We start from the raw sequence: 43,108 nt of genomic DNA on the forward strand, positions 1-43,108 counted from the left end.
ATGGCCCGGGGGGGCGCGGACCACGCACCGGGGCGGCGGGACCCCCCGGAGGGGGGGGGTTCCGGCGCCGGGCCCTCCCCCCGCCACCGGCGCAGGACCGTCCCCGTCGGGTTCGGTCGCTTCGCCGTCCACCGCCGAGTACGCCTGCCACGACCACAAGGTGCCGCTCAGCGTGCTCACGGAGGGCAGGCCCGCGACCGAGCTCGGACCCGACGGGCTGGCGGCGCTCAAGGGGGAGGAGGTGCGGCGCCCGCCCGACCTGGAGCGGTGGCGCATCGTGGAGGAAGGGCCGGAGCGCGTGGCCCTGATCGCCGGCCGCGACGAGGACGGCCGCCGGATGCCGGGGGGTGAGTACCGCTTCCTGGCCGTCGAGCGGTTCGGCCCGCGGCAGGCGGACGGGCGGCGGGGCTGGCACATGCGCTCGTCCGGACGGTGCGACCTGCGGCGTGAGCTGGGCGGCGGCCTGGGTTCCGCCGAGCTGGCCCTGGAGTCGGTGTCGGGGAGCACCGTACGGCTGAAGGTCACCGAGATCGCCTGCGCGAGCGGCCGGTCCGCGCGGGGGCGGATCGAGGTGGCCGGCCTGGAGGAGAACGACCGGGAGGTCCGGCTGCTGATCGGCGTGTCCCGAGCGCCGGGCCGGGCGCAGACCTGCCAGGGCAACCCGCGCACGCCGTTCACGGTCGAGCTGTCCGCGCCGCTGGGCGATCGTGGGCTGCTGGACGCCGCGATCCACCCCGTCAGACAGATCCGCTGAAGATCCGGCGGATCCGGTGAAGGTCGGGCGGATCCACTGAAACTCAGGCGGGTTCGGTGATGGCCAGGCGGTCGGCGGCCCACAGGACGGCGGCGTCGTAGTCCACGGTGCCGAGGACGCGCAGGCCGCCGGGGCCCGGGTTCTCCACGAGGTCGGCCAGTGACGGGGTGGCGACCACGCTGACGTAGCCGACGCACCACTCGGCGATCTCGGCCTCGCGCTCCGACCAGAACGTGTGGATGATCTCCAGCGCCCCCTTCTCGGGCGCCTGGCGTTCGCGCTGGTCGACGACGACGGCGAAGCGGCGGTTCTCGGCCTTGGCGCGGGCGAGCACGTCGAGCATGCCGGCGTTGAGGTGGTCGGCTTCCGCGACGGTGAGGCGGCCGTTCTGGGAGGCGGTGACCAGAGGCCATCGGCCGAGGTCGACGAGGTTGCCCATGGGCATGGCTCCTTCAGTGACATAAGACTGCAAAACCGGTCAAATCTATCGCATGACGAGGATGTGATATTAGGTGAGGCTAACCTAAATTACAGCAATGGAGGAAGAGCATGAGGCCACGCGTCCCCGCCCGCCCGGCCCACGGCACGGTCTACGCCGAGGCCGCGGGCGTGTGCTTCGCATACGGCCGTGAGCAGGTGCTGCGCGGCGCCGACCTGGTCGTGTCCGCCGGGGAGGTGCTGGCGCTCGTGGGGCCCAACGGCTCCGGCAAGTCCACGCTGCTGTCCGTGCTGGCGGGGGACGTGCGGCCGCGGGCGGGAGCCGTACACCTGGATGGGCGGCCGGTGGCCGCCTGGACGGCGCGTGAGCTGGCACTACGGCGGGCGGTGCTTCCCCAGCGGCTCGATCTGGCCTTCCCGTTCACCGTCGAGGAGGTCGTGGGCATGGGACGGGCGCCGTGGGCGCGTACGCCGCGTGAGGAGCTGGACGCGGAGGTCGTCGAGGCCGAACTGGAGCGGACCGATGTCGCGCGGTTCAGGACGCGCGCCTTCCAGGAGTTGTCGGGCGGCGAGCGGGCGCGGGTGGGGCTGGCGCGGGTGCTGGCGCAGCGCACGCCGATGCTGCTGCTCGACGAGCCGACCGCAGCCCTGGACATCCGCCACCAGGAGGCGGTGCTCGGGCTGGCCGGGGAGCGGGCGCGCGCGGGTGACGCCGTCGTCGTGGTGCTGCACGACCTCGCGCTCGCCGCGGCCCACGCCGACCGGGTGGCCGTGCTGTCGGAAGGAGTCGTGCGGGCGTGCGGGACGCCCGCACAGGTCCTCGGCGAGGAACTGCTCAGCAGCGTGTACGGCCACGCGGTCGAGGTGCTGCCCCACCCGCGCACGGGGGTGCCGCTGGTCGTGGCCAGGCGCTGAGTTTCCGTCAGAGGGGGAAAGTCGGCTACAACTGAACGGGTGAAGATTGGGCCGATAGGGGTGTGGCCGCCGGTCGTGCTGGCGCCGATGGCGGGGATCACGAACGCGCCGTTCCGCGTGCTCTGCCGTGAGCAGGGCGCGGGGTTGTTCGTGTGCGAGATGATCACCACGCGGGCGCTGGTGGAGCGCAACCCCAAGACGCTCAGGATGATCAGGTTCGCCGACGAGGAGCGGCCGCGCAGCATCCAGCTCTACGGCGTCGACCCCGAGACCGTCGGGCGCGCGGTCAAGATGATCGCCGAGGAGGACCTGGCCGACCACGTCGACCTCAACTTCGGCTGCCCGGTGCCCAAAGTGACCAGGCGCGGGGGCGGGTCCGCGCTGCCGTACAAGCGCAATCTGCTGCGGCGGATCCTGCGCGAGGCGGTGCGCAACGCGGGCCCGCTGCCCGTCACCATGAAGATGCGCAAGGGCATCGACGACGACCACCTCACCTATCTCGACGCCGGGCGCATCGCGGTCGAGGAGGGCGTCGCGGCGATCGCGCTGCACGCGCGCACCGCCAAGCAGCATTACGGCGGGCAGGCCGACTGGGCGGCGATCGCGCGGCTCAAGGAGGCGGTGCCCGAGGTGCCGGTGCTCGGCAACGGCGACATCTGGAGCGCCGACGACGCGCTGCGCATGGTCGCCGAGACCGGCTGCGACGGCGTCGTGGTGGGGCGGGGCTGCCTCGGGCGGCCGTGGTTGTTCCGGGATCTGGAGAACGCCTTCAACGGCGATCCGTCGCGCGTGCGGCCGTCCCTGGGCGAGGTCGCCGATGTCATGGAACGGCATGCCGAAGGGCTGTCCGCCTGCTTCGACACCGAGCGGTACGCGGTGGCCGACTTCCGCAAGCACGTCGGCTGGTATCTCAAGGGCTTCACCGTCGGCTCCGAGCTGCGCCGCGCGATGACCACGGCCGAGTCGCTGGAGGAGCTGCGTACGGCCCTGGCCGAGCTCGACCGCGACCAGCCGTGGCCGCCCAACACCGACACCCCGCGCGGCAAGTCGGGCGAGCGGGACCGGGTGCACCTGCCGGACGGCTGGCTGGACGATCCGTGGGACAGCCATGTGCCCGCCGACGCCGAGTCGGACATCTCCGGCGGTTAGGGCAGCCAGCCCGCTTCGGTGGCGATCTTGACGGCGTCCACGCGGTTGCGGGCGTTGAGCTTCATGACGATGGCCGTCAGGTAGTTGCGCACGGTGCCCACCGACAGCCCGAGCCCCGCCGCGATCTCCGGGGCCTCGGCGCCGTCGGCGGCGAAGCGCAGCACCTCCAGCTCGCGCGGCGACAGCGGGTTGTCGCCCGCGTCCCAGGCGGTCAGCGCGACCTGCGGGTCGACCACGCGCCGCCCCGATGACACCTCGCGCACCGCCTCGGCCAGCCGCGCGGACGGCGAGTCCTTCAGCAGGAAGCCGGAGACCGACGCCGACAGCGCCCTGCGCACGGTGCCGGGACGGCTGAGGCCGGTCAGGATGAGCGTCTTGCAGGAGGGCAGCTCCTCGTGCAGGAGCTGGGCGGCGGTGAGGCCGTCGATCGCGGGCAGGTCGATGTCGATGATCGCCACGTCGGGGCGATGCCGCAGCGCCAGCGGGAGGATCATGTCCCCGCGCTCGGCCTGGGCCACGACGGTGAGGTCGGCCTCAAGCTCGATCAACGCCGCGAGGGCGCCGCGCACCATGCGGACGTCCTCCGCGATCAGGATCTTCAGAACGCGCACTGACCCATCCGAACAGCAGATTGTCTGGTTCGGCCGGCCCCTCTCGCGTGCCCGTGCCCGTGGGCGTGGCCTGACCCTGATCGTAAGTCGTCGCGACAGGACCGTCTAGGCGCCGCCGGGCACCTCCGCGACCACCACGAACCACCCCTCCTCACCGGGGCCGGCGGTGAGGCTGCCGCCGAGGCCCTCCACGCGGGTACGCAGGTTCGGCAGCCCGGTACCGCCCGGCCGGGGCAGCGTGCCCGGTTCCACGCCGTCGTTGGCGACCCGCAGCCGCACCACGCCCTCGCCCTCCGCCGCCTCGATCACGCAGCGCGTGGCCTTGCTGTGGCGCAGCACGTTCGTGGTGGCCTCGCGTAAGACGATCCCGAGCACGGTCTCCACGTACGGCGGCAGCGGCCCGCAGGCCAGATCGAGCGTGGCCTCGATGTCGGCCGAGGTCAGCGTGGACAGCGACGACTCGCCCTCGGCGGCCAGCGACATCGCGTGCGAACCGCTGGCCGCGCCGCCCACGTCGACCAGCGCCTGCCTGGCGATGTCCAGCGACTCCTCGGCCTCGGCGCGGGCGCGTCCGGGGGAGCCGGGCAGCAGCCGGTAGGTCAGCTCGGTCTTGAGCGTGATCGCGGACAGGTTGTAGCCGAGCAGGTCGTGCAGGTCGCGGGCCACGCGCAGCCGTTCGCGCACGACGGCCATCCTGGCCAGCGAGCCGCGGGCCGCGTGGATCTCGAAGACGAGCGCCTGCAGGGACGTGATGCCGTACACGACCAGGCCGGTGAGCAGGGTGAACACGGCCGCGTAGACGATCGAGACGGGTGCCAGGCCGGCCGCCGCCGTGGCCGCGGCGATGCTGGCGGCGACGGCGGCGTACAGGGCCCAGCGCAGCGGGCCGGGCACCCACAGCAGGATCGAACCGGCCAGGAAGCCCGCCATCGCACCCCATCGCTGACCGGCCCAGAGCAGCGGCAGGTAGGTGGCGGCGGCCTGGACCGACAGCGTCAGGGCGCGGACGCGGGGCGGCCAGCGGCGGGCCAGGTCGGAGGAGTGCGCGAGCTGCAGGGCCGAGATGACCGCGAAGCAGATCGCCGCCGCTGCCAGGCCCGCGCCGCCGAGTCCCTCCGAGACCGAGAACAGCATGGTCACGCCGGCGTAGGCGGCCAGGACCATGACGGTCATGACGACCGCGGTGCGCGGGGCCCAGGGTGTGGGCGGCGCCGCCGGGCGGCGGGGCGGGGCCGTACCGGAGATCTCGACCGGGGTCTGGCCGGACGGCGGGGCGGCGTCCGCGCTCGCGAGCGGCACCCGCGCGGTGAGCAGGAAGCGGCCGTCGGTATCGTGCACCGCGGACAGGGTTCCGCCCACCGCCTCCACCCGCAGCCGCAGGCTCTCCAGCGCGGTGCCCGAGCCGGCCGCGGCGCCCCTGACGCCGTCGTTGACCACGCTGAGCAGCACCGAGCCGTCCGCCGCGCGCGCCTCGATCCGGCACGAGCGGGCGTCGCTGTGGCGCAGCACGTTGGTGGCCGCCTCGCGCAGCACGATCGCCAGCACGGTGTCGGCCGCGCCGGGCAGCGGGCCGTCCGGGAGCACGGCCCGGGTGTCGATCCCGGCCGAGACCAGCGTGGACAGCGCCGTCTCCGCCTCGGCGGCCAGCGACATCCGCCGGTAGCCCCAGGCCGCCGCCCGTACGTCGGCGAGCGCCTGACGGGCGGTCTGCAGGGCCTCGCCCACCTCCTCCCTGGCCCGGTCGGGGGGGGGGGGGCCGCGCCCGGGGGGCCCCCCCCCCCGGGGGGGGGGCGCCGGGGCGGGGGGGGGGCGCCGGGCCCCCCCGGTCCCGGGGGGCGGGGGGCGGGGGGGGGCCCGCCGCCCCCCCCCCCCCCCGCCCGCGGGCGGGGGGGGGGCCGCGCCCCCCCCGCCGCCCCCCCCGCCCGATCGTGCGCGTGATCGCGGAGAGGTTGGCGTCCAGCAGGCCGCGCAGGTTCCTGGCGACGCGCAGTTGCTCGCGTACCACGGCCATCCTGGCCAGCTCGCCGCGGGCCGCGTGCGCCTCGGCCACCATGGCCGCCAGCGAGCTGACGCCGTAGACGATCAGGCCGCTCAGCAGCGTGGACTCGGCCAGCCAGAACGCCGTCACGGCCGGTTCGCCGTGCGCGAGCGCCAGCGGCGGGATGCTCGCCCCGACGGCCAGGTAGAGCGCCCAGCGCCACGGCCCTGGCACCATGAGCAGCACCGATCCCGCCAGGAACCCGGCCATCCCGCCCCAGGGCCCCATCCACAGCAACGGCAGGTAGGTGGCGACCGCCTGCGCGCCGAGCGTCAGCGACCGCGACCACCACGACCAGGTACGCGGCTCACGCGTCGAGTGCGCGACCTGCAGGGCGACGACCACCGCGAAGCAGGCGGCGAACCCGGCCAGCCCGTCACGGGTGGGGCTCCAGACGACGTTGATGAGCATGTCGAGCGCGAAACCGGCGACCACGGCCAGCGTGATCGCCACCGGGCTGCGCGGCAGCCATCGCTCGCCCGCCGAGCCCAACGCGATCCAGGTCGTCCCCATCGGTCCCCCGGGTGTCGTCCTTGATGCACCCCGGCCACGCGCCCTACCCGAACGGCTTCACCCTAACCCGGAGCGCGCCCGCCAGGCCCGGGCCAGCCGCGCCGCCGCCCTGGCCGGCCAGTCGGCGCCGTTGCGCGGACGCCGCTCGCACCGGTCGCCGCCGCGCTCGTCCGGCATGCCGACGGCCAGGGCGGACAGGCTCGACTCGGCCCGCCAGTCGGTGCCGAGCACCCGGGCCGCGCACTCGATGTCGCCCCCGTCGGCGGGCCGGGAGCGCAGGCCGATGGCGGTGGCCACCAACGACAACGACCGCACCAGCAGGCCGAGGTCCTTGAGCGCGAGCACGTAGCCGAGGCCGCCGTACTTCCACGACAGCCGGCGGAAGCGCGCGGTGACGACGATCAGCAGGGGCGGCGGGCCGGGCAGGTTGGCGGCGATCGCGGCGGCGTCGAGCAGTTCTGCCGGCCCGGCGGTGGTCAGGAGCTCCAGCCGGTGGCCGAGCGGGTCGTAGTGGTAGACGCCGCGGGCCAGGCCGGCGCACCGGTGCACGACCACGTACAGCTCGAACGGGTAGCAGCCGCCGCTGCTCGGGTAGGGGCGCTCGCTCAGCTCGGCCCGCGGCCGGTCGGCCGGCCGGTTCAAGGTACGCACCCGGGCCGTCCGGTAGAGCAGTTCGCCCAGGTCACGTGCGGTCGGCGGCGCGGCGGGGAAACGCGGCTCGCCCGGCCGCGCCTCCAGCACGGCGCTGAGCGGCGGGTCGTGCGCGAGGACCTGCGCCCAGCGGGGCCGGGGGAGCGCGACCACGGGTCCGGCGGCCGGCACCACCACCGGCTCGTCCGGCTCGCGGTCGCCGCCCGGGTAGGTGGCGCCGTAGTCGCCGTCGTGGCGGCCGAGCGTGGTGCGCGTGTGGAACATCAGCTCCAGCGGCGACCAGGAGGCCAGCACCGGGTCCTCGTCCTCGGCGAAGCGGGCGGGCGGCTCGGTGTCCTCGGCCGCCACCACCATCCCGGCCGCGAGCAGATAGCCCAGCAGGTCGGTCAGCGGCGGCGCCGCCACCTCCTCGGGCGGCACGGGCGCGCCCAGGGCCGACAGCAGCCAGACGGCCCGCGGCCCGTGCAGCACCACCCGGTGCAGCGACAGCGGGGACTCCAGCCGGTAGGAGGAGCCGTCGGTCGTGAGCGTCGCGAAGCGCGAGAGCCGTACCGGGCGGCCGGGGGCCGGTTCCACCGGCAGGAAGCGGGCCTGCGGGGTGAGCGGCACCACCGACAGCACGAGCTCGTCCGGGCCGAACCCCATCGAGCGCACCACCATGGCCGGGCAGCACTCCAGCAGCCGGGCCAGCGCCGCGCGGTCGGCCGGGTCGGCCAGCACGTTCTCCAACCGGATCGGGCCGAGCGTCATCCGCCGCAGCGCCTCGCGGATCGCCGGGCACTGCGGCGGCAGCCGTACGTCGTCCCATCGCCCGTGCAGGGTGAGCCGCCCGGTGTCCTGGTCGGTCTCGACGTGCACGTCCTCGCGGAACGACCACAGCTCCAGCCGGGCGGCCCTCACAGGAACAGCGGGACCGGGTTGAGCCGCTCATAGGGCGTCGGCTCGGCCAGGCGGCCCGCGCGCACCGGCGCGTCGTAGAGGCGGCCGGGGGCGAAGCGGGCCCAGAAGTGCCGCAGGCCGGGCACGACCACCTTCACCACCGGCAGCCCGATGTCGGGGCGGGTCTGGTCGAGGACCAGCACGTCCAGCCCGTGGCTGCGGGCCAGCTCCGTGACCGCCTCGACGTCCGCGCGCAGGTCCGCGCGCGGACGGTGCGGGTGGTCGGCGGGCCCGGTCCGCGGCCGTTCAGGATCGGGCAGCAGGTACGGCAGGCCGCCCACCCGGGCCCGCGCCCACCACTCGGCCAGCCGCGGATCCACGGCCCCGTACCCGGCGCCGTCCGGCCGCGAGCCCGCCCCCGAGTCCGCCCCCGAGTCCAGCACCGCGGGCAGCAGCTGGCCGTGCTCGGCCAGCGCCCTGCGCACCGCCACCCGCGGGTCGAAGTGGGCGCCGAAGCCGAACATCACGTCCTCCGCCGCCCGGCCGGTCCGCCGCGAGATCGCCGCCATGACGGGCACGCCCAGGTCGGAGGTGAGATCGAGCACCCAGATCTCCCGGTGCAGCTCGCGGTAGCGCGCGGCCAGCCCGGTGATCGCCGGGTCGCCGAAGGCGTGCAGGTCGACGCCCGGATGGCGGGTGCGGTTGTACCACCACTGGGCGACCGCGTCCCGCTCGACCAGCTCCAGGAAGCCCTGGACGAGCGCGTCCTCCAGGCTGGCGCCCGCGGCGTTGCCGTTGGAGTCGGCGCGGGCGAAGACGGGGGCGGCGGCCTGCCGTACGCCGTGGTAGTAGAGCAGCTGGGTGGGCAGCAGGCGTTGCTCGCCGGTGACGAGCGAGCACAGCGGCGTCCACTCCACCGGGGCGTGCTCGTCGAACGGCTCGGGCACGAACTGGCAGTCCATGTGCCCGGCGTTCCAGCGCTCGCGGTCGCGGTACTGGCGCTCGTGGAAGAGCATGACCTCGTTGGGGTGTACGGCCTGCCGTCCCAGGCCGGCGAGGCTGTCGCGGAGCGTGAACTCCTCGCCCAGGCGCGAGCCGCAGTGGCGCTCGACCGCCTCGCACAGCGCGCTGACCCGGGCGTGCAGGTCGGTGGCGCCCTTGCCGCCGCTGTGCCGGCGCAGGCCCGCCCGGATGCCGGGCAGGCCGCCCGCGGCCATGGCGAGGTTGGGGCCCGACAGGTAGCAGTGCAGGAATCCGGGGGCGCGCGGGTCGCGCCTGACCCGCTCGACGACGCCGGTCAGCGGGTCGGCCAGGTGGGCGTAACGCTCCCACATCAGCTCGGGTGCGAGCGCGCGGTGCTCGCCGGCCGCCTTGGGGCGCGAGCGGGGGCGTACCGGCTGGGGCGGTTTCGGTTCCGGGTCGCCGCACGCGGGACACTGCGGGCGCCGGGCCACGGGGTGACGGGCCGATTCCAGGGTCAGGGTGTTGAGCGTCCAGATCGCCCGCTGTCCCGGATGGCGGTGGCCGGCCAGCCACTTGGCCGCTTCGAGTACGGCGGCCTGCAGGCCGATGGCGGTGGTGGCGGGCAGCGAGGTCTCGGGCGGGTGGCACGGCGTGGCGTGGCCGCCGGCGCGCTGCAGATAGGACTCCACCATGCGGCGCCCGCCGAGCCGCGCGGCCAGGCAGGTCAGGCACGGGCCGCGGCCGGGCTCGAAGAACGGGCCGACCCAGACGTCGGCGCCCGTCGGCTTGGCCAGCAGCCACGGCCGGCCCTCGTCGAGGTGGCGGGCGTTGAGCGCGGCCAGCCGGGGGTCGAGGTAGTCGTCGCAGAGAACCAGGGGGAAGGCCGCGGGGCCGCCGAGGACGAGCCCGGCCTCGCGGCACGCGCGGGCCGCGGCGGAGGGGTCCACGTTACCCAGGACCGTCAGCGCCACGGGGCGCGCGGCCAGGCCGGTCGCGACCTCGTCGGCGTCGAGCCCGGCCAGGTCCCAGTAGGCGGCGCGGGCGCCGCCGCAGGCGCCGGAGCGGTAGGCGATCAGGTCGGCGTCGGCCAGGCGGTCCAGCAGGTGGCCCAGGCGGCGGGCCGGCACCTCCGGCGCCAGCTCCCGCTCCAGTTCGCCGACGCTGCGGGTGCCGTTGAGCAGCGGCGCCAGCCGGTCGATGCCGGTGCCCGACAGCGCGATGGCCCCGCGGGCCGAGACCAGGAACACCCCCTCACCGGGGACGGTCTCGGCCCGCAGGTGCCGCTTGAACGCGATCGGCCGGTCGGCGGTCATCGCGCGAAGCCGGACGTGCACCACGTGGGCGCGGCGAAGGCCGGAGCGTCACCGAGGTCCTCGATGACGAGATCGTCCGTCACACCGCAGTCGGCTTCCCATCGTGCGACCACGTCGAATGCCATGATGTCCTCCACTGGTCGGTACGCCAATGGTCCGCCTTTCTCCAAGCCCCGTGAAGTTGCCCGGTCACGGCCGGGACATGAATCTTTCACGGGCGAATTCATGACGAGATCCGTAGGCAGGAACAGCCGCCGCGTAAACACTGGGCGCATCATCGCCACACGATCGGAGAAAGCGCCGTGCGCCAGTTGGTGAAGCGCAGGAAGCCGCGCGGAAAGCAGGCTGAAGCGCTGGATCTCCGCACTCCAACCGGCCGTTCGCTGCCTTATTGAGGTGGCAATTCGTGGTAACGGAATCAGGAATGAATATCTATCTGGATTCAGCCAGCACAGAAGACGCGGAACAGGCCGCCCGGCTCGGATTCGTCGGCGGCGTGACCACCAATCCAACACTCATGCGTAAAGTCACCGGCGATCCGCTGCAGCACGCGAAGGAACTGCTCGCGGCCACGGATTTCCCCGAGTTCTTCTACCAGCCCAGCGGCCTTTACGCGAGCGCGCTGGAAGAGGCCGAGACGGCGTGGTCGCTCGACCCCGACCGGGTCGTGCTGAAGATCCCCGCCACGCCGCGCGGCGCCGCGCTGGCCCGCCACCTGGCCGACAGGAACGTGCCGGTCGCGCTGACCGCCGCCCAGTCGCCGAACGCGATGGCCGTGGCCGAGGCGCTCGGCTGCGTCGCCGTCATCCCCTACCTCGACCGCGCCTGGCGCGACCAGCGGACCCCGAGCGACCTGATCGCCCAGCTCGCCCGCGTGCGCAAGGGGACCACCAGGATCGTCGCCGCGTCGGTGAAGCACGCCGGGCAGTTCGCCGCGGCCTTCGCCGAGGGGGCGGACGCGGTGACGGCGCCGCTGGCCGTACTGGAGGAACTGCTCGCGCACCCGGCGGCGCTCGAGGCCGAGCGCGCCTTCGCGGCGGAGTACGGGGAGGGCTGATGTACGAGGCCGTGCTGTTCGACATGGACGGTGTCGTCGTCGACACCGAGCAGTCGGTGACGGAGTTCTGGCAGCGGCTGGCCCGCGAGGAGGGCTACACGCTCAGCGGGCCCGAGCTGGAACGCCACGTCTTCGGCCACCGCGCCGACCACACACTGCGCAAGCTGTTCCCGCAGATCCCCACGGCCCGCTACGGCGAGGTCTACCGGAGCCTGCGCGAGGACCAGGAGAGCCTGCGCTACCGGGCCATCCCCGGCGCCCGGCGGCTGCTGGCCGAGCTGGCGGCGGCAGGGGTCCCGCTGGCCCTGGTGACCGGCGCGCAGGACTGGAAGGCGGCCGAGGTGCTCGCCCAGCTCGACCTGCGCGACACCTTCGCGGTGCGGATCTGCGCCGACGACGTCTCGCTCGGCAAACCGCACCCGGCCTGCTACGAACTGGCCGCCGAGCGGCTGGGCGCGGCGATCCGCTCCTGCCTGGTCTTCGAGGACGCGGTCAGCGGGGTGAGCGCCGCGGTGAGCGCGGGCGCCGCGTGCGTGGCGCTGGCCGTACCGCAGCGGGCCGGGCAGGTGCTCGGCGCGGGCGCGCGCACGGTCGTACCGGACTTCGGGGAGGTGGCCTTCGACGCCGCCCGGCGCACCCTGCGCGCGGGCGCGCTGGAGTTCGCCTTCGCCCGCCAGAGCCAGCGCCTCGGCGCGTTCTGAGAGGAGCCACGCATGGACCAGCTGTTCACCCCGCCGGTGGACCGGTGGGACGCGGCGCTCGCCGGGCGGCTGACCGGCCGCGACGAGGTGCTCCACCGCTCGCACCTGGTCGGATCCGACCCCGCCCTGACCAAGGAGGGCGGCGGCAACTTCTCCGCCAAGGGCGTGGCAGAGGACCACCGGGGCCGTCCCGTCCGGGTGCTGTACATGAGCGCGTGGGGCTGCGACGGCGCCGCCACCACGCCAGAGGACTTCCCCGCCCTGCGCCTGGACGACCTGCTCGTGCTCAGGGACGCCGACCCGCCCGGCGAGCGCGGCATGACCGATTACGCGGCCGACTGCGGCCTGCGGGCCGGCCAGCGCGCTCCCGGCATCGAGACGCTCACCCACGCCTTCATCCCGGCCGCCCACGTTGACCACTGCCACCCCGACGCCGTGATCGCGCTCACCTCCTTCCCCGGCGGCCGGGCGGCGGCCGAGGCTGAGTTCGGGGATGAGGCCATCTGGTTCGACTACCGCCAGTTCGACCTCGGCGTCGCCCGCGAGCTGGCCGGCCGGATCGCGGCCCTTCCGCGCTGCAGGTTCGTCCTGCTGGCCAACCATGGCCTGTTCACCTGGGCCGAGACCAGCGAGGCCTGCTACCGCAACTCCCTGGAGGCCGTGCGCAGGGCCGGCGCCGCCGTCGAGCGGGCGATCGGGCGCGCGCCCGACCTGGGCGGCCCCGCCGTACCCACGCTGGATCCTGAGGCCGCCGGCGACCTGCTCGCCGAGATCCTGCCGCCCCTGCGCGGCGCCCTGTCCGCCGGCACACCCGGCCTCGTCCTGCACGTCGATCGCGGACCCGCCGCGGCCCGCTTCGCCTCCTCCGCCCGCGGCCCCCGCTGGACGCAGGACGGCCCGAGCTGCCCCGACCACCTCGTCACCGTCGGCTACCGGCCCCTGGTCCTGGACCGCACGCCGTCCGGCGCGCACGAGGTGCTGGCCGGGGTCGAACGGCACCGCGCCTGGTACGCCCGCTACTACGACAGCCACGTGCCGCGCGCCGCCCGCGAGCTCGGCATGCGCTCCGACGCGCCCCGCGCGATCCTGCTGCCCGGCCTCGGCGCGCTCACCTGCGGCGCCGACGCCGCCAAGGCGCGGCTGTGCGCCGACCACCTCGCCCAGACGATGACCGTCGTGCGCGCCGCCGACGCGGCGGGCGGCTACGTGTCGCTGAGCGAGGCGCAGGGCGCGGCCGACGAGTACTGGCCGCTCATGCGGCTCAAGCCCCAGCTGCGCGCGCCCGAGGGCACGCTGGCGGGCAAGATCTTCCTGGTCGCCGCCGACGACGCCGCCCGCGCGGGCGAGGTGGGCGCGGCGCTGGCGCGGGCGGGCGCGCACGTGGCCCTCGCCGCCCGCCAGGACACCCACCTCGCCGACCAGGCACGCTCGATCGTGCGCCGGTACGGCGAACGCCGCGCCATCGCCCTCCCGGCCCCCCAAGGCGCCCGGACTCCGGCGACCCAAGAACACCGGGCTCCGGCGACCCACGATCGGACTCCGGCGACCCGAGGAGACCGGGCTCCAGTGGCCCGCGACTGGGCGGAGGCGGCGGTCCGCGCGGCGGTGCTGGCCTACGGCGGCTTCGACGCACTGGTCGACATGACCCGCACCGGCGGCCTGGCCAGGACAGCGCTGCCCGTCCTGACCCGCCAGGGCATGGGCGGCACGATCCTGCTCGCCCACGACGGCTGGCCGCCCGGCGCCCTGGAGGCCGAGGTCCGCGCACTGGAAACCGCCAGAGACGCGCTGGAAAGCGCCGGAGACGTGCGAGAGACCGGCGGAAGCGGGCGTGACGTCAGAGTCAACGCCGCGATGACCGCGCGACCCTCGGCCGTGGCCGGCGCCGCCGCCTACCTGGCCGGTGGCGCCCCGTGGACCGGCACGATCCTGCGCCCGCCCGGCGCCCGCCCGCCCGGCCACGACCTGAACGACATCCTGACAAGGAGCTCCAGATGACCATCGAGAAGCTGACGAGCCTCGCCGGTCTGGTCCCGCAGGGCCAGTACCTGATGGCCTCGTGCTTCGACGCCCACCACACCGTGGGCGGCGGCCTGTTCGCCATCAACGGCGCCGTCGAGGAGATCGACCGCGTCTCCAGCACCGGCCTGTTCGCCGCCGACGGCGTGCTCTTCCGCTGCCTGTGGGCGGCCGAGGGCAGCCCCGCGGAACTGGTCGCCTACGACGAGACCGGCGTGCGCCGCTACCACCGGCTGGACGAGGTCTCCACCCCGCACGACATCGTGGCCGTCGACGACCAGGTGCTCGTCGTGGCCACCACCCAGAACGAGGTCCAGTGCGTCGGCCCCGACGGTCGGATCACGTGGCGCTGGCGCGCTCCCGGCGAGGCCGACAGCTGGCACCTCAACAGCATCGCCCTCGCCGGCGGCCAGATCATGGTCTCCGGATTCGGGCCGTTCCTGCGCCGCCGGGGCTGGGACGAGAGCGGCAAGCCCGCCACCGGCCAGGTGGTCAGCCTGACCACCGGCGAGCCGGCGCTGCGCGGCCTGCGCGCCCCGCACAACCCCTGGTACGGCGACGGCGTCTGGCTGGTCTGCGACTCGGCGGCCGGTGACCTCGTGGAGCTCGACGGCGAGACCCGCGAGGAGACCAGGCGGCTGGCGCTGCCGGGCTGGCCGCGCGGGCTGGCGGTCACCGGCCGCCACCTGTTCGTCGGCCTGAGCCCTCACCGGCACGCCACCGCCTCGGTCGCCACCGCCGCCGTGGCCGTGGTCGACCGCGAGGACTGGAGCGTCACCGGCGTCGTGGAACTTCCCGCCCGCGAGGTCTACGCGCTGGCCCTGGTGCCGGCGCCGCTGGCCGACGGGGCGCGTACCGGGTTCGGCGCCAACCACACGCGTGCCCACGAGCAGGACCAGCGGCGCCAGTTCGAGCGGCTGGGCCGGCGGCCGAGCCGCCTGTGGGCGATCGGCGACCGGCTGCCCGCCGACGCCTGCCGGGCCGAGGTGAGCGCCGTCGAGCCGGAGACCGGCCAGGCCGAGGCGGGCAGCCTGCTCACGGTGGAGTGCCGGGTGCGCAACACCGGGGCCGAGCTGCTGACGCCGGCGCCGCCGTACCCGGTGAGGGTGTTGCACCGCTGGTACGACGCGGACGGGCAGGAGGTCGCCACGCAGCCGATCGCGGCGGCGCTGCCGCGGTCGTTGCCGCCCGAGGCGGTCGGGACCGTGCTCGTGCGGGCCAGGACCCCGGACGCGCCGGGCCGCTACCGGCTGCGCGTCACGCTCGCGCAGGACGGCGGGGTGCCCTTCGACGAGCTCGACCCGGGCTCGGCCGCCGACGTCGCGGTGACGGTCGTGCCCGAGGGCGCCTCCTACGAGGCGCTGGCCGGGTTCGGGATCCACCCCTCAGAGGTACGCGCCGCCCGCGCGGCGGGAACGGTGCCGGAGATGCTGGAGAGGCTGCTGGCACGGCCGAACGGCGGCGTCAACGGCCTGGTCGCCGGGCTGATCGAGGACGCCGGGCGACCGGCGTTCACCCGCGCGCTGGCCGCGGCGCTCGATGCCGCGGAGCCCGCGCTCGCGCACCTGGTCGACGCGGCCGTCCCCGACCGCGCGGACGTGACGCTGACCGGCGCGGAAGCGGTCGGGCTGGCGCTGCGCCGCTCGGGCGTCAGCGTCGCCTTCGCCTACGCGGGCACGTCCGAGCTGGTCATGTGCGACGCGATGGCCCGGCTGGGCCTGCTGGTCAACGGGCGCGGCGACCGCGAGTCGCTCTTCCAGGCCGGTGGCGCGAGCAGGCTGCGGCCCGGCAACGGCGCGGCCGTCCTGCACGGCGCCCGAGGGCTGACGAACGCGCTCGGCGCCCTGGCCGACCTGCGGCGCAACGAGATCGGCACGGTCGCGGTGGTCGGGCTGCCGTCCACCGGCTCGCAGCCTTTCCTGCCGCCGCACGGCGAGCGGGACCTGATGCCGGTCTCGGGGGAGTTCGCCAAGTCCTGGCACGAGCTGCGCGCGGTGCCCAAGCATCCCGAGGAACGGCGGGCCGCCGTGGAGGCCCTGGTCAAGGCGGTACGGCTGGCCGTACACGATGCCAGGACCGCCCCTTACGGACCGGTGCTCGTGGCGCTCCCTCAGGACGTGGCCGAGGCCGCGTGGGTGCCGCTGAGCGCGCTCGACGCCCTCGACGAGGCAGACGACGGGCCGGAGGTGGACTCGGCGGCCCTGGTCACCGCCACCACCCTGCTGGCCGGAGCCGGACGCCCCGCCGTGATCATCGACGACTACGCGCTGCTGCACGACGGCCTGCGCCCCGCGCTCGCGGCCTTCTGCCGGCGCACCGGCGCGCCCGTCCTGCAGGTGAAGTACCGGCGCGGCCCCATGCTGTTCGAGCGCCTCGACGACGGGGAGGTGCCGGACTTCCTCGGCTGGTACGACCCGGCCGACCCCGTCCACCAGGAGGTCCTGGCCCAGGCCGACCTGCTGGTGACCGTCGAGGACCGCAACATGTACCCCCGCGTCGTCGGCGAGCTGCCCGCCTGCCGGAAGATCGCGCTGACCTCCAAGCCCGCCGCGGCCGAGAAGAACGGCTACCTGCGCGACGGCGACGCCCTCGTCGCGGGCGACGTGGTGGCGGCGCTGCGCGAGCTGACCGCGGCGGCGCCCGGCCGCAACGGATCGGGCCCCTGGTACGCCGACCTGGCCCAGGGCGAGCGCGCCCCGGCCGTCGAGGTGCCGCAGGAGGCCGCCGAGCTGCGCAACGGCGTCGCCCGCGCCATCGGCGACACCGCCGCCCAGCTCGGACAGCAGGTGGTGCTGGTCGACGACAGCCAGATGTTCGGCGGCATGCTCGCCGAGGAGTACGACGCCTTCCCCGCCGGGCTGCGCGTCGCCGGCGGCCACGGCGGCTTCGTCGGCAGCGGCATCACGCTGGCCACGGGCCTGGCCCTGGGCGAGCCCACGGCCAAGGTGCTGTGCTGCCTCGGCGACCAGGGCTTCACCAACAGCATGCAGGGGCTGGTCACCGCCGTGCAGGAGGCGGCCCCGGTGACGTTCCTGGTCTGCAACAACGGCGGCAGCGTCTCGCTGCGCAAGCAGTCGCGCCCGTCCGGCTGGCTCGACGGCGGCCGGCACCGCTACCTCGACAACGCCGCCGGCATGGACTACGTCGCGCTGGCCGACGCCCTCGGCGTCCGCAGCCGCCGCGTCGACCTGAGCGGCTGGCACGACCGCGACCACACCGCGCTGCGCCTGGAGGCCTTCACCAGAACGCTCCAGGCCATGGCGGGACACCCCGGGCCCACGCTCATCGAGCTGGTCCTGCCCGGCGACCCCGAGTTCTGGACCGGGGTCTGGATCAACCAGGGCTTCGAGCAGGCGGGCAAGAAGGCCCGGCCCGAGCGGCGGCCCGTGAAGGTGGGAGGTGACGACCGTGTATGAGGTCCCGCTGCGTGAGGTGCCGCTGGCGCCGTACGAGGAGGTCATGGGGGCGCAGCGCGTCGAGCGGCTGCGGGTCGAGGCCGGCTGGGTCCGGCGGATGCTGGGCGGGCGCACCGTCTGGAACATCAACTCGACCGCCGCCGGCGGCGGCGTCGCCGAACTGCTCCACACGCTGGGCCCGCTGGCCCGCGCCGCCGGGCTGGACGTGCGCTGGCTGGTCATCGACGGCGACGCCGAGTTCTACGCCATCGCCAAACGCCTGGTCTCCCGCCTGTACGGCATCGCCGGCGACGGCGGCCCCCTCGGCCCCGCCGAGCTGCTCCACTACCGCCGGGCCGTCGCCGCCAACGCCGAACGGCTGGCCCGCCACATCCACCCGGGCGACTTCGTGATCGTCCACGACGCGCAGCCCGCCGGGCTGATCGAGCGGGTGCGCGAGCGCGGCGCCACCGTGGTCTGGCGCTGCCACATCGGCAGCGACCGGCCCAACGAGCACACCCGCGAAGGCGGCGAGTTCGTCCGCCGCTTCGTCGCGCACGCCGACGCGACCGTCTTCTCCACCCCCGGCCACGTGCCGGACTGGGCGCCGTCGCCGCGGCTCATCGCGCCGTCCGTGGATCCCTGCGGGCCCAAGAACATGGACTTGTCCCCGGACGTGGCCCGCGCCGTCCTCGCCGCCACCGGCATCGTGGCCGGTGACCGCGAGCCGCCGCTGACCGTCCCCGTCCCCATCGGCCCTCCTGCCGAGGTACGGCAGGCCGCCCTGGCCCTGCGCGAAGGCCCGCCGCCCGCGCCCGATCTGCCCATGGTCGTCCAGGTCTCCCGCTGGGACCGGCTCAAGGACATGACCGGCGTCCTGGACGCGTTCATCGCCTCCGGCGTGGACGGCTACCTCACCCTCGCCGGAGCCGACGTCAGCGGCGTCGCCGACGACCCGGAGGCGACCGACGTCTACGAGGAGTGCCGCCGCGTGTGGCACGCGCTGCCCGAGGAGCACCGCCGCCGCTGCCAGCTCCTCTGCCTGCCCATGGACGACCTGCGCGAGAACGCCGTCGTCGTCAACGCGCTCCAGCGGCACGCCACCGTCGTCGTGCAGAAGAGCCTGGCGGAGGGGTTCGGGCTGACCGCCACCGAAGCCATGTGGAAGTCGCGCCCGCTACTGGCCAGCGCCGTCGGCGGACTGCGCGACCAGGTCAAGGACGGCGAGAGCGGCCTGCTGCTGCCCGACCCGCACGACGTGGGCGCCGCCGCCGCGGGCATCCGCCGGCTGTTCGGCGACCACGCCTTCGCCCGCCGCCTCGGCGACAACGCCCGCGCCCGGGTCCACGAGCACTACCTGCCCGACCGGCAGCTCCTGGACTGGATGCGGGTGATCGAGAGCGTCGCCACCGCGAGGGCCGCCTGATGCGCCGGCTGGGGCGCGGCGGGCCGTACGTGGGCGAGCTCGGGCTGGGCTGCATGGGGATGTCGCAGTTCTACGGCGCCTTCGACGACGCCGAGTCGGTCCGCGTCATCCACCGCGCGCTCGACCTCGGCGTGAACCTGCTCGACACCGCCGACATGTACGGCCCCCACACCAACGAGAAGCTGATCGGCCGGGCGATCCGCGGCCGGCGCGACCAGGTGGTGATCGCCACCAAGTTCGGCAACGTCAAGGGACCCGACGGGCGGGTCGTCGGCGTCGACGGGCGGCCCGAGTACGTGCGCCGCTCCTGCGACGGTTCGCTGCGCCGCCTCGGCGTCGACCACCTCGACGTGTACTGCCAGCACCGCGTGGACACCTCCCTGCCCGTCGAGGAGACCTGGGGCGCGCTGGCCGAGCTGGTCGCCGAGGGAAAGGTGCGGTATCTGGCCATCTCGGAGGCGGCGCCGGAGACGGTGAAGCGGGCCCACGCGGTGCATCCGGTCAGCGCGGTGCAGACCGAGTACTCGCTGGTCAGCCGGGATCCGGAGGAGGAGCTGCTGGGAGTGCTGCGCGCGCTCGGCATCGGCTTCATGGCATACGCGCCGCTGGGCAGAGGCCTGCTGACCGGCCGGGTGAGCAGGACCGACGACCTGCCGGCCGGCGACTTCCGGCGTACGCTGCCGCGCTTCCAGGCGGGCAACCTCGCCCGCAACGCCGATCTGGCCGGGCGGATCGCCGGGCTGGCGCGGGCGCGCGGGGTGAGCCTGGCCCAGCTCGCGCTGGCCTGGCTGCTGGACCGGGGCCCCGACATCGTCCCCATCCCCGGCACCAAGACCCGCGCCCGGCTGGAGGAGAACCTGGCCGCCGCCGCGCTCGACCTGACCCCCGCCGAGCGGGCGGCCCTGGACGAGCTGGCGCCGCCGGGCAGTGCCGCCGGGGCCCGCTATCCCGACATGTCCGGAGTGAACCTATGAACGCATGGTGGCGGGAGGCCGTCCTGTACCAGGTCTACCCGCGCAGCTTCGCCGACTCCGACGGCGACGGGATCGGCGACCTGCCCGGCGCCATCACCCGGCTCGGCCACATCCGCGAGCTCGGCGCCGACGCCGTCTGGCTGTCGCCGTTCTACCCGTCGCCGCTGGCCGACTTCGGCTACGACATCAGCGACTACGAGGCCGTCGACCCCGTCTACGGCACGCTCGCCGACTTCGACGAGCTGGTCGGCCGGGCCCACGAGCTGGGCCTGCGGGTGCTGATCGACCTGGTCATGAACCACACCTCCGCCGAGCATCCGTGGTTCGCCGAGTCGCGGGCCGGCCGTACCTCGCCCAAACGCGACTGGTACATCTGGGCCGACCCGAGCGAGACGGGCGGCCCGCCCAACAACTGGCTCAGCGCCTTCGAGACGTGCGGCCCCGCCTGGACCCTCGACGAGCGCACCGGCCAGTGCTACCTGCACAGCTTCACCCCCGGCCAGCCCGACCTCAACTGGCGCAACTCCGAGGTGCGCGCCGCCATGCAGAAGGTGTGGCGGTTCTGGCTGGACCGCGGCGTGGACGGCTTCCGCGTGGACGTCGCCCACCGGCTGCTCAAGGACGCCGAGCTGCGCGACAACCCGGCCGAGCTGGCCCATGCCAGGCGGCACGTGTCCCATCCCGGGCTGCGCATGCGCAATCTCGACCTGCCCGAGACCCAGGAGGTGCTGCGCGAGCTGCGCCGTACGCTCGACTCCTACGGCGGGCGGGTCGCGCTCGGCGAGGTGCCCATCACCGACGACCGGCGGCTGGCCGCCTACTTCGGCGGCGACGGCCTGCACACCGCCTTCCACGTCGCCTTCTGGGAGCAGCCGTGGCGGGCCGCGGCCTTCCGCGAGACCGTCGACCGGCTGGCGGAACTGGCCGGGCCCGGGGCGCTGCCCACGTACGCGCTGGCCACCCACGACATCTCCCGCGCCGCCACCCGCTTCGGCGCCGGCCCCCGGCTACGGGTGGCCGCGACGATGGCGCTCACGCTGCGCGGCGTGCCGTGTGTCTACTACGGCGACGAGATCGGCATGGCCGACGCCCCACCGGGCCGGGCGCTCGACGTGGACGGCCGCGACGGCACCCGGGCGCCGCTGCGGTGGGACGCCTCCGGCTCCGGCTTCACCACCGGCCGGCCCTGGCTGCCGCTCGGTCCCGCCGAGGTCAACGTGGCCGCGCAGCGCGAGGACCCCGGCTCGCTGCTCACGCTCTACCGGCGCCTGATCGCGCTGCGGCGGGCGAGCCCGGCGCTGCGGGCGGGGGAGTACCGATCGATCGAGGCCGGGCCGGACGTCTACGCCTACCTGCGCTCGGCTCCCGGCGAGCGGATGCTCGTCGCGCTGAACTTCTCCTCCCGCCTGGTCGCCTTCACCCCGCGGGCGCTGCCCGCCGACGGCCGGGCCGAGCTGTCCACGGGCAAGCGCCTGACCGGCACGCGGGTCAGCCTGGCGCCGCTCACGCTGGCCCCGGACGAGGGCCTCGTCGTGCGTCTGGAGGAGCCGTCATGACCAGCACCTGGGCGGCGGCCCTGGCACGCAACTGGGCGGGCAACGTCGGCTACACCTGCGCCGAGCTGCGCTGTCCCGCCTCGCTCGCCGAACTGCGCGCGCTCGTGGCACGCAGCCCCCGGGTACGCGCCCTGGGCACCCGCCACTCCTTCAACGACCTGGCCGACTCGCCCGGCGTGCTCGTCTCGGTCGCCGGGCTGCCCCAGGAGGTCGAGATCGACTCCGCGCGGGCCCAGGCCAAGGTGCCCGCGGGCATGCGCTACGCCGAACTCGCCCGCCGCATCGACGCCGAGGGCTTCGCCCTGCCGAACCTCGGCTCGCTGCCGCACATCTCCGTCGCCGGCGCCTGCGCCACGGCCACCCACGGCTCCGGCGTGCGCAACGGCTGCCTGTCCACGTCGGTGGCGGGCCTGGAGCTGGTGGGCGCCGACGGCGAGATGACCGAGGTCACGCGGGGGCAGGACGGCTTCGACGGGATGGTCGTCGGGCTGGGCGCGCTCGGCGTCGTCACCCGCCTCACGCTCGACCTCGTGCCCGCCTTCGACGTGCGGCAGCGGGTCTACGAGAACCTGCCGCTGGAGGTGCTGGACGACCACTTCGACGAGCTGGTCCGGGGCGCGTACAGCGTGTGCCTGTTCACCGGCTGGCGGGCGCCGCGCCTGACGCAGGTCTGGGTGATCGAGCGTACCGACGAGCCGGAGTCCGGCCTGGTGCGGCGGCCGTGGTTCACCGCCACGCCCGCCCCGGCTCCGCGTCACCCCGTCGCCGGTTTCCCGGCCGCGAGCTGCACCGAGCAGCTCGGCGTCCCCGGCAAGTGGTACGAGCGGCTGCCCCACTTCCGCCCCGAGGCGGAACCGAGCAGCGCGGGCGACGAGCTGCACTCGGAGTACATGGTCGCCAGGAGCGACGCCGTCGCCGCGCTGCGCGCACTGGAACGCGAGCGCGAACGGATCGTCCAGGTGCTGCAGATCTGCGAGGTACGCACCGTCGCCGCCGACCGGCTGTGGATGAGCCCCTTCTACGGCGAGGACTCGGTGAGCATCCACTTCACCTGGACCGCCGACACCCGGGCGGTACTACCGGTGGTGCGCCTGGTCGAGCGGGCGCTGGCCCCGTTCAGGCCCCGGCCGCACTGGGGGAAGATCTTCACCGCCGCCCCCGAGCTGCTGCGCTCGCGCTACCCGAGATCGGCGGCGTTCGCCGCGCTGGTGCGCGCCTACGACCCGGGCGGCAAGTTCGGCAACTCCTTCCTGGACCGCTACGTGCTGGAGGAGCCATGACCACCACCCAGAGCCCCCCTCGGGGTGAGCCGACCCTGACCCGGCTGCGCGCGGCGACCACGCTGTTCTTCGCGCTCGGCGGGTTCCTGTTCGCCGGCTGGGCCGTACGCATCCCGGCGCTCAAGGAGCAGGTCGGCGCCTCACCGGGGCCGCTCGGCCTGGCGCTGCTGTGCATGACCGGCTCGGCGGTGCTCACGATGGCCGTGACCGGCGGGCTGTGCCGGCGCTTCGGCAGCAGGCAGGTCACGATCGCGGCCGCCGCGCTGCTGTCGGTCAGCGTGGTGCTGCCCGCGCTCACGCACTCGGCGCCCGTCCTCGGCCTGTCGCTGATCGTCTTCGGCATCGCCTACGGCGGCATCGACGTGGCCGCCAACAGCGTGGCGGTCGACGTGATCGCCGCGCTGCGCCGTCCCGTCATGCCGGGCTTCCACGCCGCCAACAGCTTCGGCAGCCTGGCCGGCGCGGCGCTCGGCGGCGTGCTCGCCCCGCACCTGACGCCGCTGCCGCACATGCTGCTGCTCCTGCCGGCCGGCCTGGCCGCCACGCTGATCGGCGGGCGCATGCTCATGGCGCTGCCCCTGCCCGCCGCGCCCGCCCCGGCGCGGGAGGCCGGTGCGGGCTCCCTCGCGCGGCGCGTCAGCGTGCCGGTCGTCGTCTTCGGCCTGATCGGCCTGTTCGCCGCCTACAGCCAGGGCGCGCTCGACAACTGGATGCCGCTGCACCTCAGCGAGGACATCGGCGCCAGCCAGGCCGTCGCGGCGGCCGGATACGCGGTCATCCAGCTCACGATGGGCTTCATGCGCCTGGTCGGCAGCAGGCTGCTCGAACGCCTCGGCCCCACCCGCGTCGTCGTCACCGGCGGCCTGGTCGCCTGCGCCGGGACGCTCGTGGCCGCCCAGACGCACTCCGTGCCCATCGCGTTCGCCGCCCTGGTCGCGACCGGGCTCGGCCTGGCCAACATCTTCCCGACCGCCATGGCCCAGGCCGGCGCGGCGGGCGGCCCCGGCGGCATCGCCCTGGCCGCCACGCTCGGCTACTGCGGCATCCTCGTCGCGCCGCCGTCCATCGGCCTGCTGGCCGACGCGTTCGGCCTGCCCGCGGGCCTGTCCCTGATCGCGCTCGCCGCCGCGCTCGCCGCGCTGGTCTCCTGGCCCGCGCGTTCCCTCGCCACGGTACGGCCCGCCGGCCGAAGGGGTCCGACATGATCACCCAGCTCGACCTGCTCGAATCGGAGTCCATCCAGATCATCCGCGAGATCGCGGCCGAGCTGGAACGCCCGGTGCTGCTGTTCTCCGGCGGCAAGGACAGCGTCGTCCTGCTGCGCCTGGCCGAGAAGGCGTTCCGCCCCGCCCCGATCCCGTTCCCGGTGATGCACGTGGACACCGGCCACAACTTCCCCGAGGTGATCGACTTCCGCGACCGCCGCGTGGCCGCGCTGGGCGTACGGCTGATCGTGGCGTCGGTCCAGGACAGCATCGACCGCGGCCGGGTGAGCGAGGAACACGGCCGGCACGCCTCGCGCAACCGGCTGCAGACCACCACGCTGCTCGACGCGATCGCCGAGCACCGCTTCGACGCCGTCTTCGCCGGGGCGCGCCGCGACGAGGAGAAGGCGCGGGCCAAGGAGCGGGTGGTCTCCTTCCGCGACGACTTCGGCCAGTGGGACCCCAAGAACCAGCGGCCCGAGCTGTGGAACCTGTTCAACACCCGCATCCGCCCCGGCGAGCACGTGCGGGTCTTCCCGCTGTCGAACTGGACCGAGCTGGACGTGTGGCACTACCTGCGCCGCGAGGCGCTGGACCTGCCCTCGATCTACTTCGCGCACGTCAGGACCGTCTTCGAGCGCGACGGCATGCTGCTCGACGACAACCCGCACGCCCATCGCGACCCCGGCGAGCAGGCCTACGCCGCGACCGTGCGCTTCCGCACCGTCGGCGACGCCTCGTGCACCGGCGCGATCGCCTCCACCGCGGCCACGACGGACGCGGTGATCGAGGAACTGAAGGCCACCCGCGTCACCGAGCGGGGCCAGACCAGGGCCGACGACCGCACCGGCGAGTCGGCGATGGAGGACCGCAAGAAGGAGGGTTACTTCTAGCCATGCATCCCACCGAGAGCACCGACGTCCTGCGCCTGGCCACGGCGGGCTCGGTGGACGACGGCAAGTCCACCCTGATCGGCCGCCTGCTGTACGACTCCAAGGCGATCTTCGAAGACCAGCTCGAAGCCGTCGAGCGCACCAGCGCCCGGCGCGGCGAGGAGCACGCGAACCTGGCGCTGCTGACCGACGGCCTGCGGGCCGAGCGCGAGCAGGGCATCACGATCGACGTGGCCTACCGCTACTTCGCCACGCCCCGCCGCTCGTTCATCGTCGCCGACACCCCGGGCCACATCCAGTACACGCGCAACATGGTCACCGGCGCCTCCACCGCCGACCTGGCCGTCATCCTCGTCGACGCGCGCAAGGGCGTGCTGGAGCAGTCGCGCCGGCACGCGTTCCTGGCCACGTTGCTGCGGGTGCCGCACCTGGTGGTCGCGGTCAACAAGATGGACCTGGTCGGCCACTCCGAGCGGCGCTTCGAGGAGATCCGCGCGGAGTTCACCGCGTTCGCCGCCAAGCTCGACATCGGCGACCTGGCCTTCGTCCCGGTCAGCGCCCTGCACGGCGACAACGTGGTCGAGGCCGGCCCGAACATGCCCTGGTACGACGGTCCTTCGCTGCTGCGCCACCTGGAGCACGTGCACGTCGCCTCCGACCGCAACCTCATCGACGTGCGCTTCCCCGTCCAGTGCGTGATCCGCCCGCACACCGCGGAACACCACGACTTCCGCGGCTACGCGGGCCAGGTGGCCAGCGGCGTGCTCAGGCCCGGCGACGAGGTCCTCCACCTGCCCTCGGGGCTGACCACCACGATCACCGGCATCACCGGCCCCCGCGGCCCGGTGGCCGAGGCGCGCCCGCCGATGTCGGTCACGCTGCTGCTGGGCGACGAGATCGACGTCTCCCGCGGCGACATGATCTGCCGGCCGAACAACCGCCCCGCGCCCGTCCAGGACCTTCAGGCGATGGTCTGCTGGATGGCCGCCGACCGTCCCCTCGCGCCCGGCACGCGGCTGCTGGTCAAGCACACGACCGCCACCGCCCGCGCCGTGGTCGAAGACGTGCGCTACCGCCTCGACGTCAACACCCTGCACCGCGACGAACTGGCCGGGTCGCTGCGGCTCAACGAGATCGGCCGGGTCCGCCTGCGCGTCACCCGCCCCCTGTTCCTCGACGGCTACGACCGCAACCGGGTGACCGGCGCGTTCATCCTCATCGACGAGGCCACCAACGCCACCGCCGGAGCGGGCCTGGTCATCGGTCCCTGACCAGCCGGAAGAACGAGCGCACCTCGCCGACGAACAGCTCCGGCCGCTCCATCGCGGCGAAGTGGCCGCCCCTGGGCGGCTCGCTCCAGTAGCGGATGTCGGTGAAGCGGCGCGCCGCCCAGCGCCGCGAGGGGCGCGGCATCTCCTTCGGGAAGACCGTGCAGCCCGCGGGTGCCGTCACGACGTCCGCGCCCGGCTCGCTGAACCACCTCTGAACCTGCCGGATGCTCTCCCAGTACAGGCGCGCCGAGGAGGCCGCGGTGCCGGTCAGCCAGTAGAGCGTGACGTTGTCCAGCAGCTCGTCGCGGCTGATCACGCTCTCCAGGTCGCCGTCATGGTCGGACCACGCCCAGAACTTCTCCGCGATCCACGCGCACAGCGCGGCGGGGGAGTCGGTCAGGCCGTAGCCGAGCGTCTGCGGGCGGGTGGACTGCTCGGCCGAGTAACCGTCCTCCCACCGCCTGGCGTGCTCCATCGCCTCCAGCGACGCGCGCTCGGCCGCCGTCAGGTCGCCGAAGGTGTCCGGGTCCGGCGGGGCGAGCGGGGGCACGAGGTGGATGCCGGCCACGTGGGCCGGGTCGTGCCGGCCGAGCAGGGCGGTGACACTGGTGCCCCAGTCGTGGCCCTGCGCGCCGTAACGGTGGTAGCCCAGGCGGGCCATCAGCTCCGCCCAAGCCTGGGCGATGCGCTCGATGCCCCAGCCCGGTTTGGACGGGCGGTCGCTGAAGCCGTAGCCGGGCAAGGACGGGCAGACCACGTGGAAGGCGTCCCCGGGCTGCCCGCCGTACGCGACCGGGTCGGTCAGCGGGCCGATGACCTTCAGGAACTCCAGTACCGAGCCGGGCCAGCCGTGCGTCATCACCAGCGGCAGCGCCCCCGGGTACGGCGAGCGGGCGTGCAGGAAGTGGATGCCCAGCCCGTCCACCTCCGTACGGAACTGCGGCACCGCGTTGAGCCGCGCCTCCGCCCGCCGCCAGTCGTGCTCGCGCTCCCAGTAGGCGCACAGGTCGCGCAGGTAGGCCAGCGGGACGCCCTGCGACCGGTCGGTGACGGTCTCGGCCTCGGGCCAGCGGGTACGGCGCAGCCGTACCCTCAGGTCGGTCAGATCGGCCTCGGGGACCTCGGCGAGGAACGGCCGCACGTCGGCGCTCACGCTGGCCTGTCCTCCTCCGGCACGGTGACCCCTTCATACTGCACAGACCGGGCACCGCTCGCCAGACGGCACGCCTAGTGCGGTCCCGATGCCTCCGTGCCGCACGGCCCGCCGCCCTCGGCGGCCGGGAGCGGGTGGGGCGCGCCCGCCATCGTGAGCGTCGGGTAGTAGGCGGCGATGCGCTCGGCCGAACGGCCCGCGTAATGGAAGATGAGGCTGCGGCGGAAGCGGTCGGCCGTGGCGTTCGGGCCGGAGCCGTGCACGAGGCTGCCGTTGAAGAACAGCACGTCGCCCGGCTCCATGTCGACCGGCACGCGCTCCAGGCCGGGCGGCGGCGGGACGTACTCGCGGGTAAAGGAGAGGGACGGGTCCGCGTCCTCGGGGCAGAACAGGTCCATCTTGTGCGTACCGGGCACGACCTCCAGGCCGCCGTTGGCCCGGTCGACCCGGTCCACGGCGATCCAGGCCGCCACGCAGGTGCCCGGCTCGACGCGCAGATAGAAGTTGTCCTGATGCAACGCCTGCCCGCGGGCCCCGGGCGGCTTGAAGTAGAACATGCTCTGGGCTGCTATCGGCTCCTCCTCAAGCAGCTCCCGCAGGACGGCGGCGATCCTGGCGTCCAGGAGGTAGCGCAGCGCGACGTCGTTGATCTGGTGCGGCTGCATGATGCGCGGATAGGCCCGCAACCCGTCGTACGGCAGGCCGGGTTCCTGGGGCTTCGGCGAGAAATGACCAGGGACGGGGCCCGCGGCGTGCAGGCGCGTGAACTCCTCCCGCAGCAGATCCGCCTCGTGCGGGGCCAGCATGCCGCGGACGACGATGTAGCCCTGGTCGTGGAAAACCTTGGTGTCCATGCCTTCGAGCCTAAGAAGGCGGGCTGTGGGAGGGTATGCCGGTGAGCGCCGACGACATGTCTGTTCCTGCTGCCGAACTCGTCATCGTGGGCCACTACGACAAGGGGCCCGGCTACGCCACGCGGCGCCCGTCGGGCTCGCCGAGCTGGCTGCTGATGTGGACGCAGGAGGGGGCGGGGCTGGTCGAGCAGGGCGGGGCGGCGCTTACGGCGGGCGCGGGCGACCTCGTGGTGCTGGCCTCACGGGCGGCACACCACTACCGGACGGCGGGGGAGCGCTGGCGGTTCTGGTGGGCGCACTTCCAGCCGAGGCCGTCCTGGGTGACCTGGCTACGCCCCTACGCCCTCTCACCCGGCTGCCACCTCGCCCCCGCCCCGGACACCACCCTTGGGCGTGGCGCCAACCTTCCGCCCGGCAGTGTCGCCCCCGGCAGACTGGGACCGCCGTCGGCTGAGTCTCCGTCGTTGTCCGGCCGGATCGAGCAGGCGTTCCTGCGGGCGCACGCCTATGCCCGCTGGAGCGGCCGGGGTGTGCCGCCGGAGCCGGGGGAGACGTCCCGCCCGGTGGCGGCCATGGCGGAGCGGGCCCGCGAGCTCGTGCTGGGCGCGGTGGAGGAGATCCTCCTCCTGGCGACGGCCGCCCCGGACACCTTCGGACCGGACCCAGACGACGGCGAGAACGGCCCGAGCCCACGGGGCGTGAGCGCGTCTGGTGCGGGTGGGTTGAGCGGGGCGGGACCGGGCGGAGTGCGTGGGGCGGGAGCGGGTGGGTTGAGCGGGGCGGGTGTGGATCGGAGGGTGGCGCGGGCGCTGGAGCTGATCGCCGCGGAACCAGGCGCCCCGCACACCGTCACGTCGCTGGCGGCGGCCGTGGCGCTGTCGCCCTCCCGCTTCGCCCACGTGTTCGCCGAGCGCACCGGCCGCACCCCCATGCGTGCGGTACGGGCCGCCAGGCTGGCCCACGCCGCCCAGCTCCTGGAAGCCACCGACCTGGACGTCGGCCAGGTGGCGGCGGCCTGCGGCTTCGTCAGCCCCTTCCACTTCAGCCGCACCTTCGCCCAGGAGTACGGCCTGCCACCCCGCGCCTACCGCCACCGCCTGAACGCCTAGAGCTCGACCGGCCCGCCACTGCGCCAGTACACGTTGCCCTCCCGCGACAACAGATCCGCATCGACCAGATACCGCCGCAAAGCCGCGTAGTCATCGTGAAAAGCCCGCAACGCCACGTTCACGTCCCTCTCCGCGTACCGCACACCCGGCTCGAACACCCGCACGATGTACCGCAGCACCACCAGCCGCTTCTCGTGCTTCATCGGCATCGTCTGCAGCCGCCCCTCCACCAGGAACGTCTGCAGCACCCGCTCCTCCTCGCTCAGCCGCGGCGAGGGCTCGGCCAGCGCCTTCAGCAGCTCACGGAAGCGCTCCGGCCGCGCCCGCCACCGCCCCTCCTCATCCGGTACGGCCAGCCCGCCCGCCCGCAACCTCTCCAGCACCTTCGGGGAAAGCCCGGCGGCACCGGTGTCCAGCACCAGCGCCGAGAAGGCCCGCAGGGTGTCGTCCTGAGCCAGCAACCCGAGAACCCGCTTGACGTCGTCGTCGCTCATTCCCCCTATTTTGAACCATGCTGAAGACGATCCTCGTCGCCTCCGTCATCGCCGGAGCGATCCCCCAGGGCTTCCTGCTGTACGAGAAGGACGCCGCGAAGAAGGACAAGAACCCCGAGACCAGCTGGGCGGTCAGCACGAAGAAGACCGCCAAATCCGTCGTGAACCCCTGCGACCGCGCCGCCCTCGGCCAGGCCGGCCGTACCTCCGCGAAGACGATCATCTACACGGCCGTCCCCGACTACTCCAAATCGGAACAGGTGATCCTCTACACCAACGCCGCGTCCGCCGGCGCCGCCCTGGCGGGCATCAGGAGCGCCACCGCCTCCTGCGGCACGAAGGGCTACCGGTTCGCCGCCCGCGCGGTGAAGCTCGGCGACGCCGCCCTCGCGATCACCGGCCAGAGCTACTACAAGGGCAAGCCCGCGGTCGGCGGCGAGCGCGCGATCGTGGTCCGCCGGGCCAACGCGCTCATCGTGTACACGCAGGCAGGGGAGTGGGGCAAACCCGCCACGGCCGACTTCACCCGGCAGACCCAGGACGCCAAGCGCATGCTGGCCAAGGTCTGCCGGATCGCCTCGTGCTGAATGTCTCGATCTTGAGACATTGTCATGACACGACGGCGAACCTCGTGACCGGACACTAGAGGAAGAGGCGTGTGCCGGGGCGCCCTTGCCAGTCCGTCCCGGCGCACGGCTTAACCATCCCCCCGCAGCGGCCACCCCGCACCCGGCCAAAGCCCTCACCAGATCTCAGGGCTCCCGCTCGGGTCGTGCGCCTCCCGGAACAGCGCCGCCTCCACGGGCCCTGCAGAGGGAAGCGGAGCACACCGCACTGCACCACCGGTGACCCCGCGCCAGCCCTGCGCCCTCTGTAGAGCGGAGTGGGGCGCCGCAGTGCGTCACGGGCGATCTCCACGCTTGCCCCGCGCCACGGTAGAGCCGGGCGGGGTGCTGCGCTGCGCGGCGTACCGCGCCTCCGGTGAGGGCGGGCGCGACGGGGCCGTGGGGTGGGTGGGGTGTGTGCCCGTCGTGGTGCCGGGGCTGGCGGGCCGCAGGCGTGGTGGGGTGGTCAGAGGCGGTTCAGGCCCTGGACGTGCAGTACGGCCCGGCCCTCCTCGTCGGAGGCGGTCAGGTCCACCTGGGCGTCGATGCCCCAGTCGCCGTCCCCCGCCGGGTCCTTCACCGTCTGGCGGACCTTCCACAGCCCGCTCTCCTCCTCGATCCGCAGCAACGCGGGTCCCCGGGCGTCGGCGCCGGTGAGGATCTCCTCGTGGTCGTCGTAGTACGCGTCAAGCGCGGCGGGCCAGTCGACGTCGGGAGCCAGCTCGGCCAGCTCCTCCTCCTTCTCCAGCGCGCACAGCTCCACCAGGCGGAACATCGCGTTGCGCACCAGCACCCGGAACGCGCGCACGTTGGCGGTGACGGGACGGACCTTGGTCTCCAACTGGTTCTGCGCCTCCAGCGCCTCGGCCGGGTTGGCCAGCTTCTCCCACTCATCGATCAGCGAGGAGTCGACCTGGCGCACGAGCTCGCCCAGCCACTCGATGAGGTCGACGAGGTCCTCGGTCTTCAGGTGCTCGGGCACGGTACGCGACAGGGTCCGGTAGGCGTCGGCCAGGTAGCGCAGGACGGTGCCCTCGGAGCGGGCCAGCTCGTAGACCTGGATGTACTCGGCGAACGTCATCGCCCGCTCGTACATGTCACGCACGACCGACTTGGGGCTGACGGTGTAGTCGCCCACCCACGGGTGGCCGCGCCGGTAGGTCTCGTAGGCGCCGAGGAGCAGCGTCTCCAGCGGCATCGGGTACATGACCTCGGTGAGGGCGTCCATGCGCTCCTCGTACTCCATGCCGTCGGCCTTCATCTGCGCGACGGCCTCGCCGCGGGCCTTCTTCAGCTGGGCCGCGAGGATCTGGCGCGGGTCGTCGAGGATGGACTCGACGATGGAGACCATGTCGAGGGCGTAGCTGGGGGAGTCCTGGCCGAGGAGTTCGAAGGCGGCCAGGGCGAAGGTGGACAGCGCCTGGTTGAGGGCGAAGTCCTCCTGCAGCTCGATCGTCAGGCGGGCGCGGCGGCCCTGCTCGTCGGGGTCCTTGAGCTGCTCGACGATGCCGCCGGCCAGCAGGGAGCGGTAGATGGCGATGGCCTGGCTGATGTGCCGGCGCTGCCACTTGCGGTCCTCGTGGTTGTCGGTGAGCAGGTGCTTCATGGCGGCGAAGCAGTCGCCGGGGCGGTTGATGACCGCGAGCAGCATCGCGTTGCTGACCTTGAAGCGGGAGTTGAGCGGCTCGGGCTCGGCGGTCTGGAGCTTCTCGAACGTCTCCTCGCTCCAGCCGACGAAGCCCTCCGGCGGCTTCTTGCGGGCGTAGCCGCGCCGCCGCTTCGGGTCGTCGCCGATCTTTGCCAGCGCCTTGGCGTTCTCGATGTCGTGCTCGGGGGCCTGGCAGGCGACGTAGCCGATGGTGTCGAACCCGGCCCGTCCTGCGCGGCCGGCGATCTGGTGGAACTCGCGGGCGCGCAGCCTGCGCACCTTGTTGCCGTCGTACTTGGACAGGGCGGTGAACAGCACGGTGCGGATCGGCACGTTGACGCCGACGCCGAGGGTGTCGGTGCCGCAGATGACCTTCAGCAGACCGGCCTGGGCCAGGCGCTCGACCAGGCGCCGGTACTTGGGCAGCATGCCGGCGTGGTGGACGCCGATGCCGTGCCGTACCAGCCGGGAGAGTGCGCGCCCGAAGCGGGTCGTGAAGCGGAAGCCCCCGATCATGGCCGCGATGGCTTCCTTCTCCGCCTTCGTCGCCATGTTGATGGACATGAGGGACTGGGCCCGTTCCATCGCGGAGGCCTGCGTGAAGTGCACCACGTAGACCGGCGCCTGGCCGGTGGAGAGCATCTCCTCCAGCGTCTCGTGCAGCGGCGTCATCCGGTAGGAGTAGATCAGCGGGACGGGGCGTTCGGCGTGCTTGACGACAGAGGTCGGCTTGCCGGTGCGGCGGGTCAGGTCGCGCTCGAACATCGACACGTCGCCGAGCGTCGCCGACATCAGGATGAACTGGACGTTGGGCAGCTCCAGCAGCGGCACCTGCCAGGCCCAGCCCCGGTCGGGCTCGGCGTAGAAGTGGAACTCGTCCATGACGACCTGGCCGACGTCGGCCGCGGCGCCGTCGCGCAGCGCGAGGTTGGCGAGGATCTCGGCGGTGCAGCAGATGATCGGGGCGCCGGGGTTGACGCTGGCGTCGCCGGTCATCATGCCGACGTTCTCGACGCCGAAGACCTCGCACAGGTCGAAGAACTTCTCCGAGACCAGCGCCTTGATCGGCGCGGTGTAGAACGTGCGGACGTCCCTGGTGAGGGCGGCGAAGTGCGCGCCCGCGGCGACCAGTGACTTGCCGGAGCCGGTCGGGGTGGCGAGGATCACGTTGCTGCCCGAGACGACCTCGATCAGCGCCTCCTCCTGGGCGGGGTAGAGCGTGAGCCCGCGGTCGGCGTTCCAGCCGACGAACGCGTCGAAGATCTCATCGGGCTCGGCGTCGATCTCTTCCGGCAGGCGGTCTACGAGGAGGCTCACCCCCCTATCCTGCCGAATTCCCGGACCTGCTCGAACACCCCCGCCCGGATCCGTCGCGGTTAGGAGCGGATGATTACATAGTGTTATGAGTCGATCGCTTCTGGTGGCCGGTGTCCTGGTAGTGGCGTTGAGCGCCTGCGGTACGACCAAACCGCAGCCCTCGCCGCCCGCCGAGCCGCCCGCGGCGGGGGGACAGGCGAACCCCAGCCCGTCTCCCAGCCCGTCGCCCAGCGCTTCGGCCAGTCCCTCCGCCGGCCCGGGCACCCCCGCGTTCGTCCCCTCCTACATGGCGCCCGAGGACAAGGACCTGAGGCCGGCCGAGAAGCTGATGCGCGACCACCACCTGCTCCAGGAGTGGGCCGAGTCGGCCTCCGACGCGTTCATCCCGCCGCGCGACATCCCCGTGAAGGCCGAGCAGTGCGACACCGTCAACGCCTTCTACAGCCCGGAGGACCGGACGATCACCATGTGCTACGAGATGGTGGCGTACCTGCAGAGCCTCTTCGCCGCGCCCGAATCCGGCCAGAGCGCGACGCCCGACCCGCAGGACGTCGACGAGAGCGTCGTGGGCGCGATGAGCGGCATCTACTACCACGAGCTCGGCCACGCCCTTATCGACCTGTACGACCTGCCCTCCACAGGCAAGGAGGAAGACGCCGTCGACCAGCTCTCCGCCCTCGTGCTCATCGGCTCGGCCGAGGACCAGCGGGACTACTCCGAGATCATCAGCACCATCCAGGCGTGGGGCCGGATGTCACAGCAGGAGGTCTCACAGCCGCTCGACAAGACCGTCTTCGCCGACGAGCACTCGCTGAGCGTGCAGCGCTACTACAACATGATGTGCTACCTGTACGGCTCCAACCACAACGCCTTCCTGCCGCTGATCGCCGACGGCGCGCTGCCGGTCACGCGGGCGGTGCGCTGTGAGGAGGAGTACGCCAAGATGGCCAAGGCCTGGGCCACCCTCCTGGCCCCGCACATGCGCACCGACCTGCCCGACATATCCCCCAGCCCGAGCCCCAGCCCGTCCCCGTCGGGTACGCCCGGCTAGCTCAGGTCCAGCTGCATCAGCACGGTGTCCAGCCAGCGCCCGTGCTTGAAGCCGACCGCCCGCAGCCGCCCCGCCTCCCGGAAGCCCAGGGCCCGGTGCAGCTTCGCCGAGGCCGGGTCGCCGCCGTCGGCGATCACCGCGATGATCTGGCGTGCCCCGCTGTCCCTGCAGGCCGCGACCAGCGCCTCCAGCAGCGCCCTGCCCAGCCCCCTGCCGGTGAAGCCGGGCGCGAGGTAGACGGTGTCCTCCAGGCTGTGCCGGTAGGCGGGCTTGGGCCGGTACTGCCCCGCGTAGGCGAACCCGCCGACCGCGCCGTCCGCCTCCGCCACCAGGAACGGCAGGCCCGAAGCCGCCTTCGCCCGCCAGAAGCCGGGTTCCGGCGGGTTCTCCTCGAAGGTGGCCACGGTGTTGAGCACGTAGTGGGCGTAGATGTCGGCGACGGCGGGCAGATCGGCCTCGGTCACCGGGCGGATGACGCTCATGCCGCCCGATTGTGCCCGAGAACGCCTCACAACCTGGCACGCGGCCCGGTGAGGAGCAGGCCGCCGAGGATCGCCAGCGTGCCCAGGACCGGCGCGATGCCGGGGGCGAAGCCGTACACCATGAGCAGGACGAGCCCGGCGCCGATCAGCGCCGCCGCCGGGCCCGAAGTGGACCACGACGGCTTGCCGTACGGCAGCGCCGGCGGCTCCTCGAAGCGGGCGAAGCACCGCACCAGCGGCCACATCACCAGCGTCAGCAGCCCGAACCAGATCGGCCACCCCGCCAGCCAGCCGAGGCTGCCAGGAGCCGGAGTGCCGATGCCCAGCACCACCACGACCACCCCGGTCACCGCGAACAACGCCGGCATGTGCCACAGGTACACGGTCATGATCCGCGGCCCCGCCCAGGCCAGCACCTTCCCGGTACGCAGCCGCACCAGCCACGGCCGCACCAGCATCGCCAGCCCGATCTGCCCGAACGCGACGGCCAGCATGGCGAGCGTAGGAGGCGCCATGTTCGACACCGCGGCGCCCGGCATCCCGATCATGCTGCCCGGGTACGGGCCGAAGGCCACCAGCAGCGCCGCCGCCCCGAACCCGGCGGCCGCCATCAGCGCCGGCCCGCGCAGCCGTCCCTCGGCGTAGAAGAAGCCGAGCTGGTGCACGGCCATCCAGACGAACACGACGTTGGCGTAGCCGAGCGACTCCACCCCCGAGGAGAACCGGACCACGTCGCTCACGACCGCCCCCGCGGCCAGGACCGCCACGACCCGCCAGCCGAACCGCTCGTGCGCCCTCATCATGAGCGGCGTGAGCGTGACCGCGATCAGGTACACGGCCAGGAACCACAGGAGCTGCCCGGTCAGCCGCGCCCCTGTCTCCAGCGGCTGGGCGGGCACCCCCATCGCGGCCAGCATCTGCGGCAGCGGAATCCACACCGCCGCCAGCGGCAGCAGCGGCCAGGCCAGGCGGCGCAGCCGTACGTTGAGCCACTGCGGCGCGCCGGCGTGGGCGCGCCCGAAGCTGATGGCGTTGGCCGCCCCGCCGGCGAAGAACACCAGCGGCATCACCTGGCTGATCCACGTGACCACCCAGACCCCCGGGGTGGCCAGCGCGTTGCCGGTGGTGAGCCGGCCGCCGTCGTAGCTGAGCACCGGGATCGTCCAGTGCTGCAGCACCACGAGCGCCATGCCGAAGACCCGCAGCAGGTCGATGAAGGTGTCGCGGCGTGCGGGCGCCTGGACGACCCGCCTGGGTGGGTGGTCGAGCAGGACGGTCATGGGGGCCTCGATTCAGTGGATCTTTCGCTGGAAAACGTGATGAACCAAGGCTTCCGGCCGGGCGGCCGTGGCACAGTGACGCCCGCCGCCCTCTTCCGGTCAAGATCCCACCACCAGGCTTGGTAGTGCTGGCCCTACCCCCAAAGGCGGGCGTACCCGGTCGTCTCAGGGGGGTCGGGGCCGTAGCGTTGACGGCATGCGCTCCCTGATGAGACGAGTCCTCCTGGACTCGCGCTACACCCTGGTCGGCTTCCCGACGGCCGTCATCACGTTCGTGCTGATGGTGGCCGGTCTCGCCGCGGGCGTGGGCACCGCGGTGGTGTGGATCGGGCTGCCGATCCTGGCCGGCACGCTGATGCTGGCCCGCGCCTTCGCCGAGGGCGAGCGCGGCTGGCTGTCGGACGTGCTGGGCCGCCCGCCGGTACGGCCCCGCTACAAGCCGGCCCCTCCGGGCGCGGGCCGCCTGCGCCGCCTGGTCAACCCGCTGACGACCGGGCAGTCGTGGCTCGACCTGCTGCACGGCATCCTGAACTTCCCGGTCGCGATCGCGTCGTTCGTGCTCACGGTCGTGTTCTGGGCCCTGCCGATCCTGGGGCTGACCTATCCGATCTACGGGATCTTCACCTCGCGCATCGCCGACAGCAAGGAACTGCCCGAGCTGCTCGGGTTCGGCGACAGTTACGGGGTCAACGTCCTCTTCCACGTCGGCCTGGGCCTGGTCGGCGTGGTCCTGCTGCCGTTCGTCACCCGGGGGGCCGCGCTGCTGCGCGCCGCGCTCGGGCGCGTGCTGCTGACCGGCGTCGCCGAGCTGCAGGAGCGCATCTCGGACCTGTCGGAGTCCCGCTCCGCCGCCGTGTCCGCCGAGGCGAACGCGCTGCGCAAGCTGGAGCGCGACATCCACGACGGGCCGCAGCAGCGCCTGGTCTCGCTCGCGATGGAGCTGTCGCGGGCGCAGCGTCAGATGCAGAAGGACCCCGAGGCGGCCCAGGTCACCATCAAGGAGGCCATCAGCGCCACCCGCGAGACCCTCGACGAGCTGCGCGCCCTCTCACGCGGCATCGCCCCGCCCATCCTGTCCGACCGCGGCCTCGCGCCCGCGCTCGCCGCGCTGGCCGGACGGTGCACGGTCCCCGTCGACCTCGACGTGCAGATCGTCGGGCGCTACCAGGCCGCCGTCGAGAACGCGATCTACTTCGTCTGCGCGGAGACGCTCACGAACGTCGCCAAGCACAGCCGGGCCCAGAGCTGCACGATCCAGCTGGTCAAGACCGGTGACACGCTCATGCTGATCATCGGCGATGATGGTGTCGGCGGCGCACACGTCGCCAAGGGACACGGTCTCGCCGGACTGGCAGACCGGCTGCGCGCCGTGGACGGCGAGCTGACGGTGCAGTCACCTGACGGCGGGCCGACATTGATCGTGGCGGAGGTTCCGTGCGGGTAGTGGTCGCCGATGACGCGGTGCTGATCAGGGCCGGCCTGGTCAGGCTCCTGGAGGAGTTCGGCTTCGAGGTGGTGGCGACGGTGGGCGACGGTGACGCGCTCGTCGAGGCCGTCGCCGAGCACCGGCCGGACGTGTCGGTGGTGGACGTGCGGATGCCGCCGTCCTTCACCGACGAGGGGCTGCGCGCCGCCGTCGAGGCGCGGCGCCGGGTGCCGGGGGCGCCGGTGCTGATCCTCTCCCAGTACGTGGAGGTCTCCTACGCCGACGACCTGCTCGCCGACGCCAGGGGCGCGGTGGGTTACCTGCTCAAGGACCGGGTCGTCGACGTGGACGAGTTCCTCGAGGGCCTGCGGCGGGTCGCCGCGGGCGGCACGGTGTTCGATCCGCAGGTGGTGTCCCAGTTGATGGTGCGCAGGCGAAGGGACGACCCTCTCGCCCAACTGACCCCGCGCGAGCGGGAGGTGCTCGGGCTGATGGCCGAGGGCAAGTCGAACCCGGCGATCGGGCGGCAGCTCGTGATCAGCGACGGCGCGGTGGAGAAGCACATCCGCAGCATCTTCGCCAAGCTCGGGCTCTACGCCGAGGACGGTGACCAGCATCGCCGGGTTCTCGCCGTCCTGGCCTATCTGCGGTCCTGACGCGTGGCGTGGGGTTCGCCTGTGGAGGGGTGGCGGGGGGTGCGGGCCGCCCGCCGTACGCGCACAGGGGGTTCTGCGCGCCCGCACCAGGCGGGCGCGAGGCGCCGGCCGGTCCGCGCGGCAGTGCGCGCGGACCCTGGCGGCTCGGCTGTCTAGCCGAGCGCGTCGACCAGCTTCTTGCGCTGCTGGGCGCCCAGGCCGCCGAGGCGGCGCTTCTCGTCGACGCCCGCCTCCTCCATCAGCGCCGTCGCCTTGGCCGGGCCGACGCCCTTGACCGCGCGAAGGGCCTGGGAGACCTTGATCTTCTTGGCGATGTCGTCGTCACGCTCCAGCAGCTGAGCGAACGACAGCTCACCGGCCTTGACCTTGGCGAGCAGGGCGGTGCGGGCGGCGCGAGCCTCCGCTGCCTTCTCCAGCGCTGCCTTGCGCTGCTCAGGGGTAAGGGTAGGAAGTGCCATCGGATTTCTCTCCTCGGGGATTTACGGACTGTTACCCGTAGTGCAGTGGCTAATCATGGCGGATACCAGGGGTTCGTGTTGCGGAAAGTGGCCGCTCAGCCCGTCCGCCAGACTTCGGCGGCGGCTTCGGCGCATGCCACGTCCTGCGCGACCGTCCCTCCGCTGACCCCTATCCCGCCGACCACGCGTTCTTCCTCACCGTAGTCCGCCCACAGGGGTATGCCACCTCCGAAACAGATGAATCGGTCCCCGGCCAGCCCGAAAAGCTCGCCTCCCGGCGCCGTCAGCGGGGCGAGCTGCGCGGTGGACATGCGATGGGCGACCGAGGTGTACGCCTTCCCGGGCGCAAGCACGGGACCTGCGATCTCAGCGCCTTCCATACGCTGAAACGTCACCAGGTTCCCGCCCGCGTCGACCACCGCGACCGACACCCGGGCCCCTTCCCGCCCCGCCTGCTTCAACGCCGCCTCACACATGCGTAATGCGATCTCCAGGTTCACGCGACTCTCCCCAAGTCCCGAAATCTCCAGATCCATGTGTACGGCTCGCGCCGACCTCCACGCAAGATCATCGAGCACCAGTTCGGAAGAGTGGTTCATCCCTTGTCGGTGGTTTTCATCACATCGCGATTCTCGGGCGTGTCGCGGCAGGTGATAATCACTTCCCATAGTGAAATTTTTTAGTATGGTCGTTACATGTCATTGCGCATGGCCCTGCTGACGCTCATCGCCGGAGCGCCACGGAGCGGGTACGACATCGGGCAGGAATTCGACGGCGTCCTCACGTTCGTCTGGCACGCCAAGCCGACGCAGGTCTACCCGGAGCTGAAGCGGCTGGCCGCCGAAGGGCTCATCAGGGAGCAGGCCGAGGGGTCGCGGGGGCGGCGGCCGTACGAGATCACCGAGGAGGGGACGCGGGCACTGCGGGAATGGCTCGTGACCACCTCCGCCGACCACGCGCAGCGCAACGAGACCGTGCTGCGCTCGTTCGCGCTGTGGGTCGTCTCGCCGCGGGAGGCGGCGGACTTCCTGCGTGAGGAACTGGAGTACCACCGGGCGCGGCTGCGCGGGCTGCGTGCCCTGCGCAACGGGCTCGACCTGCGGCTGGCGCAGGATCGGGCGGCCCTGCTCGGGGTGGAGGCGGGCGTGCGGCGGCTGGAGGCCATGGTGTCCTGGGCCGAATGGGCCATCGAGACCGTCTCCCACTGGCCCGCGCCGGTCGCGGAGGGGCGCTCGTGAACGGGCTCGGGTGGGCGGAGTTCGGCGATCCGGCGGGCCGGCCCGTGGTGTTCGTGCACGGGTACGCCTCGTCGCGGTGGGCCGCGGGGTGGACGCTGTCGGGCGAGCTGCTGGTCCGGGAGGGCATCCGGGTGCTCGCGCCGGACCGGCCCGGCTACGGCGGCACGCCGCCGATGCCGCGGGAACGGTGGACCGCGCGGGTGGCGGCACGGGCCGAGGAAGTGGGTCCGGTGGTGGTGGCCGGCGTCTCCATGGGCGCCTCGGCCGCCCTGCGCCTGGCCGTCGCCCGGCCCGACCTGGTGACGGGTGTGGCGCTGCTGTCGGGCATGGCCCCGGTACCCGCCACCAGGTGGTCGCCCGCCGCCAAGGCCGACGCCTTCTACTGGCGGCTGGCCCGCCGCGCGCCCTGGCTGCTGCGCCGCCTGTGCGCCGTGTCCGCCCGCGCGATGGCGTCGGCGGACGCGCGCGTCATCCCGCGTATCGAGCGCGCCCTTCCCGCCGCCGACCTGGCGGTCTTCCGCGCCCGAGCCGGTACGGCCCAGGCGGCCTTCCTGTCCGACGCCACCGAGAGCGCCAGGCAGGGCGGCGCGGCGATGGCCGACGACCTGCTCCGGCACCTGCGCCCCTGGGACATCGCCGTGGAGGAGGTGACGACCCCGGTGCGCCTGATCCATGGCGTGGACGACCCGAAGGTCCCGGTGTCGCTGGCCCGGTCCCTGGCCGCCCGCCTGCCACGCGTCGAGGCGACGTACCTGCCCGGCGGCCACTTCGCCCCCTTCGCCGACCAGGAAGCCCTCATGGCCGTGTTCGGGGGCGCCAGGTTCTGAGACCCTCCGGGGTCAGGAACGCGTCGAACACCGACTCCATCGCCCCCAGCAGCGCCCCGCTCCACCCCAGCTCCGACGGCGCCAGCTCGGGCAGCCGCTCGGCCCGGATCCTCATCAGCCCGGCCAGGAACGCCTCCGACAGCGCCGCCCGTCCCTGCGTGAACAGGTCGACGCCGAGGCCGGACATGGTGACGATCTCCGGGTCGTGCGCGTTGACCAGGGCGGCGATGCCGCGGCCCAGGGCGCGCGCGCCCGCGTCGACCGCCGCGGCCGCCTCGGGATCGCCCTTCCCCGACCTGGCCAGGATGGCCTGCGCCTGGTCGCGCCCCCTGCCGCCGCCCGCGGCCAGTCCCAGGTGGCGCAGCAGCGCGTTGGCCCCCACCTCCATGCCCCAGCACCCCCGGGCCCCGCACGGGCACGGATCGGTACGCCCGGTCAGCGGCATGTGCCCGAACTCCGCCCCCACGCCCGTCGCCCCGCCCAGCGGCCGTCCGCCGACCACCAGCACGCCGCCGAGGTCGAAGTCCACGTGCAGGTGCAGTCCCACCTGGACCCCCGCCATCCGCCCCCTGCGCGCCTCGGCCAGCGCCGCGAACGCCGTGTCGTTGCCCACGTGCAGCCGGGTGCCCGCGGGGATGCCGCAGGCCAGCCCGGCCGACGCGTCCACGGCGCGCCAGCCCAGGTGGGAGACGTCGACGAGGCGGTCGTCGCGTACCGGTCCCGGGACGGCCAGGCCGATGCCGACGGCGCGGGAGCCGTACCGCTGAAGGTGGGTGCGCAACGCTGCCGCGAGCGGACCGAACGCGCCCTCGGGCGTGCCGTCGTGCGGACGCGCGGCGAGCGGCGTGATGCGCCCGCCGAGCTCGCCCGCGGCGATCTCCCACCCGTCCTCGCGCAGGTCGGCGGCGAGGGCGACGGGGCCGCACGGGTGCGGTCCCGGGATCTGGGTGGGGCGGCCGCGGCCGTGCTCGGCGGAGGGTTCCTCGTGCAGGAGGGAGTCCTCGCTCAGGCGGGTGACCAGGACCGACGCGGTGCCGCGGGCGAGGTCGAGGTCCTTGGTGAGCTGTGATCGGGTACGGCTCGCGCCGCAGTCGTGCACCGCGCGCAGCAGCCGCGCCCTGTTGTGCTCGCGGAGCTCGACGCTGGTTGTGGCCCCGGTCACGGTTCGCATCTCGTCATTGTGGCGGCCTCCTCGTTCTTATTATGCTCTAGGCGTGAACAAAATGGTGGCGAGGCGTGCGCGGCAGGGTGTGTTCGGACTCTTCTTTCTCAGCGGGCTCGTGGTGGGCGTGTGGGCGGCCGGGCTGCCCTCGCTCAACGACCGGCTCGACCTGGGCCCGGCGAGGCTGGGCACGGCGCTCCTGCTGATCTCCCTGGGGGCGCTGGTGTCGATGCTGGTCGCCGGGCCCGTGGTCGACCGGTGGACGAGCCGGCGGGTGTGCTGGTTCGCCGGCCCGCTGTCGGCGCTGGCCCTGCTCGCCCCCGCCGTGGCGCCGTCATACGGCCTCCTCGCGGTGGCGGCCGTGGTGTTCGGCATCGGGATCGGGGTGGTCGAGGTCGGCATCAACGCCCACTCCGTCGAGGTCGAGCGCGTGTACGGCCGGCCGATCATCTCCGCCTTCCACGGCACCTGGAGCCTGGGCGGCGCGGCGGCCGGCCTGATCACGTCGCTGGTGCTGAAGCTGGGTGTGAGCGGGCAGGCACTGCTGGTGGCCACGGCCCTGATCGTGCCCTTCCTGTACGTGCCCGCCGTGATGCGCCTGCTCCCGTCCGTGCCCTCCGACACCGCCTCCACCTCCACCGGCGCCGGTACGGCCGCCGCCCCCGGCAAGGCGGTCGGGATGCGGTGGGGGCTGATCGCGCTGCTGGGGCTGGCCGCGTTCGCCGGGCACCTGGCCGAGGGCGCGGCCATCGACTGGGCCGCCCTGCACGCCCGCTGGATCCTGGGCACGGACCCGGCGGCGGCGCCGCTGGCCTACACGATCTTCGCGGTGGCGATGACGACGGTCCGGTTGCTCGGCGACCCGATCCGGGCGCGGCTGGGCTCTGTGCTGACCATCCAGCTGGCAGGCGTGCTGGCCACGTGCGGATACGTGCTGGTGCTCTGCGCACCGCTCGTCGAGGGAGTGGCACAAGTGGTGGTCGCGTGGACGGGGTGGGCGCTGGCGGGCGTCGGACTGGCCACCGTGGTACCGGTCATCTTCAGCGCGGTGGGCGCCGCCGGCGGGCCGGTGGGCAAGGCGCTGTCCCTGGTCACCGCCTTTGGATACTCGGGCTTGCTGATCGGGCCCGCGGTGCTGGGATTCGTGGCCGAGGCCTCTTCCCTGCCGGTGGCGCTGGTGATCCCGGCAGTGCTGGCAGCGGTGGTAGCCCTGGCCGGCAGCCCCTCCATCCGAGCCCTCACCACCCGCCCCACCCCCGACCCCGTCCCCGCCCACGACTAGCTGTACTGCTGTGGGGACGTGGCGCTCGGCCGGCCGGGCCCGGCACGCGCTGCGCCGGTCCCGTC

The 43,108-nt window shown here is 73.5% G+C and carries 38 protein-coding genes; 23 read left to right on the forward strand and 15 right to left on the reverse strand.

The features are described 5' to 3' along the window. Positions 1–172 precede the first annotated feature (172 nt). Positions 173–754, forward strand: coding sequence for a hypothetical protein (locus tag ACFWY5_RS50975; RefSeq protein WP_379639326.1), 582 nt, complete (start codon positions 173–175; stop codon positions 752–754). A gap of 43 nt (positions 755–797) precedes the next feature. Here the strand turns inward: ACFWY5_RS50975 and ACFWY5_RS50980 are convergent, their stop codons facing one another. Further along, positions 798–1,193 carry a hypothetical protein gene (locus ACFWY5_RS50980; protein ID WP_379623641.1) on the reverse strand — a complete coding sequence of 132 codons (396 nt, stop codon included), beginning with the start codon at positions 1,191–1,193 and terminating at the stop codon, positions 798–800. Positions 1,194–1,303: 110 nt separating this feature from the next. Between ACFWY5_RS50980 and ACFWY5_RS50985 the strand changes: the two genes are divergently transcribed. Continuing rightward, entirely contained in the window at positions 1,304–2,107 is an 804-nt protein-coding gene (locus ACFWY5_RS50985; protein WP_379639327.1) for a heme ABC transporter ATP-binding protein, read from the forward strand. Positions 2,108–2,146: 39 nt separating this feature from the next. Beyond that, positions 2,147–3,256, forward strand: a complete 1,110-nt coding sequence (dusB, locus tag ACFWY5_RS50990; RefSeq protein ID WP_379639328.1) for a tRNA dihydrouridine synthase DusB — start codon at positions 2,147–2,149, stop codon at positions 3,254–3,256. On the opposite strand, the gene ACFWY5_RS50995 is transcribed toward dusB, so the two are convergent. Together ACFWY5_RS50995 and ACFWY5_RS51000 are read right to left on the reverse strand one after the other, a co-directional pair. After that, a complete protein-coding gene (locus tag ACFWY5_RS50995) occupies positions 3,253–3,867 on the reverse strand; it encodes a DNA-binding response regulator (RefSeq protein ID WP_379623635.1) in 615 nt (204 codons plus the stop codon). The genes dusB and ACFWY5_RS50995 overlap by 4 nt on opposite strands. A gap of 105 nt (positions 3,868–3,972) precedes the next feature. Beyond that, positions 3,973–5,592 (reverse strand): sensor histidine kinase, encoded by a 1,620-nt coding sequence (locus ACFWY5_RS51000; protein WP_379639329.1) that lies wholly within the window; start codon positions 5,590–5,592, stop codon positions 3,973–3,975. 209 nt (positions 5,593–5,801) lie between these two features. Here ACFWY5_RS51000 and ACFWY5_RS51005 point away from each other — a divergent pair, with 209 nt between their 5' ends. Continuing rightward, positions 5,802–5,945 (forward strand): hypothetical protein, encoded by a 144-nt coding sequence (locus tag ACFWY5_RS51005; RefSeq protein ID WP_379639331.1) that lies wholly within the window; start codon positions 5,802–5,804, stop codon positions 5,943–5,945. A gap of 530 nt (positions 5,946–6,475) precedes the next feature. Here ACFWY5_RS51005 and ACFWY5_RS51010 read toward each other — a convergent pair. From ACFWY5_RS51010 to ACFWY5_RS51020, 3 genes are read right to left on the reverse strand one after another with little or no spacing between them, the layout of a single operon-like run. Next, positions 6,476–7,969: a SagB family peptide dehydrogenase gene (locus ACFWY5_RS51010; RefSeq protein WP_379639332.1), complete on the reverse strand. Its 1,494-nt coding sequence runs from the start codon at positions 7,967–7,969 to the stop codon at positions 6,476–6,478. Further along, on the reverse strand, positions 7,966–10,224 hold the full coding sequence (locus ACFWY5_RS51015; RefSeq protein ID WP_379625975.1) for a TOMM precursor leader peptide-binding protein: 2,259 nt from the start codon (positions 10,222–10,224) through the stop codon (positions 7,966–7,968). Before ACFWY5_RS51015 ends, ACFWY5_RS51010 begins: the two co-directional genes overlap by 4 nt. Beyond that, positions 10,221–10,349, reverse strand: coding sequence for a hypothetical protein (locus ACFWY5_RS51020; protein ID WP_379625973.1), 129 nt, complete (start codon positions 10,347–10,349; stop codon positions 10,221–10,223). The genes ACFWY5_RS51015 and ACFWY5_RS51020 overlap by 4 nt, the downstream gene beginning before the upstream one ends. A 299-nt stretch (positions 10,350–10,648) precedes the next feature. Here ACFWY5_RS51020 and ACFWY5_RS51025 point away from each other — a divergent pair, with 299 nt between their 5' ends. Genes ACFWY5_RS51025 through ACFWY5_RS51075 form a run of 11 tightly spaced genes read left to right on the forward strand, consistent with a single transcriptional unit; the run spans position 10,649 to position 26,001 of the window. After that, complete coding sequence (locus ACFWY5_RS51025) at positions 10,649–11,281, forward strand: transaldolase family protein (protein ID WP_379625971.1); 633 nt, start codon at positions 10,649–10,651, stop codon at positions 11,279–11,281. Continuing rightward, on the forward strand, positions 11,281–11,982 hold the full coding sequence (locus tag ACFWY5_RS51030; protein ID WP_379625969.1) for an HAD family hydrolase: 702 nt from the start codon (positions 11,281–11,283) through the stop codon (positions 11,980–11,982). Before ACFWY5_RS51025 ends, ACFWY5_RS51030 begins: the two co-directional genes overlap by 1 nt. A 12-nt stretch (positions 11,983–11,994) precedes the next feature. Next, entirely contained in the window at positions 11,995–13,980 is a 1,986-nt protein-coding gene (locus ACFWY5_RS51035) for a class II aldolase/adducin family protein (RefSeq protein ID WP_379639333.1), read from the forward strand. Then, positions 13,977–17,417 (forward strand): DUF4915 domain-containing protein, encoded by a 3,441-nt coding sequence (locus ACFWY5_RS51040; protein WP_379639334.1) that lies wholly within the window; start codon positions 13,977–13,979, stop codon positions 17,415–17,417. Before ACFWY5_RS51035 ends, ACFWY5_RS51040 begins: the two co-directional genes overlap by 4 nt. Next, positions 17,401–18,822, forward strand: coding sequence for a glycosyltransferase (locus tag ACFWY5_RS51045; protein ID WP_379639335.1), 1,422 nt, complete (start codon positions 17,401–17,403; stop codon positions 18,820–18,822). The genes ACFWY5_RS51040 and ACFWY5_RS51045 overlap by 17 nt, the downstream gene beginning before the upstream one ends. Beyond that, entirely contained in the window at positions 18,822–19,796 is a 975-nt protein-coding gene (locus ACFWY5_RS51050) for an aldo/keto reductase (protein WP_379639336.1), read from the forward strand. The genes ACFWY5_RS51045 and ACFWY5_RS51050 overlap by 1 nt, the downstream gene beginning before the upstream one ends. Next, positions 19,793–21,352 carry an alpha-amylase family glycosyl hydrolase gene (locus tag ACFWY5_RS51055; RefSeq protein WP_379639337.1) on the forward strand — a complete coding sequence of 520 codons (1,560 nt, stop codon included), beginning with the start codon at positions 19,793–19,795 and terminating at the stop codon, positions 21,350–21,352. Before ACFWY5_RS51050 ends, ACFWY5_RS51055 begins: the two co-directional genes overlap by 4 nt. Continuing rightward, positions 21,349–22,632 carry a D-arabinono-1,4-lactone oxidase gene (locus tag ACFWY5_RS51060; protein ID WP_379639338.1) on the forward strand — a complete coding sequence of 428 codons (1,284 nt, stop codon included), beginning with the start codon at positions 21,349–21,351 and terminating at the stop codon, positions 22,630–22,632. Before ACFWY5_RS51055 ends, ACFWY5_RS51060 begins: the two co-directional genes overlap by 4 nt. Next, positions 22,629–23,837, forward strand: coding sequence for an MFS transporter (locus tag ACFWY5_RS51065; RefSeq protein WP_379625955.1), 1,209 nt, complete (start codon positions 22,629–22,631; stop codon positions 23,835–23,837). Before ACFWY5_RS51060 ends, ACFWY5_RS51065 begins: the two co-directional genes overlap by 4 nt. Next, on the forward strand, positions 23,834–24,730 hold the full coding sequence (gene cysD, locus ACFWY5_RS51070; protein WP_379639340.1) for a sulfate adenylyltransferase subunit CysD: 897 nt from the start codon (positions 23,834–23,836) through the stop codon (positions 24,728–24,730). The genes ACFWY5_RS51065 and cysD overlap by 4 nt, the downstream gene beginning before the upstream one ends. A gap of 2 nt (positions 24,731–24,732) precedes the next feature. Then, positions 24,733–26,001 (forward strand): sulfate adenylyltransferase subunit 1, encoded by a 1,269-nt coding sequence (locus ACFWY5_RS51075; protein ID WP_379639341.1) that lies wholly within the window; start codon positions 24,733–24,735, stop codon positions 25,999–26,001. Here the strand turns inward: ACFWY5_RS51075 and ACFWY5_RS51080 are convergent. Together ACFWY5_RS51080 and ACFWY5_RS51085 are read right to left on the reverse strand one after the other, a co-directional pair. After that, complete coding sequence (locus ACFWY5_RS51080; protein ID WP_379639342.1) at positions 25,988–27,154, reverse strand: epoxide hydrolase family protein; 1,167 nt, start codon at positions 27,152–27,154, stop codon at positions 25,988–25,990. The two genes, ACFWY5_RS51075 and ACFWY5_RS51080, sit on opposite strands and share 14 nt — an antisense overlap. Before the next feature lie 74 nt (positions 27,155–27,228). Next, on the reverse strand, positions 27,229–28,008 hold the full coding sequence (locus ACFWY5_RS51085; RefSeq protein WP_379639343.1) for a phytanoyl-CoA dioxygenase family protein: 780 nt from the start codon (positions 28,006–28,008) through the stop codon (positions 27,229–27,231). Positions 28,009–28,049: 41 nt separating this feature from the next. On the opposite strand from ACFWY5_RS51085, the gene ACFWY5_RS51090 reads away from it, so the two are divergent. After that, the gene (locus tag ACFWY5_RS51090) at positions 28,050–29,117 is read left to right on the forward strand and encodes a helix-turn-helix domain-containing protein (RefSeq protein ID WP_379639345.1); all 1,068 of its coding nucleotides are present in this window, start codon (positions 28,050–28,052) and stop codon (positions 29,115–29,117) included. Here the strand turns inward: ACFWY5_RS51090 and ACFWY5_RS51095 are convergent. Then, positions 29,114–29,611: a DUF2087 domain-containing protein gene (locus ACFWY5_RS51095; RefSeq protein ID WP_379639346.1), complete on the reverse strand. Its 498-nt coding sequence runs from the start codon at positions 29,609–29,611 to the stop codon at positions 29,114–29,116. The two genes, ACFWY5_RS51090 and ACFWY5_RS51095, sit on opposite strands and share 4 nt — an antisense overlap. Before the next feature lie 17 nt (positions 29,612–29,628). Between ACFWY5_RS51095 and ACFWY5_RS51100 the strand changes: the two genes are divergently transcribed. Continuing rightward, positions 29,629–30,198 carry a hypothetical protein gene (locus tag ACFWY5_RS51100; protein WP_379639347.1) on the forward strand — a complete coding sequence of 190 codons (570 nt, stop codon included), beginning with the start codon at positions 29,629–29,631 and terminating at the stop codon, positions 30,196–30,198. Between the two features lie 484 nt (positions 30,199–30,682). Here the strand turns inward: ACFWY5_RS51100 and ACFWY5_RS51105 are convergent, their stop codons facing one another. Continuing rightward, positions 30,683–33,181 carry a DEAD/DEAH box helicase gene (locus tag ACFWY5_RS51105; protein ID WP_379639348.1) on the reverse strand — a complete coding sequence of 833 codons (2,499 nt, stop codon included), beginning with the start codon at positions 33,179–33,181 and terminating at the stop codon, positions 30,683–30,685. Between the two features lie 85 nt (positions 33,182–33,266). Between ACFWY5_RS51105 and ACFWY5_RS51110 the strand changes: the two genes are divergently transcribed. Continuing rightward, complete coding sequence (locus tag ACFWY5_RS51110; protein WP_379639349.1) at positions 33,267–34,232, forward strand: DUF4344 domain-containing metallopeptidase; 966 nt, start codon at positions 33,267–33,269, stop codon at positions 34,230–34,232. On the opposite strand, the gene ACFWY5_RS51115 is transcribed toward ACFWY5_RS51110, so the two are convergent. Both ACFWY5_RS51115 and ACFWY5_RS51120 read right to left on the reverse strand, forming a co-directional pair. Beyond that, positions 34,229–34,714 carry a GNAT family N-acetyltransferase gene (locus tag ACFWY5_RS51115; protein ID WP_379625935.1) on the reverse strand — a complete coding sequence of 162 codons (486 nt, stop codon included), beginning with the start codon at positions 34,712–34,714 and terminating at the stop codon, positions 34,229–34,231. The two genes, ACFWY5_RS51110 and ACFWY5_RS51115, sit on opposite strands and share 4 nt — an antisense overlap. Positions 34,715–34,740: 26 nt before the next feature. Then, the gene (locus ACFWY5_RS51120) at positions 34,741–35,994 is read right to left on the reverse strand and encodes an acyltransferase (RefSeq protein ID WP_379639350.1); all 1,254 of its coding nucleotides are present in this window, start codon (positions 35,992–35,994) and stop codon (positions 34,741–34,743) included. A 208-nt stretch (positions 35,995–36,202) separates the two neighbouring features. On the opposite strand from ACFWY5_RS51120, the gene ACFWY5_RS51125 reads away from it, so the two are divergent. Together ACFWY5_RS51125 and ACFWY5_RS51130 are read left to right on the forward strand one after the other, a co-directional pair. Next, the gene (locus ACFWY5_RS51125) at positions 36,203–37,438 is read left to right on the forward strand and encodes a sensor histidine kinase (RefSeq protein WP_379639351.1); all 1,236 of its coding nucleotides are present in this window, start codon (positions 36,203–36,205) and stop codon (positions 37,436–37,438) included. Further along, entirely contained in the window at positions 37,429–38,076 is a 648-nt protein-coding gene (locus tag ACFWY5_RS51130) for a response regulator transcription factor (RefSeq protein WP_184962111.1), read from the forward strand. The genes ACFWY5_RS51125 and ACFWY5_RS51130 overlap by 10 nt, the downstream gene beginning before the upstream one ends. Before the next feature lie 152 nt (positions 38,077–38,228). Here ACFWY5_RS51130 and mihF read toward each other — a convergent pair whose 3' ends face one another. Continuing rightward, positions 38,229–38,534, reverse strand: coding sequence for an integration host factor, actinobacterial type (gene mihF / locus ACFWY5_RS51135; RefSeq protein ID WP_184962109.1), 306 nt, complete (start codon positions 38,532–38,534; stop codon positions 38,229–38,231). A gap of 95 nt (positions 38,535–38,629) precedes the next feature. Next, positions 38,630–39,034: a heme-binding protein gene (locus ACFWY5_RS51140; protein WP_379617145.1), complete on the reverse strand. Its 405-nt coding sequence runs from the start codon at positions 39,032–39,034 to the stop codon at positions 38,630–38,632. A 195-nt stretch (positions 39,035–39,229) separates the two neighbouring features. Between ACFWY5_RS51140 and ACFWY5_RS51145 the strand changes: the two genes are divergently transcribed. Continuing rightward, positions 39,230–39,772, forward strand: a complete 543-nt coding sequence (locus tag ACFWY5_RS51145; RefSeq protein ID WP_379639352.1) for a PadR family transcriptional regulator — start codon at positions 39,230–39,232, stop codon at positions 39,770–39,772. Then, positions 39,769–40,599 carry an alpha/beta fold hydrolase gene (locus ACFWY5_RS51150; protein WP_379639354.1) on the forward strand — a complete coding sequence of 277 codons (831 nt, stop codon included), beginning with the start codon at positions 39,769–39,771 and terminating at the stop codon, positions 40,597–40,599. The genes ACFWY5_RS51145 and ACFWY5_RS51150 overlap by 4 nt, the downstream gene beginning before the upstream one ends. Here ACFWY5_RS51150 and ACFWY5_RS51155 read toward each other — a convergent pair. Next, positions 40,568–41,770 carry an ROK family protein gene (locus tag ACFWY5_RS51155; protein WP_379639355.1) on the reverse strand — a complete coding sequence of 401 codons (1,203 nt, stop codon included), beginning with the start codon at positions 41,768–41,770 and terminating at the stop codon, positions 40,568–40,570. The genes ACFWY5_RS51150 and ACFWY5_RS51155 overlap by 32 nt on opposite strands. A 52-nt stretch (positions 41,771–41,822) precedes the next feature. Between ACFWY5_RS51155 and ACFWY5_RS51160 the strand changes: the two genes are divergently transcribed. Further along, positions 41,823–43,043, forward strand: a complete 1,221-nt coding sequence (locus ACFWY5_RS51160; RefSeq protein WP_379639356.1) for an MFS transporter — start codon at positions 41,823–41,825, stop codon at positions 43,041–43,043. The last annotated feature ends 65 nt before the right edge of the window (positions 43,044–43,108 follow it).

Origin of the sequence: Nonomuraea sp. NPDC059007 (assembly GCF_042740555.1) — a bacterium.
Classification (GTDB): domain Bacteria; phylum Actinomycetota; class Actinomycetes; order Streptosporangiales; family Streptosporangiaceae; genus Nonomuraea.

Excerpts from the sequence above, each read along its gene's own strand:
- ACFWY5_RS50980 (WP_379623641.1), bottom strand. The coding sequence starts at position 1,193 with ATGGGCAACCTCGTCGACCTCGGCCGATGGCCTCTGGTCACCGCCTCC.
- ACFWY5_RS50985 (WP_379639327.1), top strand. The coding sequence starts at position 1,304 with ATGAGGCCACGCGTCCCCGCCCGCCCGGCCCACGGCACGGTCTACGCC.
- ACFWY5_RS51015 (WP_379625975.1), bottom strand. The coding sequence starts at position 10,224 with ATGACCGCCGACCGGCCGATCGCGTTCAAGCGGCACCTGCGGGCCGAG.
- ACFWY5_RS51020 (WP_379625973.1), bottom strand. The coding sequence starts at position 10,349 with ATGGCATTCGACGTGGTCGCACGATGGGAAGCCGACTGCGGTGTGACG.
- ACFWY5_RS51025 (WP_379625971.1), top strand. The coding sequence starts at position 10,649 with ATGAATATCTATCTGGATTCAGCCAGCACAGAAGACGCGGAACAGGCC.
- ACFWY5_RS51030 (WP_379625969.1), top strand. The coding sequence starts at position 11,281 with ATGTACGAGGCCGTGCTGTTCGACATGGACGGTGTCGTCGTCGACACC.
- ACFWY5_RS51035 (WP_379639333.1), top strand. The coding sequence starts at position 11,995 with ATGGACCAGCTGTTCACCCCGCCGGTGGACCGGTGGGACGCGGCGCTC.
- ACFWY5_RS51040 (WP_379639334.1), top strand. The coding sequence starts at position 13,977 with ATGACCATCGAGAAGCTGACGAGCCTCGCCGGTCTGGTCCCGCAGGGC.
- ACFWY5_RS51050 (WP_379639336.1), top strand. The coding sequence starts at position 18,822 with ATGCGCCGGCTGGGGCGCGGCGGGCCGTACGTGGGCGAGCTCGGGCTG.
- ACFWY5_RS51055 (WP_379639337.1), top strand. The coding sequence starts at position 19,793 with ATGAACGCATGGTGGCGGGAGGCCGTCCTGTACCAGGTCTACCCGCGC.
- ACFWY5_RS51060 (WP_379639338.1), top strand. The coding sequence starts at position 21,349 with ATGACCAGCACCTGGGCGGCGGCCCTGGCACGCAACTGGGCGGGCAAC.
- ACFWY5_RS51065 (WP_379625955.1), top strand. The coding sequence starts at position 22,629 with ATGACCACCACCCAGAGCCCCCCTCGGGGTGAGCCGACCCTGACCCGG.
- cysD (WP_379639340.1), top strand. The coding sequence starts at position 23,834 with ATGATCACCCAGCTCGACCTGCTCGAATCGGAGTCCATCCAGATCATC.
- ACFWY5_RS51075 (WP_379639341.1), top strand. The coding sequence starts at position 24,733 with ATGCATCCCACCGAGAGCACCGACGTCCTGCGCCTGGCCACGGCGGGC.
- ACFWY5_RS51085 (WP_379639343.1), bottom strand. The coding sequence starts at position 28,008 with ATGGACACCAAGGTTTTCCACGACCAGGGCTACATCGTCGTCCGCGGC.
- ACFWY5_RS51095 (WP_379639346.1), bottom strand. The coding sequence starts at position 29,611 with ATGAGCGACGACGACGTCAAGCGGGTTCTCGGGTTGCTGGCTCAGGAC.
- ACFWY5_RS51100 (WP_379639347.1), top strand. The coding sequence starts at position 29,629 with ATGCTGAAGACGATCCTCGTCGCCTCCGTCATCGCCGGAGCGATCCCC.
- ACFWY5_RS51110 (WP_379639349.1), top strand. The coding sequence starts at position 33,267 with ATGAGTCGATCGCTTCTGGTGGCCGGTGTCCTGGTAGTGGCGTTGAGC.
- ACFWY5_RS51115 (WP_379625935.1), bottom strand. The coding sequence starts at position 34,714 with ATGAGCGTCATCCGCCCGGTGACCGAGGCCGATCTGCCCGCCGTCGCC.
- ACFWY5_RS51120 (WP_379639350.1), bottom strand. The coding sequence starts at position 35,994 with ATGACCGTCCTGCTCGACCACCCACCCAGGCGGGTCGTCCAGGCGCCC.
- ACFWY5_RS51125 (WP_379639351.1), top strand. The coding sequence starts at position 36,203 with ATGAGACGAGTCCTCCTGGACTCGCGCTACACCCTGGTCGGCTTCCCG.
- mihF (WP_184962109.1), bottom strand. The coding sequence starts at position 38,534 with ATGGCACTTCCTACCCTTACCCCTGAGCAGCGCAAGGCAGCGCTGGAG.
- ACFWY5_RS51145 (WP_379639352.1), top strand. The coding sequence starts at position 39,230 with ATGTCATTGCGCATGGCCCTGCTGACGCTCATCGCCGGAGCGCCACGG.
- ACFWY5_RS51155 (WP_379639355.1), bottom strand. The coding sequence starts at position 41,770 with ATGCGAACCGTGACCGGGGCCACAACCAGCGTCGAGCTCCGCGAGCAC.
- ACFWY5_RS51160 (WP_379639356.1), top strand. The coding sequence starts at position 41,823 with ATGGTGGCGAGGCGTGCGCGGCAGGGTGTGTTCGGACTCTTCTTTCTC.